The following is a 55,636-nucleotide window of genomic DNA, read 5'->3' as shown; positions in this document are numbered from 1 at the left end:
GCAGCGCGCGCAGCCAGCCCGGCACCAGCGCGCCGATCGCCGCGGCACCCGAAGCGACGAGAAAGAAGGAAGACAGGTCGGCACGGATCGTGTTGGTCGCGGGCCCGTCGACGATGATGCCGAAAGTCTCGGTATAGCTTGCCGGATCGATCAGCCCGCGGGCCCCGACGATCAGAAAGAAAAGCGCCCACAACAGGACGGCGCCGCGCAAGACCCAGTTGACCATTTCTCTTCTCCCTCTGTTGCCGGCAGGCTGCGGCATCGTCGGGAAAAGTGCAATCTATTCCGCGGCGAACGTCTCTTCGATCCAGCCGCCGCCAAGCACGCGGCTTTCGTCCGCCGCATCATAGAGCACCGCGGCCTGTCCCGGCGCGACGCCATATTCGGGCGCCGCGAAGACCAGCCGGTCGCCCGCGACATGCGCCGGCACCGGCTTCGCCATGCTGCGCACCTTCGCGAGCACGGCGCGGCCGTCGACATCGGCCAGCCAGTTCGCCTCGCCCAGCCGAGCACCCGACACCGCGAGCGCGCGCCGCGGCCCGACGATCACTTCCTTCTTCTCCGCATCGAGGCGGACCACATAGAGGGGCTCGGCCTGTCCGCCGATCTCGATCCCGCGGCGCTGGCCGACGGTATAGTGGATCAGCCCCTTGTGCGCGCCGAGTACCGTCCCGTCGACATGGACGATCGCGCCCTGATCGTCGGCCTCGGGGCGCAGCTTTTTGACCAGCGTCGCATAGTCGCCGTCGGGGACGAAGCAGATGTCTTGGCTGTCGGGCTTGGCCGCGACGCCAAGGCCGAGGTCGCGCGCGATTTCGCGCACCACGCTCTTCTCGAGTCCGCCAAGCGGGAAGCGCAGAAAGTCGAGCTGCTCCTGCGTCGTGGCGAACAGGAAATAGCTCTGGTCGCGCGCCGGATCGACCGCGCGGTGCAGCTCGGCGCCCTGCGGCCCCATGACACGCCGAACATAGTGTCCGGTCGCCAGACAATCGGCGCCCAGATCCTTCGCCAGCTGGAACAGGTCGGTGAACTTAACACCCATGTTGCAGCGCACGCAGGGGATCGGCGTGCGGCCCGCGAGATACTCGTCGGCGAACTGGTCGATCACCGTGTCGCGAAAGCGGCTCTCATGGTCGTGGACGTGGTGCGCGAAGCCCAGCCGGTCGGCGACCGCCCGCGCGTCCCTGATATCCTGCCCCGCGCAGCACGCACCGACGCGCTTCGCCTTGGCGCCATGATCATAGAGCTGCAGCGTCACGCCGATCACCTCGGCGCCCGACCGCGCGGCGAGCGCGGCGACGACGCTCGAGTCGACTCCGCCCGACATCGCGACGACGATTCGGCGGTCCTTCATCGGTCCGCTTAACTGAAAGTCGGCCCGGGCGAGCCCGGCGGGAGAGGAAATCGTCTCGATCATGGTGCGCGCCATCTAGGGATGCATGGCCCGAAATGCCAGCTTTTCCGCGCCGGGCGTCAAGATATTGACGCGGATTAAGCTTCGCTAACAGGTGCTGAAACAGGCATTTACGGGACCTTAGGCCCTGCGGGCTATACCGGCAGCATGAACGCCGACCCGTCAAATATTCCGCAGCTTTCCGGTGCGGCCAGCCTGTCGAGCCCCGGCTTCGACATCCTGCTGGCGGTGTCGGCGGCACGCCAGTCGGCCTTGCCGACGGTGCGGATGCTGAAGGCGCAGGCGACTCGCGAGATGCATGCGGCGCGCGTTAACGCGCTCAGCCATTTGCTTGCCGCGGCACCCGCCGCGACGGAACAAAGGGCGGTGCGGCCCGTTCGCTTCTTCGACCTGTCCGATGAAGCCAACGATCTGCCCGAAACTATGAAGAGCCTGTTTACCAGAGGGTTTCAGCCGATGTTGAACTCCGCTGATGTAGAGCCCTGGAGGTCGGTCCAACCGATCCCCCACGACGAAGACAATATGGAATGAACATGATCGAGAATCAGAAAATCCGGCCTGCTCAGGTTATCGGCCCGCTCGGCGAACCGCTGACGCTCGACTCGCTGCCGCCGCCGAACACCACCCGCTGGGTCGTTCGTCGCAAGGCAGAGGTCGTCGCCGCGGTCAACGGCGGCCTGCTGACGGTCGACGAGGTCTGCGAACGCTATGGCCTGACGCTCGAGGAGTTCGCCGGCTGGCAGCGGTCGATCGACCGCAGCGGCATGCCGGGCCTGCGCGTCACGCGCATCCAGCACTACCGCGACCTCTACGAGCGCCAGCAGCGCTTCTGACGAGGACGCACCCCGACGGGTCATGAAGAGGGCGCCTGCGGGCGCCCTCTTTTTTGTACGGTTTCAGCCGTTTGTCCGCGTGCGTGCAACTTTGCCGTTCACCCGGCGTTAAGCCCCCGAGTCAACTTTGGAGAGAACTCGATATGCGCAAGACGATCATCGCCCTCACCGCCGCTTCGGCCCTCGCGCTCGGCGCCTGCCAGAGCAAGCCGGCCGATCAGGTCGAGGACCAGGCCGAAGCCAAGGCCGACGTTATCGACGCCCAGGCCGACGCGATGCCCGAAGGCCCGGCCAAGGAAGCGACCGAAGAAAAGGCCGATGCCGTCGAAGCCGCCGGCGAGGCCAAGGCCGACGCGATCGACAAGGGCACCACCCCGCCGCCCGCCGACGCGACGACCGCACCCGCGGATCCCGCAAAGAAATAAGCCTGTCCCGAAAGGACAGCAAAAAGGGCGCCGGGCTCGGTCCGGCGCCCTTTTTCGTGCGCGCGGTTAATTTTCACATTTTGTGATCCATGTCACGGCGACGTCATGGCGCCACCGCTAGAGCATCGGGCGTGGGGACGCGAAGCTCAGGCTGCGACCTTACGCCCTCCCGCCGCGGGTAGCGACCCCTCGCGGCGGGAGGGACTATCTCACGCCCCCAGCTGCCCGAAAACATCCTGCACCCCGCGCGCGTCGCCGTCCGCGCGCAGCGCCGCGATCGCCTTTGCGACGTCGATGCAATATTCGGCGACCCCCGCGCTCTCGCCCTTCCATGTCCCGCCGAGCGCATGGACCAGCGCCACCGCGGCGCGATTTTCGGACAATGTATGGACGTCGAGCCCGGTGATCCCCTCGGCAAGGCAGTCGACGAGCAGCGCCGCGGTCATCATCCGCGCGAGGCCCTTGCCGTGAAACGCGTCGAGCACCGCGACCGAATATTCGCCGACCCGGCTCTCCGCCCCCGCTCCGCCGCGGTTCCGCACCGCGTGCACCGCCCCGATCGCGGGCCAGCCGGGACATTCGCTGCAGATCGCGCCCCACGCGATATGATCGTGCCCGTCGACGTCGACCAGCCGCTCGATCACCGCGTCGGGCAGTTGGGGCGCGGGAGAGAAGAAGCGCAGATAGCGCGATTCGGCCGACAGCTTCGCGATCCCGTCGCGCAGCAGCGGTTCGTCGTCGGGATGGATCGTGCGCAGGCACACCTGCGTCCCGTCGCTGAGTTCGCTGTGCACGACGATGCCGTCGAGCGGTCTGGCGCAGGCTTTTGCCACGGACGCTCCCCTGTCGCTGCGGAGCCGCAAGGCTAATATGCCGCCGCCGCGCCCGCAACAGCCGGCGCGTCTTCATTTTTCGGGAACCAATTTATAACTTATGTGTAAATGTGGGAAATGTTGAAAGTCGCGGGGATCTGGAAGGGATAAACCGGGGCTTGAAAACAATCACATAGGTCGCCCCCCATTGCGTAACGTTCCCCTGTCTCCCGCTACTCCCGGCGCCACCCCGCTGGATATCCTGCCGCACGACGATGCCATGCTGTCCACCGCCGAGAGCTTCGGCGAGCGTCTCGCGCGCCTGCGCAAGGCGGCGGGCTTCACGCAGGGCGATCTCGCCGAACAGCTCGGGGTCAGCATGACCTCGGTCTGCTATTGGGAGCAGGACCGTTCGCGCCCCAAACACGCGCGGATCAAGGCGCTGGCCGACGCGCTCGACGTCGACGAGGCCGAACTCCTCGCTCCGGCCCGCGCCCCCTCGGCCCCGCACGACTTCCAGCACCTCGTCGCCCGCGCCCGCACCGAAATCGCCCACGCCGCCGGCATCGAGCCCGCAAAGGTCAAGATCGTCATCGAGATCTGAGCGGGGCGCCGGCTCCCCGACGCTCTCAATTTGCCGCTTCGCCCCCCGACGTGAACCCCGGCGAAAGCCGGGGCCCATCTCCCAACATGTTACTGGGCCCCGGCTTTCGCCGGGGTTCACACAGCAACCCGATTTTCCGCTTTCCTACAATGTTCCAATATGGTTCGTGAATGAAATTTCACAAACCAAGGAGCATTGCGATGAAGCAGGAAATCCTCCCGCCTCTCCCCGCCGACCCCGAAGCGATTGACGAAAGCGCGATCGACGACCTCCCAGAAGAGCTCGACTTCACGCCCGTCGAACAGCTCACCAAACGCTGGTCGGGCGTCACCGCGCAGAAACAGCGCATCTTCATCGCCCAGCTCGCCGCGACCGGCGCGGTCAGCATGGCGGCGAAGGCGATCGGCCACAGCACGTCCGCGCTCTACCAGCTCCGCAAGCGCGCGGGCGCCGAAAGCTTCGCCGCCGCATGGGACCGCGCGGTCGAGGCGGGCGCGCGCCGCGTCGCCGACCTGCTGATGGAATATGCCATCTATGGCGTGCCCGAGACGATTTCGAAGCGCGGGCAGGTCATCCTCGAGCGCCGTCGCCCGAACATCCGCGCGATGCAGCATATCGCCGCCAGCCGCTTTCCCGAGAATTTCGGCAGCATCGCCCCCGTCGACGGCCGCCCCGCCAGCGCGGTCCCGCACGCGGTCCGCCGCCTGCGCGAGAAATGGCGCGCCGAGTGGGAGGCCGAGCGACAGGCCGAAATGCTCGACCATGCCCGGCGCGCCAGCCGGCAGGAGACCGACCTCGACGACCGCCTCCGCATCATCCGCACCGGATATCAGCGCAGGATTTCGCACGACCCGGTCAAGCGCGCCGCATGGGACATGCTCACCGGCCCCGGCACCGACTGGGACGCGGTGCGCCGCGAGGACGCCTATGCCCATCCGCAGAAGCATGAATGGAACATGTTCCACCCCGACATGATCGTCTCGCTGTCGGCCGGCGCGGGCAATATCGACTGGGAGGCGGAGGAAGGCGGCGACCTGTCGCACCCGACCCCGCCCCCCGCCGATTACCTCCCCTGGCCGAAGGGTGGCGACGAGGACGAAATCTGGTTCGGCCAGTATGACGGGAATATCGTCGAGGGCGAGGCGGGCGAGACCGACCCCGACAGCGACCGGGTCACCCGCGGCGACATGCGCATGGCCGCCCACGCGTTGCACGATTGCGCCGAGGCCTGGCAAGCCGCGCGCCGGCCGGTGCTCCAGCTTCCCCACGACTTCCTCGCCGACAAGAGCCTCAGCGGCGGCGCCACCGGCCGCGACCGCGACAGCGCCCGCCGCCGCATCGAACGCGCGATCGCCGAGCTCGAACGCGAATGGAACGCCGCCTACAGCGAGGAAAGCTGGGCCGCGTGGCAGGCGGGACGGGCGACGGCGGCGAAGACCGACGCCGCCAACGCCGCCGAAGCCGACGACACGAACCAGCCGCAGCCGGAGGGAGAAGCATGAGCCTTACGGCGCAATCCACGAAATCCAAAACCGTGAACCCCGGCGAAAGCCGGGGCCCATGGCAGCCCAGCGCCACTCATCTGGGCCCCGGCTTTCGCCGGGGTTCACCAACTATCGCGCTCCATCCCACGGCGGCTGCCTTATCGACTTCGAACCCGGCGACACGCAAATCTGCCTGTCGGTCGGCCGCCTGATCCACGACGACGATTGCGTCAAGGTCCTTGCCGGATCGGCCATGCTCATCGGCGACGAGGGCCTGCGGATGAGCGGCATCATCGAGATTCCGGCGCGGTGCGTGGTGCGGATTGTGCGGTTGGAGGAAATCAGACGATGTCCAAGGGACCAGAACAATCTCCAGACGCTACATCTGCAAATGCTGAATGATCGCGCTACGCGCGTGAGCCGACATCGCCGCTGCAAACCCGCACGGCAACGCATTTCCGATAATATTGCACACCTTATCCATATGATTGCTCGATATAAGGTAGCTTTCGGGAAACTCTTGGATCAGTGCCGCCTCCTTAACAGAAATCGTACGCAATTGCTCTGGGTGACCGAACCTACCTTTGCTGAGCGTTGTGCAGCCGCCGGTCATCGTAGGAGGCGTTTGATTCCACTCCATTCGTCCATAGACATTCGAAAAGCCCGTATACTCGCCCTGATGGCAAGGCACACGCAGACTTTCGGGAATGTCCTTCCATGATCCACCCGGTTTAGCATGAGAAAGCCGTTGCAAATTTATATCGCTCATATTTCGAACATAGTGCCAATCCGCGACCTTCGTACCTTCCTTGATCGTATTGCGTTTGAACGCTTTAGCTGCAGGCAAGCCACCAATAACATCTCTAACCGTCTTCCATTTCGGTTTTCCGTTAGCACCTTGCCTGTCATAGACCGCTTCAGGCATCTTTATTTCAAACCCAAGTCCCGCAAACAAAACCAGCCGACGCCGAAACTGCGGTGTACCATAGTCAGCTACCTGTAGAACGTCATAATTCACCTTATAGCCCATATTCTCTAGATCTTCTATGAAGCTACTAAGTCTTGATTTTCCTTTTTTTGCTAGACCCGGAACATTTTCCATCATCACAGCCATTGGCTTGCAAGCTACGACCAATCTTTTCATTTCATCAATAAGATCATTTCTCGGATCATATCGACGATATTTAGACGTTAAGCTTGTAAATCCTTGGCAAGGAGGGCATCCAGCAATTAGGTCGACCTTTCCACCAGCATCCGACAATATAGATTCTGGCATTACGTCCCTGATATCGTCGCAATGCAACTTAACTTCGGGATGATTGATCGAATATGTGCTTGATGCATGACTATCGCACTCGACGGCAGACGAAACTTTAAAGCCAGCCGTTTTGAGGCCCACGGTCAACCCTCCGCCGCCAGCAAACAAATCTACGGCCTGCAGGATCATACTCAACCTCTTTCTTTCAAGAGGTTAGATAGATGCTCATCGTTGGTTGCCACTCTCTCTAGAGCTCGCCATACATCAGGCCCGCCAAACTCGATTATTTGTTGAATCCTTGCGTCATCAGGATCAGGGTCCGCCGTCTTCAACATGGCAGCTAGCATGTCGACATGGCCTCGACGAGATTCGTTAAGAACATCGGCCCACGACATGATACGCAAATCATCTCGCTTGGGTTCAAGCCCCTTCCCATTCGATCCGACCAAGATACCTTCGATTTTGCTGCTCGGATACTGCTGCTCCAAATACGTCAGATATGAAGCAAGCTGTTCTCGATTAGACAGCGTCAAATCATCCCGAGGGGTTTTCAATTCCACAACGACAATTTGCGCCTTTTCAAGATCGCTATAAAAAACGAAATCCGGCTTTGTTTCCTCATCAACCGGATTACTTAGATCAACCCGCGAAGGAGAAAGGCCCCTCTTCGCCGCCTCCATCACGAGAGTCTTAAGCTGCTGATTTGCTGTTAATTTTTCATATCCCGGTTGAATAATCCAAGGAAATCGCTCCAAGAGCTTCTGCATTTCCGGCTCACCGCGGCTGTGCTGATAGTCTGACAAGCAGGAGATCGCATAAGCCCGCTCAGCAAATGTGACGGCTATCGACAGCGCTTCAGGAATCGCCGCGTCGGCTATCTTCTCGACGACCCCAAGAAACTCGCCCGCTTCAGCGCTGCCATCTTTAGAATAGCTCGACCACAAACGTTTCAACAACGTACGGGTGGGCACATGGAGGTAGGCTTTCATAACCGCCGCTGTGACTTTTTCATCAGACCCATCGTGTTTCGGTAGCGATGGCGTCACCTCAGCTAGAAGCTTAGAAAGTATGGCCTTCTCATCATCGCGAATCTTGGGAAGTTCGCCTTGCGAAATTTTCGATTCAACAAGCTCCTGTATTCGGCGCTCTTCATCGCCTGACCGAAATACACGATACTCCTCAATCCACAGACGTAAGTTCTTTGCGCCCCATTCGTAGAGTTGCAACGCTATGGGATTATCCCAATCGATCGAACTCCGATCGGTAGAGATCACATCTTCATTTTGCTCGTCCAAGAAATCTGCTTCTACAACAGCATACATATACCTCGTAAATATCTCCCGACCCTTTACGCCAAAAGTGAAAGGACGGTCTTGAGCTATTTTCCCATGAGCATAGACACCGACGCCAGCTTCATCACTGGGCCATGACGCTACTTTAACAAAACCAACCCAGTACCTTACCTGATTCCCTCCAATATTTTCTACTGAGAATCCAGTTTTAGGTATTCTAAACTCAAATTTTGGTAGAGAAGTATCATCCTCAATTTTATCACCGTTTACAAAAACAGAAAAATCTTCCCGATTTAAAGTTACCGTAAACCTTCGCCCCATTCCCTCTATGATATTTTCTTTAGATATCGGTCTAATAAGCGAAAGATTCGTAAGAAGTATAAGGGTTCCGGATCCGCTTCCTATAAAGGTCGAGAATTTTTCGATTTGTCCGGTCTTGTCTTCTGAGAAGGGGGCATCAGCCAACGGGCTATTCTGGAGCACCACCCTTGGCTCGTAGGTAGCAATCTCGGTCGGGGCTGTCGCGTCTCCTTCCTGAAGAAGAGCTGGCAGAGGCAGCTTAATCCATGTGGCCTGTCCGCCTGATACTGTTACGACATCAATCGTATTTGCGATCCCGAAGGGAGCCAATTTTCCGATGCCCTTCCGTCCCATCGCATAACGCTCGCCACGGACACGTCGCTTCGGCTTCCCAATCACCAAGTAATTTTCAGCGAGCTCAGTGGCGGTCATGCCAGAGCCGTTGTCCGATACAGCAACGAAGCGGCTATCGCGGTCGTCACTGACCGACATATCGATGTTGACGACTTTCGCGCCGGCATCCCACGAGTTGGATACCAACTCGGCGATAACGTTCGTGGGCTTATTTTGATACAGCTTGAGCCCGAGGTGCTCGATCACATGATGGCTGAACTTCAATTCGAATTTCGTGGCGCCACCTTCCGCCATGACCGCAGCCTCCATTATCTTATTATTTCAAATACATGGAAGGCAATGGCTGCTATATATGGAATCGCCCTCATGCCCCATTTGCCGGAGATGATCAGCAGCGCTGTAAGCTGGCGTCAACCCCCTCTTTGATCAAAAGTGGCGCTGTTTAGACGAGATCGATATATGCTCGTTACCTGCCCATCTAATCAGGCATCATCCCCCATCCGCAGCGCGGCGATAAACGCCTCCTGCGGAATGTTGACGTTGCCATATTCGCGCATCCGCTTCTTGCCCTCTTTCTGCTTTTCAAGGAGCTTCTTCTTGCGGGTCGCGTCGCCGCCGTAGCATTTGGCGGTCACGTCCTTGCGCAGCGCGGCGATGGTTTCGCGGGCGATCACCTTGCCGCCGATCGCGGCCTGGATCGGGATCTTGAACATGTGGCGCGGGATCAGGTCCTTGAGGCGCTCGCACATGCCGCGGCCGCGGCTTTCGGCGCTGCCGCGGTGGACGATCATGCTCAGCGCGTCGACGGGCTCGTTGTTGACGAGGATGCTCATCTTCACGAGGTCGCCGGCGCGGTGGCCGATCTGGTGGTAGTCGAACGACGCATAGCCGCGGCTGATGCTCTTCAGCCGGTCGTAGAAATCGAACACTACCTCGTTGAGCGGCAGTTCATAGGTGATCTGCGCGCGGCCGCCCACATAGGTCAGGTTCTTCTGCACCCCGCGGCGGTCCTGACACAGCTTCAGGATCGGGCCGAGATAATCGTCGGGGACATAGATCACCGCCTCGATCCACGGCTCCTCGATCTCGTCGATGCGGTTCGGGTCGGGCATGTCGGCGGGGTTGTGGAGCTCGATCTCCTTCGCCGCTTCATTCTTCGTGTGGCTCAGCTTCAGCTTGTAGACCACAGACGGCGCCGTCGTGATCAGGTCGAGGTCATATTCGCGGGTCAGCCGCTCCTGAATGATCTCGAGGTGGAGCAGGCCGAGGAAGCCGCAGCGGAAGCCGAAGCCGAGCGCGGCCGAGCTTTCCATCTCGAACGAGAAACTGGCATCGTTGAGGCGGAGCTTCTGGATGCTTTCGCGCAGCTTCTCGAAGTCGTTCGCGTCGGTCGGGAACAGGCCGCAGAAGACGACCGGCTGGACTTCCTTGAACCCCGGCAGCGGGTTCGCGGCGGGTTTCTTCGCGTCGGTCACCGTGTCGCCGACGCGCGCCTGCGCGACGTCCTTGATCTGCGCGGTGATGAAGCCGATCTCGCCCGGGCCGATCTCGGTCAGCTCCTCGCGCTTCGGCGTGAAACAGCCGACGCGGTCGATCAGGTGGGTGGTTCCCGCCTGCATGAACTTGATCTGCTGGCCTTTTTTCAGCACCCCGTCGACGACGCGGACGAGGATGACGACGCCGAGGTACGGGTCGTACCAGCTGTCGACGAGCATCGCGAGCAGCGGCGCCGCGGCGTCGCCCTTCGGCGGCGGGATCTTGGTGACGATCGCCTCGAGGCATTCCTCGATGCCGATCCCCGACTTCGCCGACGCGAGCACCGCGTCGTCGGCGGGCAGCCCGATGATGTCCTCGATCTCGGCCTTCACCTTGTCGACGTCGGCCGCGGGCAGATCTATCTTGTTGATGACGGGCACGATCTCGTGATCATGCTCGATCGACTGATAGACGTTCGCCAGCGTCTGCGCCTCGACCCCCTGCGCCGCGTCGACGACGAGCAGCGCGCCCTCGCACGCCGCGAGGCTGCGCGACACTTCATAGGCGAAGTCGACGTGGCCGGGCGTGTCCATCAGGTTGAGCTCGTACGTCTCGCCGTCGTGCGCCTTGTACTTCAGGCGCACCGTCTGCGCCTTGATCGTGATCCCGCGCTCCTTCTCGATGTCCATATTATCAAGGACTTGCGCCGACATCTCGCGCGCGGTCAGCCCCCCGGTGAACTGGATCAGCCGGTCGGCGAGCGTCGACTTGCCATGGTCGATATGCGCGATGATCGAGAAGTTACGAATATGCGAAAGAGGAGTTGTCATGGCGGCCCGTTAGCAGCGGAAAGCCGCGCTGTCAGCAGGCTTGGCTATCGCGCGAGCCAGCGCCGGCAATCGTCGCGCACGCGTGCATCGGGATCGCTCAGCCCGCGTTCCAATATCGCCATCCGGTCGTCGGCGATTGCCGCCAGCGCCGCGATCGCATTGGCGCGGACGCGCGGCACCGGATGCGCCTTTGCAAACTGCTCGGCGACGTCCCGGCCATTGTCGGAGAGGTGGACGGCGCAGCGGAGAAGCATTTCGCCGGGGGTCAGCGTCGGCCGCCTGGCGATCGTGCCATATTCGAGATCGACGATATATTGATCGCGCCACGGGATGTGCTCGCCCTCGTCCATGATATTGAGGCTGACCGAGAGGCTTTCCGGCGGAAGCTGGCTGTGGATGTCCCGGTGGGCGCGATAGAGCATCATCTTGCCCTCCTCCAGCCGGCTGCGCTCGACGAAATGGAGATTCAACGGCTCGCCAAGGCAGCCGTCCACCGCTTCCGCGTCATATTCGTAATAGTCGCTGATATAGCCGGGGCCTCGATAGCCGACGGTGAGAAAGTGGAAATTATGGTCGTGGGGAAGACCGTAAGCGAAGGCCGCCGGGCCGCTTGCGACACAGGCTGCGTCGGTCGCGGCAGGCCAGAGATTGGCGCGGAGAAAGAAGCCGCGCCGACTGCGGTGGAGAAGAAAGACCTGCGCCGAATAGCGGCTCGTGGCAAGCTGATCGACATAGCTTGCCTTGAGTTCGGCGATGACACGCTCGGCGAGAAAATCGCGGTTCCGCGACAGGCCGGCGAGAAGGTCGGCGCATTTTGCGAGGCTGGCTTCGTCGGTCAGATCGACGCCCCGTTCGTCGAGGCGCGCGACGACTTCGGCAAGATCATATTCCGGGCCGGCGGGCGGGTCGATCAACTGAGGCACGCCGGGATTTCCTTCCGGTCATAGAGCGCCAGCACAGCCTTTGCAGCATGGCGGACTTCAGGGTGAGGATCGCCCTCCGCCATCCGCACGACACAGGGATAGGCCGCAGCCGCGTCGAGCGCGATCAGATCCCGCAGCGCCAGCCAGCGTGCGGCAAAATCCCCGGCTCCGGTTGCAGTTACGAACAGCGGCACGGCATCGGCACGGCCGAGCATCCGAAGCATGGCCAACGCCATCTGGCAAAAGCTGCGGTCACGGCGCGACGCCGATACATGGAGCAAACGGCCGCTCGCACTATCATAGCTGCGGATCGGCAGCGAAGACGGAGGCTGCGCCGACAGCTCGAGAATTACTATATCGCGGGTCGCGCCCGACAGCGTGAAAGCCTGCCGCGCGGTGTCGAGTATCCAGCATTCGCCATCGACGAGCGCACGGGACGGCCCGGTCCGGCATCGCGCCGCTCCCGCCGCGGTAAAGACGCCCGCTTCTTCATCGGCGGACACGGCAACGTCGTGAAAACAGACCGCGGCACCGCCGTCCGCAAGGATGCGAAAAGCCGAGCGACCGGGAATGAACAGCGCCGCCGTCGACGACGGGGTCCCGGCAGGATGCAGCTGCAGCGACAGGCGGATCGCGCCGCGCTCGGCGAGAATGAGGCCGCCGGCCCCTTCGCCGCCACCGACGGGGCGCAACGGCGGACGAGCGAAGGGATCGGCGGCAAGCAGGCCCGTCGCGGCGGCGAGCCGCTCGCGAAGCCAGCCCGTATCCGAGAGCCAGGGCATCAGCGCCGCAATCGCGATTTCGGGCGATGCATCGGCAACGGCATCGATCGCCGCATTCAGACCGCCGGGCAGCCCATCGCTCGACCGCCATCGCGCTTCGAGATCGAGCGTCGCCGCGCGCAGACGGTCGCGGCGCGCATCGTCGTGCCGCGGGAAGTGATCGTGGCGGGATCGGGCCATGGTGCAGAGCTGCCGAAGAAGTCCGAGAATGGAGGGCGGGCGGCAAAGGCCGCCCGCGAGCCCGGTCAGTCGTAAATTATCGTAACGACCGTGACGGTCACTTCGAACACGCCCGGATTGTTGATGGCGCTTTCGCCGGCGAAGGAGCCGAAAAGGCCCACCGCTGTGCCGAGCATTGGTACCTCGTCGATATCGATGGCGGGTAAAGGCATAAGTCCCTCCTGTCAGTATGGCGGCGCATCGCGGCCGCAGACCTGATGGCTATGGGCGGCCACCAGCGGTGCCCAGTTAACTTATCGTAATTGCCATGCCGCCGTTCGTCGAAGCGCCGTTGCGACGCGAGCCATGGCAGCTAGCGTCGTGACAAACAGGGAGATGCTTCATGCGCCACGCCTTTGCCGCCGCCCTCTTGTGCCTGCTTCCCGCGACGCCCGCCCATGCCGAGACGCTGCTCGTCGGCAACAAGGGCGAGGATACGCTGAGCCTGATCGACCTCGAATCGGGCACAGAACGGGCGCGATTGCCGACCGGAAAGATGCCGCACGAAATTGCGATCTCGCCCGACGGCAGGCAGGCGGCGGTCGTCGCCTATGGCGGGACAACGATCGATATCGTCGACATCGCGGGCGCGAAGAAACTGCGCACCATAGACATCAGCCCGAACCAGCGGCCGCACGGGCTGCTGTGGCTGTCCGACGGACGACTGGTCGCGACCGCCGAGGCGAGCCAGTCGGTCGCGGTGGTTGCGCCCGACGGCACGATAAGCTCGATTCCGACCGGGCAGCAGGGATCGCATATGGTCGTCGTCGCGCCCGACAACCGCACCGCCTATGTTGCCAATATCGCGTCGGGGACGGTGAGCGTGCTCGACCTGAACGACGCAAAGAAGCTGCGCGACCTGCCCGTTGGCGGCAAACCCGAGGGGCTCTCACTGGCGAAGGGCGGCCGCGAGCTATGGGTCGGCGACCTGTCGGCGCCGCGCGTGTCGGTATGGGATACCGCGAGCGGCGAAAAAGTCGCCGAGCAGGCGGTCGATCCGGTCGCGATCCGCGTGCTGGCGAGCCCTGACGGCCAATGGGTCGCGACAAGCAATATCGGCGCGGGGACGATCAGCCTGTTCGACGCCGAAACGCGTGCGCTCGCGAAGACGATCGCGGTATCGGAAGGCGATGCGGCGCGGCAGGTGACCTTGCTGTGGAGCCCCGACGGCAAGCGCCTCTACGCTGCCGAAACCGGGGTCGACAAGGTCGCCGAGATCGATGTCGCGAGCGGAAAGGTGCTGCGGCGGATCGCCGCGGGCACGAACGGCGACGGGCTGGCGATCGCGCCTTAGCGGGAGCCATTGTGGTGCCGGGCCGTTATACAGGCCCGACCGACCTGTGGAGCAAGCCGATGAATCCGACCATCACCGCTTTCGAAAACTCGCCCGACGAAGGCGAGGGCATGGCGCGCGACATGCCGGTACGCTGGGCGTTCGAAGAAGTCGGTCAGTCCTATGACGTGCGGCTGGTCTCATTCGCGGGGATGAAACAGCCCGCGCATGTCGCGCTGCACCCGTTCGGGCAGATCCCGACCTATGAGGCGGGCGGCCTGACCTTGTTCGAGTCGGGCGCGATCGTGCTCCATATTGCCGGGTTGCGTCCGGGTCTGCTGCCTGCCGACGCCGGTGCACGGGCGCGTGCGATCAGCTGGATGTTCGCGGCGCTGAGCACGGTCGAGCCGCCCATCGTCGACCGCGAGGTCGCATGGTTCACCGAACGCGACAAAAGCTGGTACGACGAGCGTGCCGCGGCGATCGAAGAGCGTATCCGCAGCCGGCTGGGCGACCTGTCGCGCCGACTGGGCGACGCCGAATGGCTCGATGGCGATTTCAGCGCGGGCGACCTGCTGATGATTTCGGTCCTGCGGCGGATCGAGGATGTGCCGCTGCTCGGCGAATATCCGAACCTTGCCGCCTATGTCGCGCGCGGCAAGGCGCGGCCGGCGTTCCGGCGCGCGTTCGAGGCGCAATATGCGGTGTTCCTCGCCGCTAAAGGCTGATCGGTTCGATCCAGAGCGACAGGCCCGGGGGCGGATCGGCGGGCGGCGCGTCGGCGATATGGCGCACTGCGTCGGCACGCGCGCGGTCGAGGATAGCCTCCGGAACAGTCGCCGCGTGGAAGATATGATCGGCCTCGCCAAGCAGGCGCGCCGCACGGAGGGTCAGGTCGTCGGGGTCGGCGCCGGTCGGCCGGATCGTTTCAAGGCGCGCGAGTGCAACCGGAATGTCTCCGGCCAACCAGTTGTCGACCCCGTCGGCAGCATCTGCACCAAGCGGATCGAGCGCCCCGCCCGTTGCCAGCGCCGCGTCGATCGCACGGCGACGGTCGGCCGCGGCGGGCCACCGCGCTTTCATTGCCCCGCGCGCGGCATGGAGCCCGGTCGCGAGCGCGCCGAGACGCGAGGGCAGCAGCGCCTCGATGCGCTGGCGGATCGCTTTCGCGAGGCCCGCCGAAGCGCCGCCGGTGCCGATCGCGATCGTGACGGGCGCGCGGTCGACGATCGCGGGGGTGGTGAAGTCGCAGAGGTCGGGACGGTCGACGACGTTGACGAGCAGCCCGCGCGCGCGAAGCCCGGCGGCGGCGGCTTCGGCGCCCTCATCGAGCGCGACGAAGGCGAGGCTCGCGCCCTCCTCCCATGCCGGGACGATCCGCCCGCCCGCGCGCGTGATCAGCCGCGCCTTGGCATCGGCAGCCTCCCCCTCCCCGACCAGCACGACCGTGCGGCCGCGCAGGTTCAGGAAGAGAGGAAGCTGCTCCATGCTCAGTCGATCCAGTCGGGGACGCGCTCGGCGGCCATGATCGTCGAGGCGGCGATGCGGTCGGCGACCTTGATATAGCGGTCGCCGTCGACGAGTACCTCGGGAACGAGGCTGCGGCTGTTGTAGGTCGACGCCATCGTCGCGCCATAGGCCCCCGCGGTGCGGAACACCGCGAGGTCGCCCGACTCCACCGTGTCGATCACGCGATCGCGCGCGAAGGTGTCGCCGGTTTCGCATACGGGCCCAACGATCGATGCCGTCATCTGTTCGCCCGTCGGCTTCACCGCGACGAAATCATGATACGCGTCGTAGAGCGCCGGGCGCGCGAGGTCGTTCATCGCAGCGTCGACGATGACGAACGGGTTGGTCGCGCCGGGCTTGACCCACAGCACCTCGGTCAGCAGCACGCCGGTGTTGCCCGCAATGACGCGGCCCGGTTCGAACATCAGGGTAACGTCCCAGTCCTTCGTCACGCGCGCCACCATGGCACCATAGTCGGCCGGGCTCGGCGGATTATCCTCGGGCCGGTAGGGCACACCGAGCCCGCCGCCGAGATCGACATGGGTGATGCTGTGTCCGGCGGCGCGGAGGTCGGCGACGAGGCGGCCGACGCGCTCGAACGCCGCCTCGAGCGGGTCGAGGCTGGTCAGCTGGCTGCCGATATGAAGCGCGACGCCGCGCATCTGGAGGCCGGGAAGCGCGGCGAGGCGGCCGAAGATATCGGGCGCGGCGTCGATGCCGACGCCGAACTTGTTCTCGGCCTTGCCGGTCGAGATCTTCGCGTGCGTGCCCGCATCGACGTCGGGATTGACGCGCAGCACCGCGGGCGCCGTCATTTCCTTTGCCAGCGCGATTTCGGCGAGCGCGACACCCTCGGGCTCATGCTCGATGTTGAACTGGCCGATGCCGCGATCGAGACCCTGGGCCAGCTCGGCGCGCGTCTTGCCGACGCCCGAGAAGACGATGTCCTGCGGCGCCATGCCGGAGGCGAGCGCGCGTTCGAGCTCGCCGCCCGAGACGACGTCGGCACCATAGCCCTGCCGCGCGAGGACACGCAGCACGCCAAGGTTGGGGTTGCACTTGATCGCGAAGGCGATGTGCTTCCGCGGAATGTCCTTCAGCGCGTCGGCGAACACCTGGGCATGGCGTTCGAGCGTCGCGCGCGAATAGACATAGACGGGGGTACCGATTTCCTCGGCAATGCGGGGCAGCGGAATATCTTCGGCGTGGAGGACGCCGTCACGCAATTCAAAATGGTCCACAATCAGATCCTAATCTTCATAAGCCGTTCGCCCTGAGCTTGTCGAAGGGCCGTCCTTTTCCGCTCTGACGTTCAAGAAGAACGGTGCTTCGACAAGCTCAGCACGAACGGAAAAGAGGAAGGTCCTGGAAGTCAGCCCGGAGGCGGCAAGTCGAAATCGTCGGGTTCGCGTTGTTCGGACCGTTTGAGAAGTTCGTCGCTGCGCGCGGGCTTTGCCTGCGCGTCGGGCGTCGTGAGTTCCTCCGTGGTTGGGGCGCGCTTGGCACCGACGGGAATCGCTGCTGCGGGCTGACCCGCTACAGGCTTCAGATCTTCCTTGCTGCCGCACGCACCAAGGAGCGCAGTGGCGGCGAGCGTAAATATGATGGGGCGAAGTCTCGCCATCAATCCTGTCCTTCCAGCGCGGCGCGCGCCGCGGCAATGGCCTGCCTTACCCGTTCGGGCGCCGTGCCGCCATAGCTGGTGCGGCTGGCGACCGAAGCCTCGACGGTAAGCGCCGCAAGTGCATCGGGCGTCACAGCGGGGTGGATCGCCGAGGCTTCACCGGGATGCAGCGCCGAGAGTTCAACGCCCAGTTGCTCGGCGCGTTTCACGCAGGCACCGACAATATGATGCGCCTCGCGGAACGGCACGCCCGCCTCGCGGACCAGCCAGTCGGCGAGATCGGTCGCGGTCGAATAGCCGGAGGCGGCCAGCGCGCGCATCCGGTCGGTGCGGAAGGTCAGCGTTTCGACCATACCCGTCATCGCCGCGAGCGACAGCGCGAGCGCGTCGAAGGCGCCGAACACCGTTTCCTTGTCGTCCTGCAGATCCTTCGAATAGGTGAGCGGCAGGCCCTTCACGATCACCGACAGACGCTGGAAGGCGCCGAGCAGCAGGCCGGCACGGCCGCGCACGAGCTCGGCGGCGTCGGGGTTGCGCTTCTGCGGCATGATCGAGCTGCCGGTCGACCAGGCGTCGGGCAGGCTGACGAAGCCAAAGGGCTGGCTCGCCCAGATCACGACCTCTTCGGCAAGGCGCGACAGGTGGATCGCCGCGATCGACGCCGAGGCGCAGAATTCGAGCGCGAAGTCGCGGTCGGACACCGCGTCGATGCTGTTCGCCATCGGGCGGTCGAAGCCGAGCGCCGCGGCGGTCGCCTCGCGGTCGAGCGGAAAGCTTGTCCCGGCAAGTGCAGCGGCGCCGAGCGGCGATTCGTTGAGGCGGCGGCGCGCATCGGCGAAACGGCTACGGTCACGGCCGAACATCTCGACATAGGCGAGCAGGTGGTGGCCGAGCGTCACCGGCTGCGCGACCTGCAAATGCGTGAAGCCCGGCATGATGCTGTCCGCATGTTCCTCGGCGCGCGCGAGCAATGCCGACTGGAGCGCCTTCAGCCCCGCGTCGATGCGCGTGCAGGCGGTGCGCACCCAGAGGCGGAAATCGGTCGCGACCTGATCGTTGCGCGAGCGCGCGGTGTGCAGCCGCCCGGCGGGCTCGCCGACCAGTTCCTTCAGCCGCGATTCGACGGTCATGTGGATGTCTTCGAGGCTGAGGTCGACGGGCACGCCGTTTTCGGCGAATTCGTCGGCGATCAGCGCGAGGCCGCGGTCGATGACAACGGCATCCTCGGTGGCGATAATGCCGGTGGCGCCCAGCATCGCGGCATGCGCGCGGCTGGCGGCGATATCCTCTTCCCACAGGCGCTTGTCGACGGGGATCGAGGCGTTAATCTCTTGCATGATCGCCGCGGGTCCGCCACCGAAGCGACCGCCCCACATGCTGTTGCTGTCCGGAGTATCCGCCATTCGCCGCAATCCAAGCCTGTATCCCGCGATCCTCGCCCTCATTCTGGCCGGACCGGTCGCGGGCTGCGATAGGCAAAAGGTGGCCGGGGAGCAAGCGGGAGCACCCCAAGCAAATATTTCGCCGGACGAAGCGAAGGCTGGCCGCGGTGTCGAGACGTTCGAGCATCAGGTCGAGCTCGGCAATGCCGGCAAGCCCGCCCCGACGGCGGCGTTCCGCGGGCCGGATGATGCGCCGACGACGCTCGCCGCGTTCCGCGGCAAGCCCTTGCTCGTCAACCTGTGGGCCACCTGGTGCGCGCCATGCGTCGCCGAGATGCCGACGCTCGATGCGCTCGCGGCAAAGGAAGGCGAGCGCATGACGGTGATCGCCGTCGCGCAGGATCTGCAGGGCGCCGAAATCGTCGATCCGTGGTTCCAGAAGGCAGGCCTCAAGGCGCTGCAGCCCTATCTCGACCCCGATAACGCCCTGCTCGACGCCGCGAACAGCGCGCTTCCGACCAGCATCTTCTACGACGCCGAGGGCCGCGAACTGTGGCGCGTCGTCGGCGCGATCGACTGGAACGGGGCGGAGGCGAAGGCCTTGCTGGCCGAGGGTGGCATAAAATAAACGAAGGGGGCGGACGCCACACACGTCCGCCCCCTCCTACCCGGGCAAGGTCCGGGTCAGCCGCCGACCGTCACGCGGCCGCTGCGGTATCCTTTCTTGCGCATTTCCTTGACATAATCCTTGTCGGCGTCGGTCACCTCGGTGGTCCATTCGTCCCACGCGTCCCAGCGATCCTCGCGGTCGGTCGAATGGCGAAGGTCGCTGACCAGCTCCTTCTCGGCCTCGAGGATGTCGGCTTTGTAATTGTACCAATATTGGTTGTAGACGCCGGCAATCGGCACGGCGCGGATTTCGGGGCGGTCGAAGCCCGCGGGCATCGAGCCATAGGGAACCGCGGCAACCGCGGCGCTGGCGGGAAGAGCCATAAGTACCGCCAAAGTCGTCCATTTTTTCATCGTTCTTCTCCTTGGGACCCTGTTGGTCAGGAGGAACAACGAAGGAGGCGGGCAATTTCTTCCCGCTTGGCCGATGATTCCGCACGGCCCGCGGTGAATCCCCTATCCGGGATGCGCTTCGTCGCCGACGCTCGACCGGAGCAGCCCGCGGAACACCTCCTGCGCGTCGCGCTTGCCCTGCGTGACGTCGTACACGTCGCGCGCGATCGGCATCGCGAGATCATATCGGTCGGCAAGCGCCATGACGGTCGGCGCGCTCTTCACGCCCTCGGCGACCATGTTCATGCCCGCGATGATGTCGTCGATGTGGCGGCCCTTGCCAAGCTCGACCCCGACATGACGGTTGCGGCTCAAGGGACTGGTGCAGGTCGCGATCAGATCGCCCATGCCGGTGAGCCCCGCAAAGGTTTCGGGGCGCCCGCCCATCGCGACGCCGAGCCGCGTGATCTCGGCCAGCCCGCGCGTCATCAGCCCGGCGCGCGTGTTGTCGCCGGCGCCGAGCCCGTCGCCCATGCCGACCGCGATCGCGATGATATTCTTGAGCACGCCACCAAGCTCGCAGCCTAGCAGGTCGGTGTTGGTATAGACGCGGAACAGGCCCGAGTGGAACACGGGCTGGAGCGCACGCACGACGATCTCGTCCTCCATCGACAGGACGCTGGCGGCCGCCTGCCCCGACATGATCTCGCGCGCGAGGTTCGGGCCCGTGAGGACGCCGACCGGATGGCCGGGCAGGATTTCCTCGATCAGCTCGGTCATCCGCTTGCCCGACGACAGTTCGAGGCCTTTGGTGAGGCTGATGACGGGCACCCACGGGCGGAGATGGTTGCGCGCCTCTTCGAGGACGCCGCGGAAGCTGTGCGAGGGCACGCCCATCACCAGCACGTCGGCGCCCGTAACGACCTTGGCCATGTCGTTCGTCGCGCGGAGCGCCCCGGGCAGCTTGATGCCGGGCAGATATTTGCGGTTCTCGTTCGCGCTATTGATGCCGTCGACCGTCTCGGCATCGCGCGCCCACAGCGTGATCGGCGCGTTGCGCGATACCACCGACGCGACCGTCGTTCCCCAGCTGCCCCCGCCGAGCAGACCGACCTTCAACCGCATGCATCTCTCCCTGTCTTGCGGGAGAGACTGGCGCTGAAATCAGTGCTTGGCAAGAAACTCGCGCTGGACCTCCGCGGTCGCCTTCGGATCCTCGATCATCGGGACGTGCGCGATATGTTCGAAGATGTGCGAGGTGCTGCCCGCGATGCCCTTTTCGAGCACCGCAACACAGCTGACGTCGATCAGCTTGTCGTGGCGGCCCCAGATGATCAGCGTCGGCACCGTCACCTTGCCGAGCTCGTCGTTGAGCGGCTTCGCTTCCATCTCGTCGGCGATCGTCCAGAATATCTTGTCGAGCAGGTCGCGGTGTTTGAGCGCATCGGCGTAGATCACCGGCTTGAGCCGCGCCGGAACGAAGGTCGGCTTATGGACGACGAAGGCGATCAGCCGGTCGGCGTCCTCGAGGTTGGCGATGATGAGCGGATTATAGTCGCGGTTCGCGGCGAGCTTCTGCAATTCGCTCTCGTCCGCACCGAGGATGCCCGCATTGTTCATTAGCGTCAGCGTCCGTAGCGCGCCCGGATAGTCGATCGCAAAGCGCAGCGCGATCCAGCCGCCCATGCTGTTGCCGCCGAGGTGCGGGCGGTCGATGCCGAGCGCATCGAGGAACGCTTTCAGCCGTGCGGCCTGGCTGCCGACATCGAACGGCAATTCGCCGTCGCGATCGTTCTCGCCGAAGCCCGGAAGGTCGGGCGCGATCAGACGATAATCTTTCGTCAGCCACGGCGCATAGAAGGTCCAGTGATCCTTGTCGGCGCCAAAGCCGTGCACCATCACGAGCGTCGGCTTCGACGGATCGCCGCCCTCCAGATAGGGCCAGGTCCGGCCATCGACGATCACGGTCTTGCGCTCGACCCGTGCACGCTTGCGCATCAGCCAGCGCATCAACAGCACGATCTGTTCGGGGAAGAAGAGATAGAGCAACGTCAGGAAGACGATGGCCGAGATGATGACGATGATGAAGAAGCTCATGCGTTTTAGCCTGTTTCCATATTGCCGTTCGCATCGAGCGAAGTCGAGATGCCCCTCAGCTTTGCGCCGTAACGATGGGTGTCTCGACTTCGCTCGACACGAACGGATAGACTAGATTCAATCCTTGGCGACGTGCGCGTCGAACCAGCCGATGAGGTCGTCGAGGACGGCGTCGCGCTCGGGCTCGTTGTAGATTTCGTGGAACAGCCCCGGATAGATTTCGAGGCGCTTGTCGGTCGAGGCGACGTTGGCGAACAGGAAGCGCGACCCCGCGGGCGCGGTCAGCCGGTCGGCCTCGCCGTGCTGGATCAGGATCGGCAGGCGGATCTTCGGCGCATCGGCCTGCGCGACCGCCATCGCGTCCATGAACTCCTTGCCGAGCCGCGCGCCGATCTTGCCGCCATAGACGAGCGGGTCGGCCTGATAGGCGGCGACCACGGCGGGGTCGCGGCTGACCCCGGTCGCGTCGAGCGACAGCACGCCGAGGCGCGGGAAGAAGCGCGAGAGGAAGCGGCTGATCCAGACGGTGAAGCGCGACGGCGGCTCGGCAGGCACGATCGCAGGGCCCGAAAGCGCCGCGGCAACGAACGCCTGCTGGCGCTCGATCAGGAACAGGGTCGCTATGAGCCCGCCCATGCTGTGGCCGAGGAGCAGGCGCGGCGTGTCGCCATGATTGACCTCGACGAGGGTGAGCAGTTCGCTCATGCCGTCGAGAAAGGCCGAGAAGCGCGGCACGAAACCGCCCTCGCCGTCCGAAGCGCCATGCCCCCAATGGTCGACCGCATAGATGGCATAGCCGGCACCGGTCAGCCGTTTCGCCACATACTCATAGCGCCCGGCATGTTCGGCATAGCCGTGCGCGAGCAGGATGACTGCTTTCGGGCGCCCTTCGGGTAGCCAGTGGGTGACGTGCAGCTTCGCGCCGGCGCCGGCAGAACCGGCGGGCAGCGTCAGCGCGGACATGTCAGCGGACCGCTTTCTTCAGCGCCGAGCTGCGGTGGCCGGGGCCGTCGTCGCCAGACTTGTCGATCTTTGCGAGGATCGCGTCGAGCGCACGGCTGATCGCGGTCTGGGTCCGCACCATCTCGATCTTCGGCCAGGCGGTGCGCTGGCCGGTGTCGATCAGCTCGTCGATGTCGTCCTGCGCAAGGTCCGAAAGAATCTTGGTCGGCGACCAGAATTTCGGCGGGCGAATGATGTTGATGTCGCCGGTATATTCCTGGTTGATCACCGAGCGCGCCATGTTCGCGAGGCTGTTGAGCGGCGGCACCAGTTCGAGCGGCTTCTGGAAGATCACCATGTTCGCGTTGAGCCACGCCTTGAAGGTCGCGATCGACGCATGCTGGATCGCTTCGATCGGCGCCATCTGCTTGCGCGTGTCGGTTGCGAAGGGCAGCGCCAGCGGGTTCGCCTGGCTGACGATATGGTGGTTGACCCCGTACAGGCGTTCGAGCCGCTTGGTCGGAATGTCGTGCGTCACCGACCCGTCGACCCAGCGCCGGTCGGGTTGATAAGCGACGCGGTTGCCGTCCTCGTCGCGCGCCATCAGCATGACCGGCGGAAAGACGCCGGGCACCGCGCACGAAGCGAGCACCGCCTCGCGGATCAGCACGTTCGGGGCGGTAATCGCGTTGAGCAGGCGGCCGTTCTGATGCTTTTCGGCGGGCGCGACCGAGACATTCAAATGCCGACCGCTGATCTCATAGGCTTCCTGAAAGGTCAGGTCGGGGATCAGTTCGGCGAGCCGGTCGCGTACCTCGTCGGGCGCGAGGCGCTTCATCTCGGGATCGCGCGCGGGGTTGGCGAGGCGCTTGCTGTCGAGGAAGGGGCCGACATCGGCGTCCTTGCGGGTGCAGACGATCGCGGCGACAATCGACCCGCCGCTCGATCCGGCGAGGATGTTCGGCAGCACACCTTGCTCCCACAGGGCTTTCACGACGCCGACGTGGAAGAAAAGGAAGCTGCCCGAGCCCGACAGCAGGAGCGCCGAACGGCCATAGCAATGCTGCGCGCGACGGAAAAAGTCGCGCTTCTCTTCGCGCGGGATGCTGCGCGAGGCGGCGATCTTGTCGAGCGCGGCGACGACCTCGGCGACATAGGCCTCGATCAGCTTCTTCGTGCCGAAGCGCGCCTTCTGATAGAGACGCTCGGCGCCCATACCGTCGATATTGCCGTGGATGCCCTCGTTGAGGACGAAGAGCAGCCCCTTGACGTCACCCGCCGCCGACAGCTTGCGCAATTTTTCGAGCCGGGCGCGGATCGCTTTATAATCGAAGTGCTGACTTTCGTCGGCGTCACGCCACGCCTGCAGCCCCGATTTCGCGTCATGCGCCTGCGCCGCTTTCGACCAAGCGGCATAATCGGGCGCGCGGACAAGCTCGGCGTCGGCGCTGAGCGTCGGGGCAAAAATCATTCGGTCGTCCTGCAAGATGGTTTATTTTTTCCGATTCTTGCCGGTTGCGTTGCCTTTGGCAACCGGTTTCGCCTTTGGCTTGGTGGCCGGTTTCGGTTCGGCTTTCGCCTTCGCTTCAGGTTTCGCAGCGACCTTCGGCGTCGCTTTCGGCTTTGCCGTAGCGGCTTTGGGCTTCGCGGGCGCCTTCTCGGGCTTCGGCGTCGCCGCCATCAGGTCGGCGAAACTTTCGTCGATGCATTGGCGGAAAAAGGCGATGTCGGGCATGATTGCGCGCTCGCAGATGATCGAGAAGGCGATCCGGCCATTGTAGCTGGGGGTCGCGACGAACAGCCCCATATTGTTCGCAAGCGGCGCCATGCCGTGCTGCTGCACCAGCTGCGCGCCCGCCAGATAGAGCGGCACCTGCGCGCCGGGGACGTTCGAGATGAAGAGGTTGGTGCCGCGCACCGCGAAGCGCTCGCTGGTGATGATGCGCGCGACCGCGGCCATCGTTGCGCCCGGAATATGCTGCGACAGGTCGGTCATGATCCGTGCGCTGACGCCTGCCTTGGCCTCCTTGGCCTCGACCGTATAGTCGCGGATCGCCGCGAGCCGCGCGAGCGGATCGGCGATGTCGGTGCGCACCGGCACGCTCATCGCCGACACCTGATTGCCCGGGGTCGAGGCCTTCCCCGCACCCTTCTCCTTGCCGCGCAAATTGATCGGCGCGACCGCGACGAGGCTCTCCTTCGGCAGTTCCCTGTGTTTCGCGAGATATTTGCGCAGCGCACCGCCGACGGTGGTCAGCACGACGTCGTTGACCGTCGCGCCGGGAACCTTCTTGCGGATCTCGGCGACGTCCGACAGCGCGACCGTCGTCGCGTCGAACATCTTGTGCGGGCCGACGGGCGCGTTGAAGCGCGTTTCGGGCACGCCCGCGGTCATCCCGCCCTCGGCCATCGACTTGCGCGCCGAGGCGACGATCGCGGGCGAGACCTTGAGCAATGCATTCATGAATTTGACCGGCGACTGCATCGACGCCGACCAGGCGCGCGTCACCGTCTCGGCGCTCGACGGCGCGCGGCCGAGTTCCTCGATCGGCGGCGGCTCGGCAATCGCCGGCGTGCCCTTCGCGTCGATGTCGCTCATCGCGATGAAGGCGTGCGCGCCCGATGCCCCGTCGACCGCAGCATGATGGACACGGTGGAGCATCGCGAAGCTGCCTTTCGGGATGCCCGGAATGCGGTCGAGCCCCTCGATGATATAGATGTCCCAGAGCGGCCGGTTCATGTCCATCGGCTTCGAGAAATAGCGCGCGACCGCGATGCAGAACTGCCGCCAGTCGCCGGGTTCGGGCAGGCGCGCGTGGCTCATATGCGCCTCGATGTCGAAATGCTCATCCTCGACCCAATAGGGATGATCGAGGTCGAAGGGCAGCCGGTGCAGGCGGCGCTTGAACAGGGGCGAGGTGTGCACCCGGCTCTCGACGTGGCGGATGATATCCTTGAAGCGCACGAAGCCGCCGGGCGCGGTCGAGGGGTCGTAGATATAGACCCCCATGATGTGCGTCAGATTGTTCGCGGTCTGTGTATAGAGGAACTGGGCATCCTGCGCGCTGAGCTGTTTAAGCATATCGAGTTCCAATTCTGATCGTCATCCCGGCGAAGGCCGGGATCTCGCCGGTGCGTCGGATCGTAAGGGTGAGATCCCGGCCTTCGCCGGGATGACGGGAAAGAGGGCGCAGCTTAGACATCCGAGACTCCCGGCAACTTGTCGGCCAGCGCCGTCGTCGACAGGCGCATCGATTCCATGACGTTGGCGAGCCCGCGAAGTTCCGCGAGCAGCGCGCGCCGCGCGGCAAGGCTGTCGGGGGTCGCGGTCTCGGCAAGCCCCATATGCCGCATCAGTGACAGTCCGTTTTCGAACAGCAATTTACCGATCGCAGCTTCGCTGCTGATGCGGCGGAGGAGATAGGCCTGCCGCCCCTCGACCAGTGCGGTGTCGAGCAGCGCCTTCGCATCGACCTCGTCGCCGGGCTTCGCGCGCGTCAGCAGCTCGGCGACGACCGAATAGGCCTCGGCGAAGGGCAACAGGATCGCGTGGCCGACGACGGGCTGGCAGCGGTGGATGAGCTGCGCGACGCCACGGTCGCCAGCGGCGAGGCGGCGGTCCCAGACGGGATCGATCCGCGCGAGTTCGGCCTCGATCGCGGCGCGATGCTCGTCGCGAGGCGGATAGAAGAATTCGAATTTGAACAGGTCGCGCAGGCGGTCGAACTTCACCCAGAAGGCGGTCGTGGCGTCGCCCCCATCGGCACCACCCCTGTCCGCATCGCGGAGCTGGAACAGCGCCAGCTCGATCATCGCGCGGTCGAGGAAATGGTGCGCGATGATGTTGCGGTAATAGCTCGCCATCGGATGTTTGGCGGGGTCGATCGAATAGACATTCTCGCTGCCCGCCTCGTATCGCGTCAGCAGCCCGCTTTCGACGAGCGTGTCGACGGTGGCCGATAGCGCGCTGTCGTCGCTCGCCTCGAGTTCCTTGCTGAGGCGGATACCGCGCGCCCGCGCCCAGTCGGTGACCGCGCCGATCGCCGCGAGCAGCTCGGCGGCGGTCGCGCCGCGCGGGGCGAGGCCGAGCAGGATCAGGCACATCACCGAGGTGACGGTCAGCGGCGTCACGCGGTTCGCCTCGACCGCGACCGCGAAGGCGATCTTCTCGAGCGCGCGCTTGTCGTCGGGGCCGGGGGCTTCATCGATGATCACCGGATTGCCGATGTCGAGGCGGATGCGGCCCGAAGGCTCTTTCAGGCTCTTCATATAGCCGAGGAACCACGACAGGCTCTCGGGCTTCTTGTTCCGGCCGGTCTGCTCGGCGGCATATTCCTCGACGTCGCGGATCAGGTCGAAGCTCGTCACGAAGGGCACGAAATGGACGTCGCGGGTGCCCGTCGCGTGCGCCGCGTCGAGGACATATTTCATCAGGCCGTATTTGGGCGGCATCAGCTTGCCGAGGCGCGACCGCGTCCCCTCGAACGCCCATGAAAGGGGGAAACGCTTGGCGAGCAGCCACGCGATATAGTGGCGCAGCACCAGCTTGTAGACCGGCTGGTCCTGGAAGCTCCGCCGGATGAAGATCATCCCCGATCGGCGGAAGAATTCGCCCATCACCGCAAAGTCGAGGTTCGCGCCGCCGAAGCTGTGCAGCATCGGCATGTCGGCCTCATAGGTCAGCCTGCTGGGCGTCGCGCCGTCGATATAGGTCTTGTGCGTGAAAAGGATCGCGGTCGGATGTTCACGCAATATATTGCGCAGTCTCGCCAACTCGGCGGCATCGACCTCCATCTCGGGCGCATACCCCCCGAACATCATCCGGTCGAGACGTGCGCGAAGATCGAGAAAAAGCGCCGAAGGCCGCGCAATGACCTCCTTCATCAGCGGCCGCGCCTCGCGGTATAGGTCGCCGACCGGACGCCCCGTCTTCTCGGCCAGATCGGCAAGCGCGGCGCGGAATTTGGGGCTGGTGCGCAGGCCATCGGCGACGAAGCGCGGCACCTTGTAGCGCGTGCCGCGAATGCCGCGTTCGGCAACGTCGAGCGCAAGCGCCGCCTGCCGCGCAACGAAACCCGCAAATTCGGGGCTGTCGGCGCCCTCGCCATCGCCGCCGCCAGTCTGCGCGTTGAAACGGTCGCGCAGCGTATCGAGCGTCGCCGCCTCGCCAACGAGGATCTGCGCGCGGCGCCGGTCGCGAAGCAGGATGAGCCGCGCGCGGAGCGAGCCGGGATGGCGTGGGTCGCCGAAGATCAGGTGGCGCAGCTTGAGCGCGCGGTCGCGATCGAAACCGGGAATGCGCCACGCAACACGCAGCGGCACGACCTGCCGCGACGCCGCGCCGCCGAGCCGCGCACGGAGCACGTCGACGGGGAGCGCATGATCGCCGTCCTCGATGTCGAGGCTCGCCCATTGCGGCTCGGAATCACCCGACGTCGCATGGATCCAGTCGAGCAAGATGCTCCGCTCGACCCCGTTGCGCGCGTCGATGATATAGAGCCGGTCGGCCGCCTCCTCCGCTACGATCGGGGTGCGGGGCGTTCCGTCGGCCACCGCTTAGCCGGTCTTTCCCTTGCGGGCGGGCTTTTTGGCGGCCGCCTTTTTCTTGGGTGCCGGCTTTTTGGCAGGCGCCTTTTTCGTCGGTTCGGGCTTCGCGGCTGCCTTCTTCACCGGCTTAGGCTTGGGCGGCGCTTCAGTGGCCTCGGCCTCTTCCTCGGTCTGGCCGAGCGTGCGCAAGAACATGTTCCGCACGTCGCGGACATGGTTGTTCAGCGTCTTGACGCTCCATTTCGACGTATCGACCGGCGGCAGCACGGTGACGCGCACCGTTGCGGGACGCATCACGAACTCGTTCTTCGGCGCGACGTCGGTCGCATTGTGGATGACGATCGGGACGATCGGCACGCCCGCCTGCATTGCGAGGTGAAAGGCGCCCTTCTTGAACGGCGCGAGCTTCGGGGTCAGCGTGCGTGTGCCCTCGGGCGAGATGCAGATCGACTTGCCTTCCTCGCGGATCGCATCGACGAGCGGCTCCATCGCCTTGATCGCGCTCTTGCCGTCGGCGCGGTCGACGAAGACGGTGCCGCCCCACTCCATCAGCTTGCCGAGGATGGGGATGTCCCTGATTTCCTTCTTCCCCACCCCGCCCATGTCGCGGCGGATGAGCTTGGCGAGGATCATGACGTCCGCCTTGCTCTGGTGGTTGAAGATGAAGATGCACGGGCGCGACGACCAGAGGTGGCGCTCGTCCTCGACCTCCAGCTCGACGCCGGTGATCGCGGTCGCGAAGTCGCCGAACAGTCCGATCGAGAAATTCGCCGCTTCACGCTGCGAGCGGGTCAGCGCCCAGATCGGCAGGCCCGCGGCGAAGGCACCGACGAGCGAGCCGGTTGCATAGATGGTGCGGGTGTAGTCGATCCACGACGGCGTGCCGCGGCTGCCGAAGCGCTGCACCGGCCAGTTGCGTTCGTCGGCGATGCCCTTCAGCTTCATGTTCGGGTTGAGCGGGCGCGGCTTGCCGACGCGTTCGAGCAGCTCGATATCGTCGTCGCTGTCCGAGTAGAAAAAGCTCTGGTCGAGATCGAGGCCGTATTCGGCCGCCAGTTCCTCGGCCGCGAGCACCTTGCCTTCGCCGAAGCAGAGCGGCCGGATGATCTCGCCGGTGAAGACGCCATCCTCGATCTCGTAGGACGAGCATTTGATGTCGGTGATGCCGAGGTCGCGCGCAGTCGGCTCGATCTGGTAGATCGTCGCCGACGAGATGATCGCGACGCGGTGGCCCTTTGCCTGATGCGCCTCGATGATCGCGCGCGTTTCCGGATAGATTTTCCGGGCAATGTGCTTCTTGTAGAGTTCCTCGCCGAACTCGACGAAGCTTTCCTCGTCGACGCCCTTCATGAACTTGGCGGCGGCGGACATGAGCCCCGAGAAACCGATCTGCCCGAGGCTGTGCTGCGCGACGACCTGCGCGGTCTCGGCAATCTCCTCCATCGACATTTCGCGGCGCTGGAATTTCTCGCGCAGCATCGCGGTCGCGGAGTAGCCCGAGATGATCGTCCCGTCGAAATCGAAGAGCGCGGCGATATGCGATCCGGGTTCGGACGCGAGTACTTCTTCCAAATGTGGCTGCGGCCTCGGCACGCGCATCTCCCCACCAACGGCTATGTTGCCGTTTTCCCCTGCACGATGGCAGTAAAGATGGCGTTTATCAATGGCGCGAAAGCGTCGATGCCTCGCGCGCCAGTGTCTCGATCCGGGCCGGGTCGGGCGGTCCCAACGGAACGACCCAGCTGCCGCCGACGCAGAGCACCGCGTCGAGCGCGAGCCATTCGGGCGCGGTCGCCGCACTGATCCCGCCGGTCGGGCAGAAGCGCGCATTTCCGAAGGGTCCGGCGAGCGCCTTCAGCGCCGGGATGCCGCCGCTCGTCGCCGCGGGGAAGAATTTGAAGCGCGATAGGCCAAGGTCCATGCCGCGCATGATGTCGCCGGCGTTCGCGGTGCCGGGCAGGAAGGGAATGCCGCTCGCGACCGCCGCCTTTCCGAGATTGTCGGTCAGGCCCGGCGAGACGATGAATTCGGCGCCTGCATGGATCGCGCTGTTCAGCATCGCGGGATCGAGCACGGTGCCTGCACCGACCACCGCGCCCTTCACCGCCTTCATCGCGGTCAGCGCGTCGAGCGCGGCAGGGGTGCGCAGCGTCACCTCAAGCACCGGCAGGCCGCCTGCGACGAGCGCTTCGGCCATCGGCACCGCGTCCTCGACGCGGTCGATCACGATCACCGGGATGACGGGCGCGAGGCGCATGATCTGGTCGATGGACTGGCTCAAATGACGGACTCCATGGCAGCGAGGATCGCCGACCCGCCCTTTTCGGCTTCGTCGGCGTGATGGCGGAACAGGGCGAACAACTCGCGGCCGACGCCGAGCGCGGGCGGCGGCGCCATGGCGGGCGTGCGCGAGGCCCACTCGGCTTCATCGACGAGCGCGATCGCCTCGCCGTTCACTGCGCAGACGCGGACGATGTCGCCATCCTTTAGATAAGCGAGCGGGCCGCTGACGCCGTCAGGGCCGGGCAAGGCCTCAGGCGAGAGATGAATCACCGCAGGCACCTTGCCGCTGGCGCCCGACATGCGGCCGTCGGTGAGCAACGCGACGCGGTAGCCCTTGTCCTGCAGCACGCCGAGCGCGGGCGTCAGTTTGTGCAGTTCGGGCATGCCGTTCGCGCGCGGGCCCTGAAAGCGCACGACGACCACGACGTCGCGCTCAAGCTCGCCCGCCTTGAACGCAGCCAATACCTGATTCTGGTCGTCGAAGATCCGGCACGGCGCCTCGATCGTCCAGCGATCCTCGGCAACCGCGCTGGTCTTGATGATCGCGCGGCCGAGATTGCCCGCAAGCAAGCGCATGCCACCGTCGGGCGAGAAGGGCTGTGCGACCGGGCGCAGCATCGTATCGTCGCGACTTGCTTCCAGCGCGGCCTGCCAATGGAGTTCGTTGTCGACCAGCACGGGCTCGGCGGCATAATCGGCCATCGTTCCGCCGACGGTCAGCACATCGCCGTGCAGCAATCCGGCGCCGAGCAGTTCCCTGACGACGAAGCCAATGCCGCCCGCGGCGTGGAAATTGTTCACGTCGCCCGCGCCGTTCGGATAGACGCGCGCGAGCAGCGGCACCGCGTGGCTGAGCTCATCGAAATCCTGCCAGTCGATCACGATTCCCGCCGCGCGCGCGATCGCGGGCAGATGGATCGCATGATTGGTCGAGCCGCCCGTCGCGAGCAGGCCGATCGCCGCATTGACGATCGCCTTTTCGTCGATGCAGCGTGACAGCGGACGATAATCGTCGCCGTTCCAGCCGATCTCGGCAATCCGGTGCGTCGCGGCGCGGGTCAGTTCCTGCCGCAGCTTCGTGCCCGGGTTGGTGAAGGCGCTGCCGGGGATGTGCAGCCCCATCAGCTCCATCATCATCTGGTTGCTGTTCGCGGTGCCGTAAAAGGTGCAGGTGCCCGCGCCATGATAGCTGGCCGCCTCGGCTTCGAGCAGTTCGTCGCGGGTCGCCTTGCCCTCGGCGTAGAGCTGGCGGACGCGCTGCTTTTCCTTGTTCGCGAGACCCGAGGGCATCGGCCCGGCGGGGATCAGGATTTGCGGCAGATGGCCGAAGCGCAGCGCGCCGATCAGCAGGCCGGGGACGATCTTGTCGCAGATGCCGAGGAGCAACGCGCCTTCGAACATCGCATGACTGAGCGCGATGACCGTGCCCTGCGCAATATTGTCGCGGCTGAAGAGCGACAGGTCCATGCCCGCCTGCCCCTGCGTCACCCCGTCGCACATCGCGGGCACGCCGCCCGCGACCTGCGCGGTGACGCCCACTTCGCGCGCGAACAATTTGATCTGCTCGGGATAGCGGCCATAGGGCTGATGCGCCGAAAGCATGTCGTTGTAGCTGGTGACGATGCCGATGTTCATCGCCGCATTGGTGCGTATCGTCGCCTTGTCGTCACCCGCCGCCGCGAAACCATGCGCGAGGTTTCCACACGACAGATTGCCGCGGTTCGTTCCCGCCTCGCGCTGGCGCTCCATCAGATCGAGATAGGCGGCGCGGCCCTTGCGGCTGCGCTCCACGATCCGTTCGGTAACCTTCGCGATCGCGGGGTGAAGATCAGTCATGCCAACTCGCTCCGTCGCGCTCGATCAGCGCGATTGCACTCGACGGCCCCCAGCTTCCCGCCGTGTAATTCTGCGGCGCCATATCGACCGCCGCCCAGGCATCGCGGATCGAATCGATCCATTGCCACTGCGCCTCGACCTCGTCGCGGCGCACGAAGAGGGTCTGGTCGCCCTCGATGAAATCGAGCAGCAGGCGCTCATAGGCGATACGGCGGCGTTCGCCCTCGAAGCTGTGCGAGAGCGACACGTCGAGCGTGACTTCCTTCAGCTTCACGCCGTCGCGGTCGAGCCCCGGCTGCTTCGCCATCACCTTGACCCGGATATTCTCCTCGGGCTGCAGGTTGATGATCATGCTGTTCGCATCGAGCTTGCCCGCGCCGACACGCGCAAAGATATTGTGCGGCACCGGCTTGAACTGGATCAGAACCTCCGACTTGCGTTCGGGCATGCGCTTGCCGGTGCGCAGGTAAAAGGGCACGCCCTTCCAGCGCCAGTTGTCGATAAAGGCCTTGATCGCGACGAAAGTCTCGGTGTTCGACGGATGGCCGAGTTCGTCGGCGTATCCGGTGACTGCGCCGCCGTTCACCGCGCCGCTCGTGTACTGGCCTTTCACGCTGTGCGCCTTGACGTCCTCGGCCCTCAGCTTGCGAAGGCTGCGCAGCAGCTTGACCTTTTCGTCGCGGACCGCCGTGGACGACACGCTCGACGGCGGCTCCATCGCGATGATCGCGAGCAACTGGAGCATGTGGTTCTGCACCATGTCCTTCAGCGCGCCGACGCCGTCATAATAGGAGACGCGGCCTTCGAGGCCGACGGTCTCCGCGACGGTGATCTGGACATGGTCGATCGCCTGCGCATTCCACAGCGGCTCGAACAGCATGTTGGCGAAGCGCAGCGCAAGGAGGTTCTGGACCGTTTCCTTGCCGAGATAATGGTCGATGCGGAACACATGTTCTTCGGCAAAGGCGTCGCCGACCTGCGCGTTGACCTCGCGCGACGACGCAAGATCGTGGCCGATCGGCTTTTCCATCGCGATCCGGCATTCGGCGCAGGCAATGCCTGCCGCCTTCAAGCCCTGCGCGATCGGACCGAACATCGATGGCGGGGTCGAGAGATAGGCACCGATCGTCCGGCCGAGCCGGTCGCCGAGATGCGTCGCGAGTTCGTCATATCCCGTGCCTGCACCGGCATCGACGGAGCAATAGTCGACACGTTCGAGGAATCTCGCGATCTGACCATCGTCGAGACGGTCGGCAGGCAGATGTTCGGTCAGCGCCTTGCGCACCATGTCATGGCATCCGGCACGGTCCATCTTCGAGCGTCCCGAGGCAACGATCGTCAGCACGTCGGCGAGCAGCCCGTCGACATGAAGATTATAGAGCGAGGGAAAAAGCATGCGCTGCGCAAGGTCGCCCGTTGCGCCGAACAGGATCAGGGTTTCGACTTTCACGCTCACTTCAGTCCCCTTGGTATAGCTTCGACGAATTGGAGAATGTGCCCTATGAATGCAACGCGCATACGTAGGCCGCATACGATGTCGGGCCTTGGCAAATCCGACAGCGCTGCCATAGGAACTCGCCATGCCCGACAGCGTACAGCCTTATGATGTCATCGTCGTCGGCGGCGGTGTCAATGGCGCCGGCGTCGCGCGCGACGCCGCGGGACGCGGGGCGCGGGTGCTATTGCTTGAGCAGGGCGACCTCGCACGTGGCACCTCGTCGGCGTCGACCAAGCTCATCCACGGCGGGCTGCGATACCTCGAACATTACGAGTTCGGCCTGGTGCGCGAGGCGCTGAAGGAGCGCGAAATCCTGTGGGGTATCGCGCCGCACATCATCCGGCCGCTGCGCTTCGTCCTGCCCTATCGCACCGGCCTGCGGCCGCGCTGGCTGCTGCGGCTCGGCCTGTTTCTCTACGACCATATCGGCGGGCGCAAGAAGCTGCCCGCGACGCGCTCGATCGAACTGAAGCGCCATGTCGCGGGCGAACCGCTGCAGCCACAATATGTCAAAGCCTTCGAATATTCTGACGGCTGGGTCGACGACGCGCGGCTGGTGCTGCTCAACGCGCGCGACGCCGCCGACAAGGGCGCGAAGGTCAGGACGCACACGCGCGCGGAGAGCATGCGCGTCGAGGACGGATTGTGGGTGGTGGAGGGCAGCGACGACCGCGGCCACAGCTACCGCTTCACCGGCAAGAGCCTGGTCAATGCGGCGGGCCCCGCGGTGCTCGACCTGCTCGCGCGCGCTTCGGCGCCGCCCGATTACAAAATGCGACTGGTGCGCGGGTCGCATATCGTCGTGCGCAAGAAGTTCGAGCACGAATACGCTTATTTCTTCCAGCTCCCCGACGGGCGGATCTTCTTCGCCATTCCCTATGAGCGCGACTTCACGCTGATCGGCACGACCGACCTCGACCATGAAGGCTCGCTCGAAGGCGTGCACGCGAGCGCCGACGAGATCGAATATCTCTGCGAGGGGGCGAGCCTCTATTTCCGCGAGCCGGTGACGCCCGCCGATGCCGTCTGGACCTATTCGGGGGTGCGGCCGCTGATCGAGGACGGGTCGGGCCGCCCCGAGTCCGCGACGCGCGGTTACCGCATCGACCTCGATCTCGAAGAAGGCGCGCCGCTGCTCACCATCTATGGCGGCAAGATCACCAGCTATCGCCATGTCGCCGAGCATGCAGTCGACGATCTGGCGAAACATATCCCGGCGCTGTCGGGCAAGCGCTGGACCGCGAAGGCGGCGCTGCCGGGTGGCGATTTCGCGACCGACGGCGCTGGGGCGCTCAAGGCCGAATACAAGCTCGCCTATCCCTTCCTGTCCGCGGCGACCGTCGACCGGATCGTCAAGGCCTATGGTACCGACGCGCGCCGCTGGCTCGGCGAAGCCGACGGCTGGGACGCGCTCGGCGGCGAGATTGCCCATGGACTCAGCGCCGCCGAGGTCGAATGGATGATGGAGCGCGAATGGGCGCGCGACATCGAGGACATCCTCTGGCGCCGCAGCAAGCTGGGGCTGCTGTTCGGGGAAGAGGATGTCGCGAAGCTGGCCGCCTGGCTGGACGCCCGACGGCCGCTCGCGCCGCCGGCCTAGGCCGCAACCAGCGCCAGTGCGTCGGCGCCGGCCGGGAAATGCGGGCAGCCGCTCGTATCGTGCACCGCCGCCCACACCGCTTCGGCGACATCGGCCTCGGTCGTGAACATTGCGGGCTCGGCCATCGCGGCAAGGATCGGCGCGGCGTAGCTGCCATAGGGTTCGGGCAGCACATCCTCGAGACGGATGTCGGTGTTCTGCGCGAAGGCCGTCGTCGGGCCATAACCCGGCTCGACGAGCTTCACCGATATGCCGAGCGGCGCAAGCTCGTGCGCAAGGCTGCCGGTAAAGCCCTGCACGGCCGTCTTGCTGCCGGTATAGGCGGCGGCGAGCGGGAACGGGGCGAGCGTGGCCGACGAGGTGACGTTGACGATCATCCCCGAGCCGCGCGCCCGCATCTGCGGGATCACCGCCTGCGTCATCGCGATCGTGCCCAGCGTGTTGGTCGCATAGACATCGCGGATTTTCTGCATCGGCGAATGTTCGAGCGCGCCGAACAGGCCGATGCCGGCGTTGTTGACGAGCACGTCGATCGGGCCCGCAAGTTCGAGCGCCAGCGCGATGCTGTCGGGATCGGTGACGTCGAGCGCAAGGACGCGCATGCGGTCGGAAGGTGTCAAAGGTGCCGCGGAGGGGTTGCGCATCGTGGCGACAACATTCCAGCCTTTGGCGTGGAAGTGGCGGGCGGTTTCGAGGCCGTAGCCCGACGAGCAGCCGGTGATCAGGATGGTCTTCATTGTTCGTCCTTTCAGATTGCGATGAAAGGCCTCTAGCCAACGCGTTCAGTACTATCTATAATCTGAAATCCATATTTCATTATAGATAGTCCCGATATGCTCGACCCCCTGTCCGACGTCATCGCGCTGCTGCGCCCCAGCACGGTCTTTTCGAAAGGCATCAGCGGCGCGGGTCGATGGGCGGTGCGCTATTCGGCGTTCGGGCATCCGAGCTTCTGCACCGTCCTCGACGGATCGTGCCGTCTCGAAGTTGACGGGCAGCCGACGACGACGCTCGAAGCGGGCGATTTCCTGCTGCTGCCCGCAACGCCCGGCTTCACCATGTCGGGGTTCGAGCCCGCCGACCCGGTGGCGCTCGATCCGCATGCGAGCGTCGGCACGACCAGCGAGGTGCGCCACGGGACGCCGGACGGTCCGCCCGACGTGCGGATGCTCGGCGGCTATTTTATGTTCGCGTCGCCCGACGCCGATCTGCTGGTGTCGCAGCTTCCGGCTGTCATTCATTTGCGCGGCGCCGAGCGGCTTTCGACGCTGGTGCAGATGGTACGGAGCGAAACCGGCGAAGAGCGGCCCGGACGCGATCTCGTGCTCGCGCGGCTGGTCGAAGTGCTGCTGGTCGAGGCGCTCCGCGCGGTCGGTGGCGACGACGCGCCGCCGGGATTGCTGCGCGGCCTTGGCGACGCGCGGCTCGCGGGCGCGATCCGCTGCATCCATGACGAGCCCGCGCGGCCATGGACGGTCGCGGCGCTCGCGCAAGAAGCGGCGCTGTCGCGCTCGGCCTTCTTCGACCGGTTCGCGCGCATCGTCGGGGTGCCACCGATGGAATATCTGCAGGGCTGGCGGATGAGCCTGGCCAAGGACATGCTGCGCCGCGGCGCGGGCAAGCTAGACGAGATCGCCGAGCGGGTCGGCTACGGGTCGGCGAGCGCGTTCAGCACGGCCTTTGCGCGGCAGGTCGGGATGCCGCCGAAGCGGTTTGCGATGATGGCGGGTTAGCGGGGTTTGGGGGCCGGTTTCTTCGGCCCCCGCGCCGCTTCCTCGCGCAGCCGGTTTTCGCGCTCGGCCAGTTCCTCGAAGCGGCAGAGTGGGATTGGCTTCGGTGGAGGTCTCGATTCGGGCATACACACACTCGTCACCCCGGGCTTGACCCGGGGCCTGCCTGATATTTGAAGACAAGGCGGGTCCCGGGTCAAGCCCGGGATGACGGTAGTGGATTACGCCGCCTCGGCTTCCGCACTCACCGGCAGCCGGATCATGTAATCGAATGCCGACAGCGCTGCCTTCGACCCCTCGCCCATCGCGATGACAATCTGCTTGTAAGGCACGGTCGTGCAGTCGCCCGCGGCGAAGATGCCCGCCTGGCTCGTCTCGCCGCGATGGTCGACCTCGATCTCGCCGTGACGCGACAGGGTGACGCTGTCCTTCAGCCATTCGGTGTTCGGAACGAGACCGATCTGCACGAACACGCCCTCGAGCTCGATCTGGTGCAGTTCGTCCTTGTTGCGGTCCTTGTACGACAGGCCCGTCACCTTCTCGCCGTCGCCGAGCACTTCGGTGGTCAGCGCCGAGGTGATGATCTTCACGTTCGGCAGGCTCGCAAGCTTGCGCTGGAGCACCGCATCGGCGCGCAGTTCGCTGTCATACTCGATCAGCGTGACGTGCGCGACGAGGCCGGCCAAGTCGATCGCCGCCTCGACGCCGCTGTTGCCGCCGCCGATCACCGCGACGCGCTTGCCCTTGTAGAGCGGGCCGTCGCAGTGCGGGCAGTAGGCGACGCCCTTGTTGCGATACTGGTCCTCGCCCGGCACACCGAGCTGGCGCCAGCGCGCGCCGGTCGAGAGGATCACGGTCCGCGCCTTCAGCGACGCGCCGCTCGCAAGCTTCACCTCGTGGAGGCCGCCTTCGACCTTCGCCGGAATCAGCTTTTCGGCGCGCTGCAGGTTCATGATGTCGACGTCATAATCTTTGACGTGCTGCTCGAGCTGCGCGACGAGCTTCGGGCCTTCGGTGTGCTGGACCGAGATGAAATTCTCGATCGCCATCGTGTCGAGCACCTGCCCGCCGAAGCGTTCGGCGGCGATGCCGGTCCGGATGCCCTTGCGCGCCGCATAAATGGCGGCCGCGGCCCCCGCGGGACCGCCGCCGACGACGAGCACGTCGAACGCGTCCTTCGCGGCGATTTTTTCGGCGGCCTTGGCTTCGGCGCCGCTGTCGAGCTTAGCAAGGATTTGCTCCAGCTCCATGCGGCCCTGACCGAAATTCTCGCCGTTGAGGAAGATCGTCGGCACCGCCATGATCTTGCGGTCCTCGACCTCGGCCTGGAACAGGCCGCCGTCGATCGCGGTGTGGGTGATGCGCGGATTGACGACCGACATCAGGTTGAGCGCCTGCACGATGTCGGGGCAGTTCTGGCACGACAGCGAGAAATAGGTTTCGAAGTGGAAATCGCCGTCGAGCGCGGCCACTTGCTCAAGCACCTCGGGCGCAACCTTCGGCGGGTGTCCGCCGACCTGCAGCAGCGCGAGGACGAGCGAGGTGAATTCATGCCCCATCGGGATGCCCGCGAAGCGGACCGCGACATCGGCATCGCTGGCGCGGCGGATCAGGAAGCTGGGGCGGCGCGCATCGTCGTCGGCGCGGGTTACGCCGACCTTGTCCGACAGCGCGGCAATGTCGTCGAGCAGGGTCGCCAGCTCGGCCGACTTGGCATCGTCGCCGAGCGACGAGACGAGTTCGATCGGTTCACGAAGGTTCGTGAGGAGGCCTTGAAGCTGCTGCTTCAGATTGGCGTCGAGCATGGGGAGAGCTCCTGCGAGAGGGGGATAGAAACCGTGGGGCGGCGGTCGTGCCGCCGCCCCTCCGGCAATATGTCAGGCAGACTTAGATCTTGCCGACGAGGTCGAGCGAGGGAGCCAGCGTTTCCGCGCCCTCTTCCCACTTCGCGGGGCAGACTTCGCCCGGGTGGCTGACCCAATACTGCAGCGCCTTGATCTTGCGGAGCAGTTCGGCGGCGTTGCGGCCCACACCCTCGGGGGTGATTTCGAGCAGCTGGATTTCGCCCTGCGGGTCGAGGACGAAGGTGCCGCGGTCGGCAAGGCCGACGCCTTCACGCAGAACCTCGAAATTCTTCGACAGATTGTGGTTCTGGTCGCCGACCATGAAATAGTTGATCTTGCCGATCGCCGGCGAGGTGTCGTGCCACGCCTTGTGGCTGAAATGCGTGTCGGTCGACACGGCATAGACCTCGACGTCCATCTTCTGGAGGGTCGGATAGATGTCGGCGAGATCTTCGAGCTCGGTCGGGCAAACGAAGGTGAAGTCGGCGGGGTAGAAGAAGAAGACCGCCCATTTGCCCTTCACGCTCTCATCGCTGATGTCGACGAACTTGCCGTCCTTGTAGGCGGTGGCGTTGAAAGGCTTCAGGGTCGTGTTCAGAACGGACATAAGGGAGAGCTCCTTTGTTGTTGGAGGCTCCCCCTAGCCATATATGTTGCAGTGCGAAAAGCGAAAATATCGCGAGCTTTGATCGAAAATTTCGATCAGGCGATTGCAGCGGGACTTGCCGTTACGGCCTTGCGGCGGAAGTCCGGCGCGAGCAGCGCCAATCCCCCGATCAGAAAGCCCGCGTTGACGATCCACGCCACCGGATCGGCGGAGGTCGCGCCGCCGCGAAGCGCCAGATGCACCGCGACCGCGAGCAGCATCAGCGCGCCCGTCGCGACCCGCCCTGCCCTGCCGAGCCACGCCGAATCGAAGTGGAAGGCGAGCAGCCAGAAGATCACCGACAGCGCCGCCCATGTCGCGATCGCGACCGCAGTCTCGCCAATGGCCACGCTAGCGACCGCGGCGCCCGCGATCGCCGCGGGCTGGCCCCAGACGGTCGCACCCCATGCGCGTTCCCAGCCCGGCGCGGGCCGGCCCTTGTCGCGGCGGCGCGCGAGCCAGATGTTGACCCCGCTCGCAGCCAGATAGGTAAGACCAAGGCCGAGCGCGAAATAGACGATCTTGACGATCCCGCCGCCGAACCAGCCGAAATGAAGCTGGCTCATGCCGCCGAGCAGATCCTCGCCGAGATTGTTGTCGGCGGCCTTGCCCTGATTGTAGATCGTCGCGTCGCGGCGGAAGGCATAGCTGTCGACCCCCGCCATGCGGTCCGGCTGCTCGACGTTGAACAGCGCTGCACCGCCCATTTCGGTCGGATGCTCGGTGAAGATATAGGTGAGGCGTCCGCCGTCCTGCGGCAGCTTGGCATACATGGGGCGAAGGTCGAGCACCGGCGCCGGACGCGGATCGTCGACCGGAGGCTCGGGGATGAACAGCGCATAGACCTTGCCCACGTCGCCGTTGAACATCGCCATGCCGAGGACCCCGACGATGATGGTCGTGAGCCCGAGGAAGGCGCCGGTCAGCGAGATGATGATATGGAAGGGCAGCGCCCAGACGCCGAGCCGGTTGTGCAGATCGGCCTCCTGCAGCCGCTTCGACCCGCCGAGCCGCAAGTGGAACGCGTCGCGGAAGATGCGCGGATGCGCAAGAACGCCCGAGATCAGCGACGACAGCAAAGCCACCCCGATCAACCCGACGAGAAAGCCGCCCCAGGTGCGCGGCAGGTGGAGGTTGATGTGGAGCCGCGTGACGAATTCGGTCCACGCGAATTCCTTGCCGGGAACCAGCTTGCCGGTCGCGTCGGCGAGGAACTCGCGGTCCTCGGCCGCGTCGACATAGAGGAGCAAACGCGGGAAATCGCTGGTCGGCAGCGTGATATAGACATGCTCGACGCCCTTCCCGCCCGCGGCGATCGCGCCCTCGAAGGCGGTCTGCACCGCGTCGGGGGTGACGCTCGTCACCTGCGGTGCGGCGGCGCTTTCCCAGCGCTGGAACTCGTGCGCGAAGACAGCGATGCTGCCCGACAGGCAGATCAGATAGATGAGCGCGGCAAACGCCAGGCCGAGGCTGCTGTGCCCGCGCAGCACCGCGCGGACGAAGCCCGCGGGGATGCGCGACATCAGGTCTTTCTTCTTCGCGGGCTTGGAGGTGGCGGTCATGCGAAGCCCTTCAATATGGCGGCGCCAAAGCTGACGATCGCGACGCCGACGAGCACGGCGGTCGCGCGGATGATACGGTTGTCGGCGAGCGTCCACGCCATGCAGCCGCCCCACGCGACGGGGACGATCAGCCCGCCGACGACGAGCCGCGTCTGCGGTTCGCCGGGGACGAGCGCAGCCCATGCAATGCCGACGCCCATCGCCGCGATCATCCCGATCGGCCCTGCGAGCAGCCAGCGGAGTGTCTCGCGTCCTTTGGTCGTCGCGCGATCCGAAGGTTCGGGGGCAAGGCTTTCGCGCGCGGCCCGCGCCTTCGCCTGACGGACGGTGTAATTCGACGCGACGACGCCGAGCGCGACGGTCGAGACGAGCGCGAGCGCGATGAGGGGGCCGCGCACCGGGCCGAGCAGCGAAGCCGGGTAAGCCAGCGCGGCCACGATCAGCAGCCAGCCGCTCCAGACGAGCCGGCGGTCGGACTGCCTGCCGCGCCACGACCGCAGCAGCATCCACACGCCCGCGCCTGCCGCTACGGCAACCAGCAAGGCCGGGCCAATGGCCGGGCTGTCTTCCATATATCCCCCTTGCAATCCTGCCTTCTCCACTATTGACTCTCATTTGCAATAGCAATAGCCGCCGCGCCATCAGCGACACAGGGGGTGTTACCATGACCAAGACGATCAAGCTGCTGGCGCTTCTGCTCGCAGGCGCGGCAATGCCGGTCCATGCCGAAGAAGCCGCGATGGATGCGGCGAGCGCCGATGCCGGCGCCGCGACCGACAGCAACGAGATCGTCGTCACCGGCCTGAAATTCGACCGCACGCTGCAGGACACGCCGACGAGCGTGAAGGTCTTTACCGCCGAGGAAATCGAGAAGCAGAATCTCGTCAGCGTCTATGACCTGATCGACCGCACCGCGAACCTGTCGTCGACCTTTTCCGAGAGCGGCTTCAACATCCGCGGCATTTCGAGCACCAATGTCTCGGGCACCGGGCTCGGTGACCTCGCCACCGTCTATCTCGACGGATCGCCGCTACCCCGCGAAGCGAGTGGCGGCGGGCCGCTCGACCTCTGGGACCTCGACCAGGTCGAAATCCTGCGCGGGCCGCAGTCGACGCTGCAGGGCCGCAACGCGCTGGCGGGCGCGATCATCCTCAAGACGACCGACCCCAGCTTCGACTGGAAGGGCAAGGCGCGCGCGATGATCACCGACGCCGACGGCGAATATCGCTTCGCCGCCGCGGTCGGCGGCCCGATCGTCCCCGATGTCCTCGCGTTTCGCGTCGCGGGCGAGATCGCGCGCGGCGATGGCCTGATCAAGAACAGCGTCACCGGCGGCGACCATGCCAAGTCGAACAGCGAGGTGCTGCGCACCAAATTGCTCTTCACGCCGTGGGGCGCCGACGGGCTGAAGATCGTCGCCTCTTATCTCCGCGACCGGCATTTCGGCAACGACGGGCGCGGCTATAGCTTCACCGACCTGCCGAACGCGTGGAAGCGCCGCACAGTCGAGGCGAACCGCGACACCTATACAAAAACGAGCACCGACCTGTTCACGCTCGATGCGTCGCTGCCGCTCGGCGACGTCTTCACGCTGTCGTCGATCAGCACCTACAACAAGCTCAAGACCTTCTCGACCTATGACGGCGACCTGCGCCGCGAGGACGAGGCCTATGGCGACTATTCGACGAACCAGAAGATCTTCAGCCAGGAGCTCCGGCTGACCTTCGACACCGGCGCGTTGCAGGGTCTGGTCGGCGCCTATTATTCGCACCACAAGAACCCCGACTATCTGGCGAACAGCACCTTCAGCCTCGATCTCGATCAGGATCTGGGGCTGACGCAGCGCGTCGCGGGCTTCCTGTCGCTGCCGCCGGCGCAGGGCGGCGCCGGGCTCGACCCCGCGACCGCGCTGGCGCTCGCGCAGCAGGTGCGCGCGGTCTATCCCGAGCGCGTCTTCATCTCGTCGAAGCAGCTCTATCCGTTCGACATCCAGACCGCGGCGCTGTTCGGCGATGCGAGCTGGGAGGTCGCGCCGGGACTGAAGCTGCTCGCGGGCTTCCGCTACGACCGCGAGAAGCAGAAGGTGCGCAACGAGAATGACGTGACGCTCAACACCGTGCTTCCCGACCCCGCCTTCTATGGCCAGATCAATCCGCTGTTCGGGCTGGTCGTGCAGACGGTGAACGGGCTGCTGCTCTCCGACGTCGACAATGCCAGCAGTTCGGGGCCGCAGCGCACGACGACCTACAAGGCGTTCCTGCCGAAGGGGGGCGTGTCGTGGGAGGTCGCGCCCGACAAGACGCTGAGCGCGATCGTCCAGCGCGGCTATCGCTCGGGCGGCAGCGGGATCAATCCGGGCCGCGCGCAGGCTTTTACCTATGATCCCGAATATACGTGGAATTACGAGCTGTCGCTGCGCACGCAATGGCTCGACCGGCGCCTGACGCTGAACGCCAACGCCTTCTATATCGACTGGACCGACCAGCAGGTGACGGTGCAACTGTCCGAGAATGTCTATGATTACGAGACGCAGAACGCGGGCAAGTCGCGCGTCTGGGGCTTCGAGGTCGAGAGTAATTTCCAGGCGACCGACCGCCTCAACATCTATGGCTCGGTCGGCTATGCAAACAGCAAGTTCCTCGACTTCACCGTCCGGAACGGTCAGGCGCAGGACCTGTCGGGCAACGCTTTCTCGGGCGCGCCGAAATGGACCGCGGCGGCGGGCGTCGACTGGCGCCACCCGAGCGGCGTGTCGGTGAACCTCAACGCCAATTACCGCGGCGCGCAGTTCCAGAATGTGATCGACCAGGATCTCGGCCGCGACGTCCCCGCGCGCACGCTCGTCAACGCCAAGATCGGCTACAGCAACGAGAATTTCGGGGCGTATCTGGTCGCGACGAACATCTTCGACGACAAATATTACGACTATCAGTACGAGAACGCCGGCCGGCTGCAGGCGCTGCTCGGCGAGCCGCGGATGTTCGGGCTGACCTTCGAGGGGCGCTTCTAGGGCGCCCCTTCCCGCTCAATAAAGATTGTCTTTATAGTCCTTGTCGAGCCCGCGCTGCATCAGCCCGGGCACCGACACCAACGCCCCTGCGATGCGTGCGCCGAGCCCCTTGTCCCTGTTGAGCCGGACATGCTCGGCGAGCATCTTTGCGGGGCGGAGCCCGGCGGGCGCCGCCGCGGCGGGCCATAGCGCGGCGCGGGCGAGCGCAGCGCTCGGTCGCCGGGTCAGGCGCACCTCGTCGACGCGCGTCGCAAGCAACGGCAGCTTCTCGCGGACGGTGAAGGCCTCGCGCATCGCGGGGTCGGTGGTCACCGCCGCCCGCCCCTCGACGACCACGACCTCGGCCGAGCCAGGGATCAGCAGCGCCGCAGCGATGCACGGCTGCGCGATGATGTTGCGAAAGCTGTCAGCGCGGCGGTTGCCCGGCCGATCGGCGAACCACAGTCGTTCGCCCTCGGCGCGGACCATCGCGCCCGCGGGGTCGCCCTTCGGACTGAGGTCGGCGCCACCGTTGGCGTCGATCGTCGCGAGCGCCATGAAGCGACTGGCGGCGGCGAAGCCCTGCGCATCGGCCGGCGCGTCGATCACGGGAGCGGCGGCCCAGAATTCGGAGCGGATCAGCGCCTTCGCGCAATGGACATAGCATTCCTCGACCGCGATCCGGGCCATGCCGTCAGCGACACCGGCGACGCGGCCATTGATCCGCAGCGTCTCGCCGATTCCGGGGACAAGGAAAAGCGAACCGAAGCTGGCGCCCGGCACGAGAAGGGGGGGATCGTCGATGCGGTCGAGCGGCAGTTGCAAGGTGGACGGATCGGCGGCTGCGGCGAAGCCCGCCGCACCACCGCCGAGCGTCACGGCGATGCGCCCTGCCCCGCCCAGCCCTGAGAACATCAACGGGGCGCTCGCCAGCCACGCCCGCGCGGTCGCGTCGATATGATCGATGACCTTGAGGTCGATCGCGGGCGGCGCCTTGCCGATCACGGCCTCAAGCGCCTCGCGGCTGTCGATCATCTCGCTCACAGCCCCTCCCACAGCATCGCACGCGTCGAGCAGAGCGCGGACTCGAACGGCGTGGCGGTGCCGGCCGCCTCTTCGAGCAGGGTCAGCAGCAGCGCCTCGTCGGCCAACTGCCGCGGACCGGCGGATGCCGGCGGGCGACCGAGCCAATCCTCGAACAGCGCGAGCATGCTCGCCAGCGCCGGTGCGAGCATCGGCCGGCCGCTGATCGCGAGCAATCCGTATATCTTTGGTATCACGTCCGTTTTGAGCGCGCGGGCGCGCGACCAGCAGCGCAACGCCTCGCCTATCAGCATCTCGCCCGACCGTCTCGCGAGCGGCACCTCGATGGCTGCGTGGATCATGCCGCATTCCTTTCCGGTCGTCGGGAATGGTATCGCATATTTGCGAACGATTCTCAACAAGGAAGTCGAGTGCAGCATATTACCCGCGGCAGCCCGGGTTCGGGTCTTGCCCCGATTCGGGAAAAATCGCCGGAAAAGCGTTCGTTCCTTTGTGACAGCATCGTGATACCTGTCCCCGAATGGACCAGATTCGCGATTCCATCTATTATGAGCAGCTCGCGCGCGTCGCGCGGCTGAAGGCGAACGCGTCCGACGACCCCTTCCTCGCGCGCCGCCTTCGCGAGGCCGCGGTCCGTCACGAACAGAAGGCGCGCAAACTGAAACGCGCCGAGCAGGCGACCGGATAGCAACGGGGAAGATGGCGCGCCCGGCAGGATTCGAACCTGCGACCACCCGCTTAGAAGGCGGGTGCTCTATCCAGCTGAGCTACGGGCGCGTGCACCAAGGCTGTGGACGCGGCGAATAGCGTGGTTTGCTTGGGCTGCAAAGCGCGTTAAGCAGCGGTCGCGATGACCGACACCTCGACCCTGTCCGACAAACCCCAGCACGTCGCTGCGTCGGCTGTCCGGCACTTTCGCTATTATGATCTGATCATGGCGGCGTTCGTCGCGATCCTGCTCCTGAGCAACATCATCGGCGCCTCCAAACCGAGCTATATCGTCCTGCCGGACGGCAGCCAGTGGGCATTCGGCGCCGGGGTGCTCTTCTTCCCGATCAGCTACATCATCGGCGACGTGCTGACCGAGGTCTATGGCTATGCCCGCGCGCGCCGGGTCATCTGGACCGGCTTCGCCGCGCTCGCCTTCATGGCGTTCATGGCGTGGGTGGTCGTCGCGCTGCCCCCCGCCGAGGGCTGGCCGGGGCAGGCGAGCTATGAATTCGTCTTCGGCAACAGCTGGCGCATCGTCCTCGCGTCGATGACTGCTTTCTGTGTCGGCGAATTCGCCAATTCCTATGTGCTCGCGCGGATGAAGCTGTGGACGGGCGGGCGAATGCTGTGGGCACGCACGATCGGCTCGACCGTCGTCGGCCAGGGTCTCGACAGCCTGATTTTCTACCCGCTCGCCTTTTACGGGCTTGCAGGATGGCCTCCCGAGCAATTGATGCAGGTCGTGCTGTCGCAATGGGCGATCAAGACCGCGTGGGAAGCCGCGCTGACGCCCGCAACCTATGCGGTGGTCGGGACGTTGAAGCGGCGCGAAGGTGTCGACGTGTTCGACGAGGGCACCGATTTCAATCCGTTCGGTGCCAGGGTCTGATTTTCCATGACGTTGATAGAATTGGCCTCGCTGTTCGAGGCGCGGAAAATCTCTGTCATCGAAGCGACCGGCCTCGATAAGGACGCGCTGCACGTCTATTTCGGTCTCACGCTCTTTCTGCTGGTGCGCTTCGCCTGGCGCCGGCGCGGCGGGTGGCTCGTCGCTTGGCTCGCGGTGCTGGCAATGGCGTGCGGCGGCGAATGGCTCGACCTCACGGCCGAATACAGCCGATCGGCAATCCAGCCCGATGCGGCGCACTGGCATGACATCTGGAACACGATGTTCTGGCCGACGGTGCTGCTGGTGGTCGGACGCTGGCTGCAGCCCAAAGCGAAAGTTCCGGATCCTGCCGCCGAGACGGCGGGCGCCGGCAGCCTCCGCATCGAGGACCTTGGCGAGGGGACGCCGCCCCCCGTCCGGTCAGGCGAGGACGCCGAGCGCCGCCTCGAACAGGCGTAGCCCGTCGGTGCCGCCATGCGCGCGGTCGATCGCGCGTTCGGGGTGCGGCATCATGCCCAGCACATTGCCCGCATCGTTGAGCACGCCCGCGATGGAGCGCGCCGAGCCGTTGACGCTGTCGGCATAGCGAAAGGCAACGCGGCCCTCGCCCTCGATCCGGTCGAGCGTCGCGGCATCGGCGAAATAATTGCCGTCATGATGCGCGACCGGAATGGCGATCTCCTCGCCCGCGCCATAGGCGGCGGTGAACAGCGACTGGCTATTCTCGACCTTCAGCGGGACGGTGCGGCAGACGAAGTTGAGGCCGGCGTTGCGCATCAGCGCACCGGGCAGAAGCTGCGCCTCGGTCAGCACCTGAAAGCCGTTGCAGACGCCGAGCACCGGCACGCCGCGGCCTGCGGCATCCGAGACCGCGCGCAAAATCGGCGACCGCGCCGCCATCGCGCCCGAGCGGAGATAGTCGCCATAGGAAAAGCCGCCGGGGAGCGCGATGAAGTCGGCGCCGTCAGGCAGCTCGCTCTCGCGGTGCCACACCATCGCGGGCGCTTTGCCGGTGACCTGTTCGAGCGCGACGGCCATGTCCCGGTCGCAGTTGGAGCCGGGAAAGACGATGACGGCGGTCTTCATGGGTCTGGCTCCTGCAACGCGTTCAGGCGCGTTCGATGCGGTAGTTTTCGATCACCGTGTTCGCGAGCAACTTCGCGCACATCGCGTCGAGATCGGCATCGCTCGTACCGTCGGCGACGTCGAGTTCGATGAAACGGCCGGCGCGGACGTCGGCGACGCCGCCGAAACCCAGTCCTTCGAGCGCGTGGTGGATCGCCTTGCCCTGCGGGTCGAGAACCCCGGGCTTGAGCGTCACATAGACATTCACTTTCATGGGGGCGGACCTTTGCTCGAGCGGGCTTGGGAAGTTGGGCGCGCCTATGCCCGCGAATCACTTTTCGGGCAAGGGGCGCGGAGACGAAAAAACGCGCTTTTCGGACTGCGAGTAAGTCGCATCTTTCCTGTTGCGAATCCCTCGCACTATCCCTAAATCATCCTTGTTGAGAAGGATTCGCACATGGTCGTCTGTGTCTGCAACGCAATAAGGGAACGCGATCTGCGCGACGTCGCGCGGGACGGCCAATTGCGGTGTGCCAAGGCCGCCTATGCGCAACTGGGTCGCAAACCCAAGTGCGGCCAGTGCCTGCCTTTCGCTCGCAATATCATCAGCGACGTCGCCGCGACCGCCTGATTTTTCTTGGTTTTCCGCCATTTTTGACCTTGGCCTGACCGGGCCGGGGCCTGTATAATGCGCGCAACCCGATCCCAAGAAAAACGACAGGACTGACATCATGAAGGGCGACGAAAAAGTCATCGATTTCCTCAACGAGGCACTCAAGAACGAGCTGACCGCGATCAACCAGTATTGGCTGCACTATCGCATGCTCGACAACTGGGGCGTCGCGCGCCTCGCCGCGTTCGAGCGCGAAGAGTCGATCGACGAAATGAAGCATGCCGACAAGCTGGCCGACCGCGTCCTCTTCCTCGGCGGCCTCCCCAACTTCCAGCTGCTCGGCCGCCTGCGCGTCGGCGAAACGGTTGAGGAAATCCTGAAGGCCGACCTCGCGGTCGAGGAAGAAGCGATCCCGCTGCTCAAGGACGCGATCGCGCATTGCGAGAGCGTGCGCGACTATGTCAGCCGTGACCTCTTCTCCGACATCCTCGAAAGCGAGGAGCATCATGTCGACGAGCTCGAAAAGCAGTTCGAGATGATCGAGCGCATGGGAATCGAGAATTACATCCAGCTGCAGTCGAAGCCGGTCAGCGAAGATTGACGATGGCGCGAAGGCGGAGGGGGGCTTCGTCCACAGCCTAAGCCGCTGAAATCAGAGGCGCTTTCAAGCGCCTCTTTTTTCGCTTGTATTTGCGAATAATTCTCAATAGCACAGTCGGGCAGTCCCCTCCTGCCGGCCGCTGCATCTTCAAGCTGCACCTAAAGCGGCCGGCATCTTTTTCGGCTCCGGGGCGGGACCAGGCAAAAAGGCCGATCAGCGGGAGGCATCATGCAGGGCAGCGAACTGGTCCGGAAATTCACCGAACAGCCGCTCGTTCGCGATCTGCCCGTCGATGCCGCCCAAGCCGTCCTTGCATTGCGTTATTGCATCCTCTGCCGCCGCGCCGAGCGCGACCCGATGCCCGAACTCGAGCGCCGCTGGGGCAATATCCTCGCCGCGCGCCGCTATCGCCTCGTGGTCGAGGCGATCGGCCATATCTGGCCCGATCCGTTTGCGGTCGCCCCGCCCTGTTGCCCGCGCGTCAGCTTCGACGAGGCGCTGCTCGCCGACATCGTCATCGCCGCGGGCGCGCGAGACCGGGTACAGTTCGACTGCCTGACCGCCGAGATGCTCGGCAGCGACGCGCGCGAGATGCTGTACTCGGCGCTCGAGAATTTCGTCCGCGCGCGGGCGCCGGGGCGCGTCGGCGGGCTCTGACCCTTGTTTCGGAGTCCTATTTCGGGGCCTTGTCGCTCACTGCCTTGATCACCAGCGCCTTGTCGTCGGTCAGATAGCGCTGCGCCAGCGCCTGCAGCTCGGCAGGCGTTGCCGTCTCGACGATCGCGATGCTCTTGCGGCTGCGATCCAGCCGGTCTTCGCGGCTCGTCGCCTCGGCGACGTAGGGCAGCCAATAGCTGTTCTCGCGCCGGGCCTTGGTCATCGCCTCGAGCAGCGGCTTGCGCGCGCGGTCGATCAGATCTGCATCGACGGGCTTGTCGCGAAGCTCTTTCGCGATCGCGAAGATTGCGGCGCGGGTCGTCGCGATATCCTTGTAGTCGATGTTGCTCGCCGCGAAGAGATGGCCATAGCCCGGAAACTCATCCGACAGGCTCGCACCCGCGCCGGGGCTGTAGCTTTCGCCGAGTTTCTCGCGCAGCTCCTCGGTCAGCATGAGTTGCATCACGCGCGACAGCAGGTTGATCCGCATCGCCTCGGCAAGGTCGCTGTCGTCGCGTGCCGGCCAATAGACGCGCAGTTCGGCCTGCTCGGCCGGTCCCTTGTGGATCAGCGTGCGCTCGCTGCGGTTTTTCGCATATTCGCGGATGCGGGCATCGGCGCGCGGATCGAACGCGGCACGCCGTTCGGGCAGCGCACCGAGCGTCGCGGCGATCGCCTCGATCGCGGCCTGCTCGTCGATATCGCCGACGACGCCGATCTCGATAGCGCCATGCTGCAGGCTGTCGGCGACCGCGGGCTTCAGCCTGTCCCAGTCGAGCGCCATCATCGCCGCGAGCGGGGGCGTCTGCGTGCGCGGATCGTCATTGGCGAGAATCCCGCCCGCATCGCGGCCGAGCACCGCCGACGGCGTCGCGTCGTTCGCGGCATATTGCTGCGGCAGTGCGCGGCGGAGCAACGCCAGCCCGTCGGCCCGGTAGCCGGGATGCGTGAGGTACGCCGCCATCAGTTCGGCCTGCAGCTTGAAATCCTCGGGCGAGGTCAGCGCCGCACCGCCGAAGGCGTCGGTGCTCGACCCGAAATTCGACCCCACGGTCTTGCCCGCCATGATCGTGCGCAGATCGTCGAAGCTGTGCGCCTCGAGCCCGCCGACGACGAACGACCCCATCAGCGCGACCTTCGTCGGATCGTCGCGCGTCGCAAGCAGATTGCCGCCGTCGACGCGCAGCGACAGATAGACGCGATCCTTCTGGAAATCGGTCTTCTTGATGTTGAGCATCACGTTGTTCGCAAAGCGGATGCGGCGGATGCCGAGATCGTCGATCCGCGTGTCGCTGACGACCTTGCCCGGCGTTCCGAAGTCGGTGTACGCGAAAGCTGCGCTTTCGGCAGCCGCGGGCGCCGCGACCGCCACCCGCTCCGACGCGGTGAGCGCGGCGAGGATGGCACCCGACCCGCCGTCGATGGGCTTTTTCGCCGTGACCCGCGCAAGCGGGGCGCCGAAGCCTTCCATCCGCTTCTTGAAAGCAGCGGTCACCGCAGCGCCATCGAGCTTCGGCGCCTCGGCCTCGAACAGCGCCTGACCGGTTTCGGGGCGCGTGAACACATAGTCGCCCTCGGCCGCCTCGGTCAGCGCGTCGGCCAGCGCATCGCTGCGCCGCGTCGTCACGCCCGCGACGGCGTTCCTGAATGCGGTGCGACGCGTTGCGATCTGTTCCTGCACCTCGGCGTCGGTGAAGCCATATTCGGCGGCGGCGCGCATCTGCTGCTCGATCAGCGCCAGCGCTTCCTGCCAGGCGCCTTCCTTCGCGACCGCGCCGATACTGATCTGGTCGAACGTCTTCCAGCCCTCGGCGTCGTTGAAATAGCCGGTGAGGATCGGCGAGTCTTCCTGAAGCGCGATCTTTGCAAGGCGGCGGCTGACGATCGCCTCGCCGATTTCCTCGGCAAGGTTGCGGGCACGCTTGGCCTTCGTATCGGGTTCGATCACCCAGGGCTTGAACGCGGCAATGGTCACCGAATCCTGGATCGCGGGGTCGATGAAATCGTCAGCGGCGGCCGCGCGCTTGTAATCGAGGTTGCCGATATCGGGGTCGGGTCCCGCGGGGCCCCGCCCTTTCCAGTCGCCGAAGCGCGCCTTGATCTTTGCCTCGATCGCGGCAGGATCGAAATCGCCGACCATGACCAGCGTGGCGCGTTCGGGGCGGTAATAGCGGTCGTAAAGATCGCGCAGGCGCGCGACGGGCGCCGTCCTGATCACCTCTTCGGTACCGACCGGAATCCGGCTTGCGACCTTCATTCCCTGCATCTGGAAGTCGAGCTGGTCGATCAGGCTGCGCAGCTGATAGGTGTCGCGCGCGCGACGTTCCGACAGGATGATCCCGCGTTCGCGATCGACCGCGGCGGGATCGATCGTCAGCTCGCCCGCGGTCTCGCGCATCAGCATCAGCCCGGTATCGACCATGTCGTCCGACGCGTTCGGCAGGTCGAGCTTGTACACGGTCTGGTCGAAGCCGGTCGAGGCGTTGGTGTCGGCGCCGAAGGCGAGCCCCTTGCGCTCCAGCAACTTGATCATCTCGCCTTCGGGCACATGCGTCGACCCGTTGAACGCCATATGTTCGAGGAAATGCGCGAGCCCGCGCTGATCGTCGGCCTCGGCAAAGCTGCCGACGTCGAAGCGCATGCGCAGGATCACGCTGTCCTTTGGCGTGCTGTTCTTCAGCAGCGCATATTTCATCCCGTTCGGCAGCACGCCGAAGACGATGTCCCGATCAACCGGCACGTCGCTCGCGGCGAAGTTCCACGCCCTGGCGGCCGCATCCTGCGGATTGACGGTCGCGGTTGCCACCGGCTTTGCCGCCGGCTCCCTGGCAAGGGCCGGTGCGGAGCAGACGGCGAGGAGAGCGAGAGGCGACAGCACGGTCGATGCGCGCCGGAACAGGTTGGTCTTCATGGGTCCGGTTTGGCTGCCCCCTTCGGGACGGTCAAGCCGCGCGCTGCCTAGCCGGCGAGGCTTTCGACAGACGACGTGTCGGCGCGATCAACCGCCTTCGCGGCATAAAGCGCGCGATCGGCGGTCTCGAACAGCTTGTGGCTCGTCGTTCCCGACGCCGGCCAGGTCGCAACGCCGATGCTGGCACCGACGCGGATCGACTGCCCGTCGATATGGTAGGGCGCGGCGAGCGCGGCGAGAATATGGTCGGCAAGCGACGTCGCCAGCAGCGGCGACCCCGCGGGAACCAGTATCGCGAACTCGTCGCCGCCCTGCCGCGCGACCATTGCGTGATTGCCGCATGCCCGTACAAGCCGCGCCGCGATCGCGCAGAGCAACTGGTCGCCGACGGCGTGGCCGTGCCGGTCGTTCACCGGCTTGAAGCCGTCGAGGTCGAGCAGCGCGATCGCAAAGCCGTGCCCCGCCCGCGCCTGTGCGATCTCCTCGTCGAGACGCAGGTCGAACGCCCGGCGGTTCGGCAGGCAGGTCAGCGGATCGCTGTGCGCCAGCTCGCGCATCTGCCGCTGAAGCTGGAGCAGGTCGACGAGCTGGCCGTGCTGCTGCACCACCATGCGGAGGAGGAAGAGGCTGGCGAGGACAAGGCTGGCGCCCGCCGCGAATTCGGCGGGAACGCCCGAGGTCAGCATCAGGAAGGAGACGGGCACCAGTCCGATCCCCAGATTCACGAACGTCGCGAAGCGGATCGACGACAGGCAATAGGCGGTCGCGAGCGACCCCATCGCCATGATCATGGCATAGAAGCTCTGCGCCGAAGGCGGCGCCGCGAGCCAGTTGATCACGGTCCACGCGCTGCACATCGCGCCGGTCACGCCCGAAAGCCACGATGCCTCCGATATCATCCGGCGTGCGCGGCGCGGGCTCATGCGGCGGCCGCGATTGTGCATCAGGAAGAGGAAACCGAGAACGCCGATCACCGCGAGAACGACCGGAAAGCCGACACGGACGATCCAGTGCACGGTCGGCACACCCGCATAGATCGCGGTGGGCGTCGTCGCGGCGAGCAGCAGGAAAAGCGCGGGGGTCAGCGTCTCGATACGCTGCGCGCGCAACACCGCGACATCGTCGCGGATATCCGCAGGCACAGGCGGAAAAACCCGCGTGCGCAACCAGTGATAGACCCCCGTCATGCGACGGGGGTAGCAAGCCATGGTAAATCAAGGCTTAAGCATGGGGCGGGGCGCGGTGGCCCCGCGCGTCAGCTCTTCTTCTTGCGGTGGCTTTCGAGGTCGAGCACGGCATTGTCGCCGCCCTCGGGCATCAGGCCCAGCCGGCGCGCGACTTCCTGATAGGCCTCGACTTCGCCGCCGAGGTCGCGGCGGAAGCGGTCCTTGTCGAGCTTCTCGTTCGTCGTCATGTCCCACAGGCGGCAGCCGTCGGGGCTGATCTCGTCCGCGAGGATGATGCGGCTGAAGTCGCCTTCGTAAAGCCGCCCGAACTCGAGCTTGAAGTCGACCAGGCGGATGCCGACCGCGGCGAACATCCCCGACATGAAGTCGTTGATGCGGATCGCCATGTCCTGGATGTCGTGAAGCTCGTCCTGGCTGCACCAGTTGAAGCAGGCGATATGCTCCTCGGCGACGAGCGGATCGCCCAGCGCATCGTCCTTGTAGCAATATTCGATAAGGGTGCGCGGAAGCTGCGTACCCTCTTCGATTCCAAGGCGCTTCGACAGCGTGCCCGCGGCAACGTTGCGCACGATCACCTCGATCGGCACGATCTCGACCTGCCGGATCAGCTGCTCGCGCATGTTGAGGCGGCGGATGAAGTGCGTCGGCACCCCGATATTGCCGAGCAGCGTGAAGACATGCTCCGAAATCCGGTTGTTGAGCACGCCCTTGCCGTTGATCGTCCCGCGCTTCTGCGCGTTGAACGCGGTCGCGTCATCCTTGAAATACTGGATCAGCGTGCCCGGTTCGGGGCCCTCATACAGGATCTTGGCTTTGCCTTCGTAGATCTGGCGGCGACGGGCCATGGGCGCTTACTTTCTGTCGGAACCAAATGAATGGCCCCGGCGGGAACGACTCATGAGCGAGGCGCACGCCGGGGCGGTCGGCGCGCCTATAGCGACAAAGCGAGGGCACGTCATCCCCGCTATCTTTACGTTTACGTCAACTAGAGCTTGCCTTGCACGGCCGCGCTTGCAACGATGCCGGAAGCCCCAAGGAGAGAGAGATGAGCTACAACGAGATTCGCCTCGACAAGCATGAGGGCATCGCCCTTTTGACCCTCTATCGCCCCGAGCGGATGAACGCCTTCACCGCCGACATGATGGCCGAGATCATCGCCGCGCTCGACGAATGCGACGCCGACGACAGCGTGCGCGCGGTGATCTTCACCGGGCATGGCGAAAAGGCCTATTGCGCCGGCGCCGACCTCGGCAGCGGCGGCGACACGTTCGATTATGACAAGCGCGCCGACAAGCAGGGGCAGTTGCCCGAGGGCGTTTCGAAAAGCCCGGTCGCCGAGGACGGCACGATCAACTGGTCGCACCCGCTGGTACAGGACGGCGGCGGCCGCGTGTCGATGCGCATCTTCGCCGCGAAAAAGCCCGTTCTGGGCGCGATCAACGGCGCCGCGGTCGGGATCGGCGCGACGATGACCCTGCCGATGGACGCGCGCCTCGCCAGCGAAACCGCGCGCTACGGCTTCGTGTTCGCGCGCCGCGGCATCGTGCCCGAAGCGGCGTCGAGCTGGTTCCTGCCGCGCCTCGTCGGC

54 protein-coding genes and 1 tRNA gene (2 of these 55 running past the window's edge) are annotated in these 55,636 nt (G+C 65.0%); 18 read left to right on the top strand and 37 right to left on the bottom strand.

The features are described 5' to 3' along the window. A protein-coding gene (locus L7H23_RS14770) for a hypothetical protein (protein WP_237836627.1) crosses the window boundary here: on the bottom strand, positions 1 to 226 show its 5' portion. It extends 194 nt beyond the left edge of the window; 226 of the gene's 420 nt are visible here — the first part of the coding sequence; its start codon is at positions 224 to 226; the stop codon falls past the left edge of the window. Positions 227 to 280: 54 nt separating this feature from the next. After that, positions 281 to 1,429 carry a tRNA 2-thiouridine(34) synthase MnmA gene (gene mnmA / locus L7H23_RS14765; protein ID WP_237836626.1) on the bottom strand — a complete coding sequence of 383 codons (1,149 nt, stop codon included), beginning with the start codon at positions 1,427 to 1,429 and terminating at the stop codon, positions 281 to 283. Positions 1,430 to 1,561: 132 nt separating this feature from the next. Here mnmA and L7H23_RS14760 point away from each other — a divergent pair, with 132 nt between their 5' ends. The 3 genes from L7H23_RS14760 (at position 1,562) to L7H23_RS14750 (ending at position 2,672) form a co-directional block, all read left to right on the top strand. Continuing rightward, entirely contained in the window at positions 1,562 to 1,945 is a 384-nt protein-coding gene (locus tag L7H23_RS14760) for a hypothetical protein (protein ID WP_237836625.1), read from the top strand. Positions 1,946 to 1,947: 2 nt separating this feature from the next. Then, on the top strand, positions 1,948 to 2,247 hold the full coding sequence (locus tag L7H23_RS14755) for a DUF1153 domain-containing protein (protein ID WP_237836624.1): 300 nt from the start codon (positions 1,948 to 1,950) through the stop codon (positions 2,245 to 2,247). A gap of 143 nt (positions 2,248 to 2,390) precedes the next feature. Beyond that, the gene (locus L7H23_RS14750; protein WP_237836623.1) at positions 2,391 to 2,672 is read left to right on the top strand and encodes a hypothetical protein; all 282 of its coding nucleotides are present in this window, start codon (positions 2,391 to 2,393) and stop codon (positions 2,670 to 2,672) included. Positions 2,673 to 2,881: 209 nt separating this feature from the next. Here L7H23_RS14750 and L7H23_RS14745 read toward each other — a convergent pair whose 3' ends face one another. Next, positions 2,882 to 3,505, bottom strand: a complete 624-nt coding sequence (locus tag L7H23_RS14745) for a GNAT family N-acetyltransferase (protein ID WP_237836622.1) — start codon at positions 3,503 to 3,505, stop codon at positions 2,882 to 2,884. A gap of 187 nt (positions 3,506 to 3,692) precedes the next feature. Here L7H23_RS14745 and L7H23_RS14740 point away from each other — a divergent pair, with 187 nt between their 5' ends. Further along, positions 3,693 to 4,088, top strand: coding sequence for a helix-turn-helix transcriptional regulator (locus L7H23_RS14740; RefSeq protein WP_237836621.1), 396 nt, complete (start codon positions 3,693 to 3,695; stop codon positions 4,086 to 4,088). Positions 4,089 to 4,288: 200 nt separating this feature from the next. Further along, positions 4,289 to 5,590: a hypothetical protein gene (locus L7H23_RS14735; protein ID WP_237836620.1), complete on the top strand. Its 1,302-nt coding sequence runs from the start codon at positions 4,289 to 4,291 to the stop codon at positions 5,588 to 5,590. Positions 5,591 to 5,951: 361 nt separating this feature from the next. Here L7H23_RS14735 and L7H23_RS14730 read toward each other — a convergent pair whose 3' ends face one another. The 6 genes from L7H23_RS14730 to L7H23_RS14705 form a co-directional block, all read right to left on the bottom strand. Then, positions 5,952 to 7,019, bottom strand: coding sequence for a DNA cytosine methyltransferase (locus L7H23_RS14730; protein WP_237836619.1), 1,068 nt, complete (start codon positions 7,017 to 7,019; stop codon positions 5,952 to 5,954). 2 nt (positions 7,020 to 7,021) lie between these two features. Then, positions 7,022 to 9,085, bottom strand: a complete 2,064-nt coding sequence (locus L7H23_RS14725) for an ATP-binding protein (protein ID WP_237836618.1) — start codon at positions 9,083 to 9,085, stop codon at positions 7,022 to 7,024. A gap of 173 nt (positions 9,086 to 9,258) precedes the next feature. Then, positions 9,259 to 11,082 (bottom strand): translation elongation factor 4, encoded by a 1,824-nt coding sequence (gene lepA / locus L7H23_RS14720; protein ID WP_237836617.1) that lies wholly within the window; start codon positions 11,080 to 11,082, stop codon positions 9,259 to 9,261. Positions 11,083 to 11,126: 44 nt separating this feature from the next. Beyond that, positions 11,127 to 12,005 carry a transposase gene (locus L7H23_RS14715; protein ID WP_237836616.1) on the bottom strand — a complete coding sequence of 293 codons (879 nt, stop codon included), beginning with the start codon at positions 12,003 to 12,005 and terminating at the stop codon, positions 11,127 to 11,129. Continuing rightward, positions 11,993 to 12,967: a hypothetical protein gene (locus L7H23_RS14710; RefSeq protein WP_237836615.1), complete on the bottom strand. Its 975-nt coding sequence runs from the start codon at positions 12,965 to 12,967 to the stop codon at positions 11,993 to 11,995. The genes L7H23_RS14715 and L7H23_RS14710 overlap by 13 nt, the downstream gene beginning before the upstream one ends. 65 nt (positions 12,968 to 13,032) lie before the next feature. Further along, a complete protein-coding gene (locus L7H23_RS14705) occupies positions 13,033 to 13,179 on the bottom strand; it encodes a hypothetical protein (RefSeq protein ID WP_237836614.1) in 147 nt (48 codons plus the stop codon). Between the two features lie 170 nt (positions 13,180 to 13,349). Here L7H23_RS14705 and L7H23_RS14700 point away from each other — a divergent pair, with 170 nt between their 5' ends. Next, complete coding sequence (locus tag L7H23_RS14700; RefSeq protein WP_237836613.1) at positions 13,350 to 14,300, top strand: hypothetical protein; 951 nt, start codon at positions 13,350 to 13,352, stop codon at positions 14,298 to 14,300. Positions 14,301 to 14,359: 59 nt separating this feature from the next. After that, positions 14,360 to 15,007 (top strand): glutathione S-transferase family protein, encoded by a 648-nt coding sequence (locus L7H23_RS14695; protein WP_237836612.1) that lies wholly within the window; start codon positions 14,360 to 14,362, stop codon positions 15,005 to 15,007. On the opposite strand, the gene L7H23_RS14690 is transcribed toward L7H23_RS14695, so the two are convergent. From L7H23_RS14690 to argH, 4 genes are all read right to left on the bottom strand, one after another. Continuing rightward, entirely contained in the window at positions 14,997 to 15,767 is a 771-nt protein-coding gene (locus tag L7H23_RS14690) for a bifunctional precorrin-2 dehydrogenase/sirohydrochlorin ferrochelatase (protein ID WP_237836611.1), read from the bottom strand. The two genes, L7H23_RS14695 and L7H23_RS14690, sit on opposite strands and share 11 nt — an antisense overlap. A gap of 2 nt (positions 15,768 to 15,769) precedes the next feature. Beyond that, positions 15,770 to 17,029, bottom strand: a complete 1,260-nt coding sequence (lysA, locus tag L7H23_RS14685) for a diaminopimelate decarboxylase (protein ID WP_237836610.1) — start codon at positions 17,027 to 17,029, stop codon at positions 15,770 to 15,772. A gap of 131 nt (positions 17,030 to 17,160) precedes the next feature. After that, positions 17,161 to 17,412, bottom strand: a complete 252-nt coding sequence (locus L7H23_RS14680; RefSeq protein ID WP_237836609.1) for a hypothetical protein — start codon at positions 17,410 to 17,412, stop codon at positions 17,161 to 17,163. Continuing rightward, entirely contained in the window at positions 17,412 to 18,815 is a 1,404-nt protein-coding gene (gene argH / locus L7H23_RS14675) for an argininosuccinate lyase (protein ID WP_237836608.1), read from the bottom strand. The genes L7H23_RS14680 and argH overlap by 1 nt, the downstream gene beginning before the upstream one ends. Before the next feature lie 79 nt (positions 18,816 to 18,894). Between argH and L7H23_RS14670 the strand changes: the two genes are divergently transcribed. Then, positions 18,895 to 19,422 (top strand): TlpA disulfide reductase family protein, encoded by a 528-nt coding sequence (locus L7H23_RS14670; RefSeq protein WP_237836607.1) that lies wholly within the window; start codon positions 18,895 to 18,897, stop codon positions 19,420 to 19,422. 56 nt (positions 19,423 to 19,478) lie between these two features. Here L7H23_RS14670 and L7H23_RS14665 read toward each other — a convergent pair whose 3' ends face one another. The 11 genes from L7H23_RS14665 to zwf all read right to left on the bottom strand — a co-directional run bounded on the left by L7H23_RS14665 (position 19,479) and on the right by zwf (position 33,957). After that, positions 19,479 to 19,817, bottom strand: a complete 339-nt coding sequence (locus L7H23_RS14665) for a hypothetical protein (RefSeq protein ID WP_237836606.1) — start codon at positions 19,815 to 19,817, stop codon at positions 19,479 to 19,481. A gap of 102 nt (positions 19,818 to 19,919) precedes the next feature. Beyond that, entirely contained in the window at positions 19,920 to 20,921 is a 1,002-nt protein-coding gene (locus L7H23_RS14660; RefSeq protein WP_237836605.1) for an NAD(P)H-dependent glycerol-3-phosphate dehydrogenase, read from the bottom strand. 39 nt (positions 20,922 to 20,960) lie between these two features. After that, positions 20,961 to 21,893 carry an alpha/beta fold hydrolase gene (locus tag L7H23_RS14655; RefSeq protein WP_237836604.1) on the bottom strand — a complete coding sequence of 311 codons (933 nt, stop codon included), beginning with the start codon at positions 21,891 to 21,893 and terminating at the stop codon, positions 20,961 to 20,963. Positions 21,894 to 22,010: 117 nt separating this feature from the next. Further along, the gene (locus tag L7H23_RS14650; protein WP_237836603.1) at positions 22,011 to 22,856 is read right to left on the bottom strand and encodes an alpha/beta hydrolase; all 846 of its coding nucleotides are present in this window, start codon (positions 22,854 to 22,856) and stop codon (positions 22,011 to 22,013) included. Between the two features lies 1 nt (position 22,857). Beyond that, positions 22,858 to 24,306 (bottom strand): DUF3336 domain-containing protein, encoded by a 1,449-nt coding sequence (locus L7H23_RS14645; protein WP_237836602.1) that lies wholly within the window; start codon positions 24,304 to 24,306, stop codon positions 22,858 to 22,860. A gap of 21 nt (positions 24,307 to 24,327) precedes the next feature. After that, on the bottom strand, positions 24,328 to 25,917 hold the full coding sequence (locus tag L7H23_RS14640; RefSeq protein ID WP_237836601.1) for a wax ester/triacylglycerol synthase family O-acyltransferase: 1,590 nt from the start codon (positions 25,915 to 25,917) through the stop codon (positions 24,328 to 24,330). A gap of 113 nt (positions 25,918 to 26,030) precedes the next feature. Next, positions 26,031 to 28,388 (bottom strand): glycerol-3-phosphate 1-O-acyltransferase, encoded by a 2,358-nt coding sequence (locus L7H23_RS14635; RefSeq protein ID WP_237836600.1) that lies wholly within the window; start codon positions 28,386 to 28,388, stop codon positions 26,031 to 26,033. A gap of 3 nt (positions 28,389 to 28,391) precedes the next feature. Further along, positions 28,392 to 29,954 (bottom strand): HAD-IB family hydrolase, encoded by a 1,563-nt coding sequence (locus tag L7H23_RS14630; RefSeq protein WP_237836599.1) that lies wholly within the window; start codon positions 29,952 to 29,954, stop codon positions 28,392 to 28,394. A gap of 88 nt (positions 29,955 to 30,042) precedes the next feature. Then, positions 30,043 to 30,663, bottom strand: coding sequence for a bifunctional 4-hydroxy-2-oxoglutarate aldolase/2-dehydro-3-deoxy-phosphogluconate aldolase (eda, locus tag L7H23_RS14625; RefSeq protein WP_237836598.1), 621 nt, complete (start codon positions 30,661 to 30,663; stop codon positions 30,043 to 30,045). Then, positions 30,660 to 32,501, bottom strand: coding sequence for a phosphogluconate dehydratase (gene edd, locus L7H23_RS14620; protein WP_237836597.1), 1,842 nt, complete (start codon positions 32,499 to 32,501; stop codon positions 30,660 to 30,662). The genes eda and edd overlap by 4 nt, the downstream gene beginning before the upstream one ends. After that, on the bottom strand, positions 32,494 to 33,957 hold the full coding sequence (gene zwf, locus L7H23_RS14615) for a glucose-6-phosphate dehydrogenase (RefSeq protein ID WP_275671204.1): 1,464 nt from the start codon (positions 33,955 to 33,957) through the stop codon (positions 32,494 to 32,496). Before zwf ends, edd begins: the two co-directional genes overlap by 8 nt. A 124-nt stretch (positions 33,958 to 34,081) precedes the next feature. Here zwf and glpD point away from each other — a divergent pair, with 124 nt between their 5' ends. Continuing rightward, on the top strand, positions 34,082 to 35,599 hold the full coding sequence (gene glpD, locus L7H23_RS14610; protein ID WP_237836596.1) for a glycerol-3-phosphate dehydrogenase: 1,518 nt from the start codon (positions 34,082 to 34,084) through the stop codon (positions 35,597 to 35,599). On the opposite strand, the gene L7H23_RS14605 is transcribed toward glpD, so the two are convergent. Next, a complete protein-coding gene (locus tag L7H23_RS14605) occupies positions 35,596 to 36,336 on the bottom strand; it encodes an SDR family oxidoreductase (protein ID WP_237836595.1) in 741 nt (246 codons plus the stop codon). The two genes, glpD and L7H23_RS14605, sit on opposite strands and share 4 nt — an antisense overlap. Before the next feature lie 96 nt (positions 36,337 to 36,432). Here L7H23_RS14605 and L7H23_RS14600 point away from each other — a divergent pair, with 96 nt between their 5' ends. Further along, complete coding sequence (locus L7H23_RS14600; RefSeq protein WP_237836594.1) at positions 36,433 to 37,332, top strand: AraC family transcriptional regulator; 900 nt, start codon at positions 36,433 to 36,435, stop codon at positions 37,330 to 37,332. A 218-nt stretch (positions 37,333 to 37,550) separates the two neighbouring features. On the opposite strand, the gene ahpF is transcribed toward L7H23_RS14600, so the two are convergent. From ahpF to L7H23_RS14580, 4 genes are all read right to left on the bottom strand, one after another. Then, positions 37,551 to 39,134, bottom strand: coding sequence for an alkyl hydroperoxide reductase subunit F (ahpF, locus tag L7H23_RS14595; protein ID WP_237836593.1), 1,584 nt, complete (start codon positions 39,132 to 39,134; stop codon positions 37,551 to 37,553). Between the two features lie 82 nt (positions 39,135 to 39,216). After that, a complete protein-coding gene (gene ahpC / locus L7H23_RS14590) occupies positions 39,217 to 39,780 on the bottom strand; it encodes an alkyl hydroperoxide reductase subunit C (protein WP_237836592.1) in 564 nt (187 codons plus the stop codon). A gap of 95 nt (positions 39,781 to 39,875) precedes the next feature. Then, positions 39,876 to 41,381: a PepSY-associated TM helix domain-containing protein gene (locus L7H23_RS14585; RefSeq protein ID WP_237836591.1), complete on the bottom strand. Its 1,506-nt coding sequence runs from the start codon at positions 41,379 to 41,381 to the stop codon at positions 39,876 to 39,878. Next, entirely contained in the window at positions 41,378 to 41,953 is a 576-nt protein-coding gene (locus L7H23_RS14580; protein WP_237836590.1) for a hypothetical protein, read from the bottom strand. Before L7H23_RS14580 ends, L7H23_RS14585 begins: the two co-directional genes overlap by 4 nt. 92 nt (positions 41,954 to 42,045) lie before the next feature. Between L7H23_RS14580 and L7H23_RS14575 the strand changes: the two genes are divergently transcribed. Beyond that, the gene (locus tag L7H23_RS14575; protein ID WP_237836589.1) at positions 42,046 to 44,391 is read left to right on the top strand and encodes a TonB-dependent receptor; all 2,346 of its coding nucleotides are present in this window, start codon (positions 42,046 to 42,048) and stop codon (positions 44,389 to 44,391) included. 15 nt (positions 44,392 to 44,406) lie between these two features. On the opposite strand, the gene L7H23_RS14570 is transcribed toward L7H23_RS14575, so the two are convergent. Then, entirely contained in the window at positions 44,407 to 45,405 is a 999-nt protein-coding gene (locus tag L7H23_RS14570) for a pyridoxamine 5'-phosphate oxidase family protein (RefSeq protein WP_237839266.1), read from the bottom strand. 5 nt (positions 45,406 to 45,410) lie between these two features. Beyond that, positions 45,411 to 45,755 (bottom strand): hypothetical protein, encoded by a 345-nt coding sequence (locus tag L7H23_RS14565; protein WP_237836588.1) that lies wholly within the window; start codon positions 45,753 to 45,755, stop codon positions 45,411 to 45,413. 179 nt (positions 45,756 to 45,934) lie between these two features. Between L7H23_RS14565 and L7H23_RS14560 the strand changes: the two genes are divergently transcribed. After that, the gene (locus tag L7H23_RS14560) at positions 45,935 to 46,102 is read left to right on the top strand and encodes a hypothetical protein (protein ID WP_237836587.1); all 168 of its coding nucleotides are present in this window, start codon (positions 45,935 to 45,937) and stop codon (positions 46,100 to 46,102) included. A 12-nt stretch (positions 46,103 to 46,114) separates the two neighbouring features. On the opposite strand, the gene L7H23_RS14555 is transcribed toward L7H23_RS14560, so the two are convergent. After that, positions 46,115 to 46,191, bottom strand: a tRNA-Arg gene (locus L7H23_RS14555). Between the two features lie 73 nt (positions 46,192 to 46,264). Here L7H23_RS14555 and L7H23_RS14550 point away from each other — a divergent pair. Both L7H23_RS14550 and L7H23_RS14545 read left to right on the top strand, forming a co-directional pair. Then, complete coding sequence (locus L7H23_RS14550) at positions 46,265 to 47,014, top strand: queuosine precursor transporter (RefSeq protein WP_237836586.1); 750 nt, start codon at positions 46,265 to 46,267, stop codon at positions 47,012 to 47,014. Positions 47,015 to 47,020: 6 nt separating this feature from the next. Then, positions 47,021 to 47,473, top strand: coding sequence for a hypothetical protein (locus tag L7H23_RS14545; RefSeq protein WP_237836585.1), 453 nt, complete (start codon positions 47,021 to 47,023; stop codon positions 47,471 to 47,473). Here the strand turns inward: L7H23_RS14545 and purQ are convergent. Beyond that, positions 47,435 to 48,100, bottom strand: coding sequence for a phosphoribosylformylglycinamidine synthase subunit PurQ (gene purQ / locus L7H23_RS14540; protein ID WP_237836584.1), 666 nt, complete (start codon positions 48,098 to 48,100; stop codon positions 47,435 to 47,437). The genes L7H23_RS14545 and purQ overlap by 39 nt on opposite strands. 22 nt (positions 48,101 to 48,122) lie before the next feature. Further along, complete coding sequence (gene purS, locus L7H23_RS14535) at positions 48,123 to 48,353, bottom strand: phosphoribosylformylglycinamidine synthase subunit PurS (protein ID WP_058812514.1); 231 nt, start codon at positions 48,351 to 48,353, stop codon at positions 48,123 to 48,125. A gap of 183 nt (positions 48,354 to 48,536) precedes the next feature. Here purS and L7H23_RS14530 point away from each other — a divergent pair, with 183 nt between their 5' ends. The 3 genes from L7H23_RS14530 (at position 48,537) to L7H23_RS14520 (ending at position 49,950) form a co-directional block, all read left to right on the top strand. Next, entirely contained in the window at positions 48,537 to 48,710 is a 174-nt protein-coding gene (locus L7H23_RS14530; RefSeq protein ID WP_237836583.1) for a (2Fe-2S)-binding protein, read from the top strand. 100 nt (positions 48,711 to 48,810) lie between these two features. Continuing rightward, positions 48,811 to 49,293, top strand: coding sequence for a bacterioferritin (bfr, locus tag L7H23_RS14525; RefSeq protein WP_237836582.1), 483 nt, complete (start codon positions 48,811 to 48,813; stop codon positions 49,291 to 49,293). A gap of 228 nt (positions 49,294 to 49,521) precedes the next feature. After that, entirely contained in the window at positions 49,522 to 49,950 is a 429-nt protein-coding gene (locus L7H23_RS14520; RefSeq protein ID WP_237836581.1) for an addiction module antidote protein, read from the top strand. A gap of 16 nt (positions 49,951 to 49,966) precedes the next feature. Here L7H23_RS14520 and L7H23_RS14515 read toward each other — a convergent pair whose 3' ends face one another. The 3 genes from L7H23_RS14515 to purC form a co-directional block, all read right to left on the bottom strand. Further along, the gene (locus L7H23_RS14515) at positions 49,967 to 52,861 is read right to left on the bottom strand and encodes an insulinase family protein (protein ID WP_237836580.1); all 2,895 of its coding nucleotides are present in this window, start codon (positions 52,859 to 52,861) and stop codon (positions 49,967 to 49,969) included. Between the two features lie 47 nt (positions 52,862 to 52,908). Further along, entirely contained in the window at positions 52,909 to 54,048 is a 1,140-nt protein-coding gene (locus L7H23_RS14510; protein ID WP_237836579.1) for a diguanylate cyclase, read from the bottom strand. Between the two features lie 68 nt (positions 54,049 to 54,116). Further along, the gene (purC, locus tag L7H23_RS14505) at positions 54,117 to 54,893 is read right to left on the bottom strand and encodes a phosphoribosylaminoimidazolesuccinocarboxamide synthase (RefSeq protein ID WP_237836578.1); all 777 of its coding nucleotides are present in this window, start codon (positions 54,891 to 54,893) and stop codon (positions 54,117 to 54,119) included. A 200-nt stretch (positions 54,894 to 55,093) separates the two neighbouring features. Between purC and L7H23_RS14500 the strand changes: the two genes are divergently transcribed. After that, positions 55,094 to 55,636 carry the 5' portion of a crotonase/enoyl-CoA hydratase family protein gene (locus L7H23_RS14500; RefSeq protein ID WP_237836577.1) on the top strand. It continues 381 nt past the right edge of the window, so the window shows 543 of its 924 coding nt (coding positions 1–543); the start codon lies at positions 55,094 to 55,096; its stop codon lies beyond the right edge, outside the window.

The sequence above is a fragment of the Sphingopyxis sp. BSN-002 genome (assembly GCF_022024275.1).
GTDB lineage: Bacteria > Pseudomonadota > Alphaproteobacteria > Sphingomonadales > Sphingomonadaceae > Sphingopyxis.
The sequence above is the reverse complement of the archived record's forward strand: the minus strand, read 5'-3'. Positions and strand labels throughout refer to the sequence as shown.

Coding starts and splice junctions, on each gene's coding strand:
- mnmA (WP_237836626.1), bottom strand. CDS start 1,429: ATGGCGCGCACCATGATCGAGACGATTTCCTCTCCCGCCGGGCTCGCC.
- L7H23_RS14760 (WP_237836625.1), top strand. CDS start 1,562: ATGAACGCCGACCCGTCAAATATTCCGCAGCTTTCCGGTGCGGCCAGC.
- L7H23_RS14755 (WP_237836624.1), top strand. CDS start 1,948: ATGATCGAGAATCAGAAAATCCGGCCTGCTCAGGTTATCGGCCCGCTC.
- L7H23_RS14750 (WP_237836623.1), top strand. CDS start 2,391: ATGCGCAAGACGATCATCGCCCTCACCGCCGCTTCGGCCCTCGCGCTC.
- L7H23_RS14735 (WP_237836620.1), top strand. CDS start 4,289: ATGAAGCAGGAAATCCTCCCGCCTCTCCCCGCCGACCCCGAAGCGATT.
- L7H23_RS14730 (WP_237836619.1), bottom strand. CDS start 7,019: ATGATCCTGCAGGCCGTAGATTTGTTTGCTGGCGGCGGAGGGTTGACC.
- L7H23_RS14725 (WP_237836618.1), bottom strand. CDS start 9,085: ATGGAGGCTGCGGTCATGGCGGAAGGTGGCGCCACGAAATTCGAATTG.
- lepA (WP_237836617.1), bottom strand. CDS start 11,082: ATGACAACTCCTCTTTCGCATATTCGTAACTTCTCGATCATCGCGCAT.
- L7H23_RS14710 (WP_237836615.1), bottom strand. CDS start 12,967: ATGGCCCGATCCCGCCACGATCACTTCCCGCGGCACGACGATGCGCGC.
- L7H23_RS14705 (WP_237836614.1), bottom strand. CDS start 13,179: ATGCCTTTACCCGCCATCGATATCGACGAGGTACCAATGCTCGGCACA.
- L7H23_RS14700 (WP_237836613.1), top strand. CDS start 13,350: ATGCGCCACGCCTTTGCCGCCGCCCTCTTGTGCCTGCTTCCCGCGACG.
- L7H23_RS14695 (WP_237836612.1), top strand. CDS start 14,360: ATGAATCCGACCATCACCGCTTTCGAAAACTCGCCCGACGAAGGCGAG.
- L7H23_RS14690 (WP_237836611.1), bottom strand. CDS start 15,767: ATGGAGCAGCTTCCTCTCTTCCTGAACCTGCGCGGCCGCACGGTCGTG.
- L7H23_RS14680 (WP_237836609.1), bottom strand. CDS start 17,412: ATGGCGAGACTTCGCCCCATCATATTTACGCTCGCCGCCACTGCGCTC.
- argH (WP_237836608.1), bottom strand. CDS start 18,815: ATGGCGGATACTCCGGACAGCAACAGCATGTGGGGCGGTCGCTTCGGT.
- L7H23_RS14665 (WP_237836606.1), bottom strand. CDS start 19,817: ATGAAAAAATGGACGACTTTGGCGGTACTTATGGCTCTTCCCGCCAGC.
- L7H23_RS14660 (WP_237836605.1), bottom strand. CDS start 20,921: ATGCGGTTGAAGGTCGGTCTGCTCGGCGGGGGCAGCTGGGGAACGACG.
- L7H23_RS14655 (WP_237836604.1), bottom strand. CDS start 21,893: ATGAGCTTCTTCATCATCGTCATCATCTCGGCCATCGTCTTCCTGACG.
- L7H23_RS14650 (WP_237836603.1), bottom strand. CDS start 22,856: ATGTCCGCGCTGACGCTGCCCGCCGGTTCTGCCGGCGCCGGCGCGAAG.
- L7H23_RS14645 (WP_237836602.1), bottom strand. CDS start 24,306: ATGATTTTTGCCCCGACGCTCAGCGCCGACGCCGAGCTTGTCCGCGCG.
- L7H23_RS14640 (WP_237836601.1), bottom strand. CDS start 25,917: ATGCTTAAACAGCTCAGCGCGCAGGATGCCCAGTTCCTCTATACACAG.
- edd (WP_237836597.1), bottom strand. CDS start 32,501: ATGACTGATCTTCACCCCGCGATCGCGAAGGTTACCGAACGGATCGTG.
- glpD (WP_237836596.1), top strand. CDS start 34,082: ATGCCCGACAGCGTACAGCCTTATGATGTCATCGTCGTCGGCGGCGGT.
- L7H23_RS14605 (WP_237836595.1), bottom strand. CDS start 36,336: ATGAAGACCATCCTGATCACCGGCTGCTCGTCGGGCTACGGCCTCGAA.
- L7H23_RS14600 (WP_237836594.1), top strand. CDS start 36,433: ATGCTCGACCCCCTGTCCGACGTCATCGCGCTGCTGCGCCCCAGCACG.
- ahpF (WP_237836593.1), bottom strand. CDS start 39,134: ATGCTCGACGCCAATCTGAAGCAGCAGCTTCAAGGCCTCCTCACGAAC.
- ahpC (WP_237836592.1), bottom strand. CDS start 39,780: ATGTCCGTTCTGAACACGACCCTGAAGCCTTTCAACGCCACCGCCTAC.
- L7H23_RS14585 (WP_237836591.1), bottom strand. CDS start 41,381: ATGACCGCCACCTCCAAGCCCGCGAAGAAGAAAGACCTGATGTCGCGC.
- L7H23_RS14580 (WP_237836590.1), bottom strand. CDS start 41,953: ATGGAAGACAGCCCGGCCATTGGCCCGGCCTTGCTGGTTGCCGTAGCG.
- L7H23_RS14575 (WP_237836589.1), top strand. CDS start 42,046: ATGACCAAGACGATCAAGCTGCTGGCGCTTCTGCTCGCAGGCGCGGCA.
- L7H23_RS14570 (WP_237839266.1), bottom strand. CDS start 45,405: ATGATCGACAGCCGCGAGGCGCTTGAGGCCGTGATCGGCAAGGCGCCG.
- L7H23_RS14565 (WP_237836588.1), bottom strand. CDS start 45,755: ATGATCCACGCAGCCATCGAGGTGCCGCTCGCGAGACGGTCGGGCGAG.
- L7H23_RS14560 (WP_237836587.1), top strand. CDS start 45,935: ATGGACCAGATTCGCGATTCCATCTATTATGAGCAGCTCGCGCGCGTC.
- L7H23_RS14550 (WP_237836586.1), top strand. CDS start 46,265: ATGACCGACACCTCGACCCTGTCCGACAAACCCCAGCACGTCGCTGCG.
- L7H23_RS14545 (WP_237836585.1), top strand. CDS start 47,021: ATGACGTTGATAGAATTGGCCTCGCTGTTCGAGGCGCGGAAAATCTCT.
- purQ (WP_237836584.1), bottom strand. CDS start 48,100: ATGAAGACCGCCGTCATCGTCTTTCCCGGCTCCAACTGCGACCGGGAC.
- purS (WP_058812514.1), bottom strand. CDS start 48,353: ATGAAAGTGAATGTCTATGTGACGCTCAAGCCCGGGGTTCTCGACCCG.
- L7H23_RS14530 (WP_237836583.1), top strand. CDS start 48,537: ATGGTCGTCTGTGTCTGCAACGCAATAAGGGAACGCGATCTGCGCGAC.
- bfr (WP_237836582.1), top strand. CDS start 48,811: ATGAAGGGCGACGAAAAAGTCATCGATTTCCTCAACGAGGCACTCAAG.
- L7H23_RS14520 (WP_237836581.1), top strand. CDS start 49,522: ATGCAGGGCAGCGAACTGGTCCGGAAATTCACCGAACAGCCGCTCGTT.
- L7H23_RS14515 (WP_237836580.1), bottom strand. CDS start 52,861: ATGAAGACCAACCTGTTCCGGCGCGCATCGACCGTGCTGTCGCCTCTC.
- L7H23_RS14510 (WP_237836579.1), bottom strand. CDS start 54,048: ATGACGGGGGTCTATCACTGGTTGCGCACGCGGGTTTTTCCGCCTGTG.
- purC (WP_237836578.1), bottom strand. CDS start 54,893: ATGGCCCGTCGCCGCCAGATCTACGAAGGCAAAGCCAAGATCCTGTAT.